Origin of the sequence: Candidatus Phytoplasma zeae (assembly GCF_001712875.1) — a bacterium.
GTDB classification, from domain to species: Bacteria; Bacillota_I; Bacilli_A; order Acholeplasmatales; family Acholeplasmataceae; genus Phytoplasma; species Phytoplasma asteris.
This window is the reverse complement of the sequence record NZ_CP015149.1, coordinates 230,687-288,357: the sequence shown is the minus strand read 5'-3', so window position 1 is coordinate 288,357 and position 57,671 is coordinate 230,687. Positions and strand designations below refer to the sequence as shown.

The following is a 57,671-nucleotide window of genomic DNA, read 5'->3' as shown; positions in this document are numbered from 1 at the left end:
TTCGTTTGTTTTCATTAACTTTATTATATCAAAATTACCATTCTTTTTTTTTGAAATGATTAAAAAAAATTGAAGTATTTTTGATAATAAACTGATTTTTTTCAAACTAAAATAATAATTCATAAATAAATTGCAAAATAAGTTTATTTTTGATTTAGAATAGAAGTATAGTTTTAGATTATAAAATAGTAAAATGAAAAAATCAAAACTAAAAGACTTGAAAAACAACCAAATACCAACCAAATAAAGGAGAGTTCCAAACCAAATATACCCACCAAACCCAAAAGTATTCTTTCTATCCAATCTCATGTAGTATATGGCTATGTTGGAAATAAAGCAGCAGTTTATCCTTTGCAAAATATGAATTTCGATGTTTGGCCTATCAATACAGTTCAATTTTCGAATCATACAGGTTATCAAAAGTGGCAAGGACAAATTTTTAACAAACAAAATATAGTTGATTTGGTAGAAGGTCTTTTTGCTCTTGGAGTAGAAAAACAGTGTCAAGCTATTTTAACAGGATATATGGGATCTTTAGATATTTGCGAATCTGTTTTGGAAATTTTTGCAAGATTTAAACGAACGAACCCTGATATTTTATATTTATGTGACCCTGTAATGGGCAATAACAGATGTTTTGTTAAGCCTGAAATAACTTCTTTTTTTAAAAATAATTCGCAAGCAGATATTATTACTCCTAATCAATTTGAAGCTGAATTTTTGTCTGGTATTAAAATAAATAATGTCTCGGATGCTATTAAAGTAGCAAAGCATTTCCATAATTTAGGAGTTAAAATTTTAATTATTACAGGTATTAATTTTCAAGATGAAAAATATTTTCAAGTGTTTGCATCAAATGCTACAAAAAAAATATTTGGTGCAGGATAACAACAAAGAAAAAAACATTGATATTGCGGGTACAGGAGATTTATTTGCTAGTCTTTTTCTGGGTTTTTATTTGAAATATGAAAGAAATATTAAAAATGCTTTGGATCATGCTGTTTTTTATCTTAATAAAGTTGTTCAAAATACTTTGTTATCACAACAAAAAGAATTGCAATGTTTATCTGTTTTATATAAACAAGTTAATTTAGCAAAATTGCCTCAAGTCATGGAAATTAACGATCAAATTATTGATTAAAAAATGCCTTTTTAATAAAAAAGACCAACTTTTTAAGTCAGTCATAATGTTATTTTTGGAAATATTTTATTTTTTTAGTATTTGAACGCAGTTATTTTTTACAACTTCAACTACATCCAAAAAGTAAAATCTTTGCAATCCATTCGAAAAGCTTTATTTTTGGGTTTTTCTTTTGATTTCCCAATAGCAACTAATAATACAGGCAAATATCGAACATCAATATTTAATCCTTCATTGATTTTTTTTGCGTTAAATCCTCCCATAGGGCAAACATCATAATCATATTTTTTAGCAGCTAACATCAATTGCAACGCTCCGATGCCACCTTCTAAAAATAACTCATTTTGAAGTTTTACTTGGGAAATTTGTTTGTAATAATCATCAATTTTTTTAATTACTTGTAATTTGGTTGCATCAGATATTTGTTTTTGTAAAACTTCTTGTTGATAAATTTTTTCAGCTAAGGCACTTTTTTGAGCATCGCAACACAACAAAATCATAGTAGAACAAGTTTCTAATTGAGTTTTGTTGCCATATAAAAAAGGAGCTATTTTTTGTTTGCTCTTTTCGCCTTTAAAAACAAAAAAACGCCATGGTTGCAAATTAAAAGCAGAGGGCGCTTGGAAAACTGTAGCCAAAATTGCTTCTAAAATATCATTTGGTATTTCATGATTGGCGCAAAATTGGCGCACACTTTTAATTTTTAAAAAATCCATAAAAAGCTCCTAAGATTTTGTTAATTTCAATTTGATTATTATATTTAGTTAAAATAATTTTAATATTGCATCGTTTTAAAATTTTTTTAAGTTAGTATTTGTAATTTTGGAAAGACAACAATTTAAACAGCAAAAAAATATTTTTTCAAAGTTTGCATTTGTGTTTCTTATTTTGTTTTTGTTTTCAAAAAACTTCTCTAATCCAATTTATCAAAATTATCAAACATATTATAACATTTTTTATTATCAAAATACTAACTGTTTCATTTATTTAGACAACTTAATATTTTAATATAACATTTAAGACCAAATTAACTGAAACGCTCCAATAATTTGCCCCCAGTAAAGAATGAATAATTTGAGTCTCAAACTGTTTATGCAGTTTGTTTTTTTGTTTATCTGACCATTTTATTTAATTTTGACAATCAAAAACCTCATTATATTAAAAGAAAAGTAAGGTTTGTGGTAAAATTATATAGTAAATTATTTATTTTATAAACGCATAATTATTAAATTTTTTATGAAACAAAAAAAACTAAATTAACAACAAACACAACTAATAATTACAACAATAATCACAACTTAACAATTCATTAAATAAATGATAAAGTTTTGAAACAATAAATGAAATGAAGGTGCAAAATGGAAAACTTATCGTTTTTATTCTTATTCTTGTTTTTTTATATTTTGGGGTCAATTCCTACAGGCTTAGTTATTGGCAAATTGGTGCAACAAAAAGATTTACGCAACACAGGTTCTGGAAATATTGGAGCAACTAATGCTTTGAGAATTTTGGGGAAAAAATGGGGAATATTAGTATTTTTTTTAGATTTTTGCAAAGGATTTGTGCCACTTACAATTTGTTTGCATTTATCAAAATTTTGGCTAACAGAACCATCCACAAAAACTTTTTTACAACCAAACCCCACAATAAAAATCTCCCTTTTGGCAATATCTCCTATTTTAGGACACATGTTTTCTTTATTCAATAAATTCAAAGGCGGCAAGGCAATTGCAACTTCGGTAGGTATTATCACTGCTTTTAATCCTTTGATTGGTATTTCTGGTATCATTTTTTTTGCTATTTTTTTAAGATTTTTTGGTTATGCTTCGTTAGCTTCAATTATTGCAAGCACTTTAGTTAATGTTTTTTTATGGCTAAATTATTTGTATTGTGGCAATTTTGGAACTTTGGGACCAATTAAAAACCAGATTTCAAAAACAGAATTATTTTACTTTTCGATCAATTTTGCTACCTTAATTATTATAGCTAAACATTATTCTAATATTTTGCGCCTTATTAATGGAACAGAAAATAAATTTAATTTCAAAAAAGAAAAATAAACAGCATCAACACAAAATATTTTAAAAAACAAACACCAAAACCAAAACCTAAAAAAATCAAACCTAAACTCAAAAATCCAAAAAAGGTGCAAAGCAATGCAAAATTTTGATCTAATTAAACAAAAAATTAAATCCTTGGTAAAACAACTCACCAAAGCCAATTACCAATACTATAATCTAAGCAATCCCGATCTAAGCGACCAACAATACGATGCTTTACTCAAAGAACTAATCAATTTAGAAACCCGCTATCCCCAGTTCAAACTTCCTTATAGCCCCACTTTAAAAATTGGTGGTTTTGTAGAAAAAAAATTTAGCACCATTAAGCACAAAACTCCAATGATGTCTTTGGGAAATGTTTTTAATCTTAAAGAACTCAAAGCTTTTTATGACCGTATTGTCAAAAAAATTCCTACTTTTTCTTTGTTAACTGAATTAAAAATTGACGGCGTAGCGATAAGTTTAAAATATCAAAAAGGCATTTTAGTGCAAGCTTTAACAAGAGGAAACGGTATTTGGGGAGAAGACATTACCAAAAATGCCCAGACCATTAAAACCATTCCTTTAAGATTAAAAGAAGATCTCGATTTAGAAGTTAGGGGAGAAATTTATTTATCCCATCCCGCTTTTGAAAAACTCAACGCCCAAAGAAAACAAGAAAACAAACCCCTTTTTTCCAATCCCAGAAATGCTGCTTCAGGAACTTTAAGACAACTTAATTCAGCAATTGTTGCTCAAAGAAATTTGTCTATTTTTGTCTATGGCATTTCAGATCCTTATTTGACTAAACCTACCCAAAAAGAGACTTTGGATTTTTTAACTTCTTTAGGATTTACCACAAATCCCCATTATTATTGCGTCTCTAATTTTGAAAATTTGCTTAGTGTAATTGAAAAATACAAAACCATTAAGGAACAACTTACCTACGATACTGATGGAATTGTCATTAAAATTAACGAGCTTGCCTTTCATTCTTTAATTGGTGCCACTGCCAAAGCTCCCAGATGGGCAACTGCTTACAAATTTGCAACTATTACAAGCCAAAGCATAGTAAAAAACATCATTTTTCAAGTGGGACGCACTGGTGTTATAACTCCAGTTTGCAAAATTATGCCTGTTATGGTAGATGGAAGTTTGGTCTCAAAAGTGGTTTTACATAATTATGACTACATTTGCAAAAAAGATATCAGAATAAAAGACCATGTCATAGTTCATAAAGCAGGCTCGGTTATTCCTGAAATTTTAGAAGTTATCAAAAGCAAAAGAACTGATTTGCAAAAACCCACTTTAATGATTGAAAAATGTCCTGCTTGTCAAACAATTTTAGAAAAACAACCAGGTGGAGTTGATTATTTTTGCCTCAACCCAAATTGTCGCGAGCAAAAAATCCAAAAACTCATTCATTTTGTATCCAAAAATGCTATGGATATCAACGTTTTAGGAGAACAGACCATCATTGCTTTTTTTGATAAAAACCTAATTGCCAAACCTTCTGACCTTTATTTATTAAAAAAACACAAGCATATTTTGCAAGAAATGCCAGGTTTTGGCGCTAAAAAAATTACTAACATTTTGGATTCTATCGAAGCAAGCAAGCAAAAAGGATTTGAAGATGTTTTATTTGCTTTGGGGATCAAACATATTGGCAAAAAAGTATCTCAAGTTTTGGCAAAACATTTTCAAACTATCGAAAACCTCCAACAAGCCACACCAGAATTAATTACTCAAATAAGAGAATTAGGAATAAAAATTGCCCAAAGCATCCAACAATACTTTTCCAATTCTTGTAATTTAGAAGAGGTTTTCAAACTCAAAACACTAGGAGTTTCTTTTCAAAGCACTAACCCCCAAAATCCAACTACCCAAACTATTTTTACCAACAAAAAAATTGTTTTAACAGGAACTCTCCAAAAAAATTCCCGTCTTCAAATCCAACAAATCTTAGAACAAATGGGAGCAATTATAACTAACAGTTTATCTTTACAAACCAATTATTTAATAGTTGGCATCAATGCTGGTTCTAAACTAACCAAAGCCCAAAAACTCCAAATTCCTATTATCGAAGAAAAAGAATTACAACAAATTATAGAAAATAGCCAAATTAAATTATAAAAAATCACCGTTATTTTACCTAAAAATCCTCACTGAACCCCAAACCCCAAAACAAATAAAAAAATCCAAGAAGGTGCCAATGTCTTTTAACATTAAAATTAAAGAAGAAATTGCTTGTCAAAAATTCTTACCCATAGAAAATTTTTTTGAATTGACAGCTTTATTACATTTTGGCTGTGAATTAGAAAAAAACCACCAAAAAACTTTATTGTGGTTCCAAACCAAAAGTATCAAAATTGCTAGGCGTTTCCTTATTTTAATCAAAACTTTTTATCCTAATACCAACTCTTTTTTGATGACTAGCAAAGAATATAATTTACCACATTTAAAAAGCATTCATGTAGGAATTGAAAAAGACATTCCCTTAATTTTAGAAAAACATCATTTTTTTGCTCAAACTCCAAGCGATTTTTTACCTTTGCTCAAAAGCCAAAAAGCCAAAAAAGCATTTTTAAGAGGTATTTTTTTATGCATAGGTTTTGTAAACGACCCAAAAAAAACTAATTATCATCTAGAATTTTTTCACAAAGACCGCCACAAAATTGAATTAATTAAAACTTTGATGCTTCATTTCAGCCTTAACGCCAAACAAATTAATCACAAAAAGGGTTTTTTAGTTTATTTGAAAGAATCTCAAATGATTATTGATTTTTTAAGGTTAATCGGCGCTTTGGAAATAGTTTTTCAATACGAAAAAACAATAATTCAAAAAGACTTAAACCACATTATTAAATCCTCTATTAATTTTGAAATTTCAAATGAAAAAAAAATTATTACTTCTGCCAATTTACAATTACAACAAATTAATTTGATTGAAAAACACTTTCAAACCCCAAATCTCAAGCCCCAAAACACGAACTTAAAAATGAAAAATCCCAAAAATGAAAAATCCCAAAAAAAACTTCCCAACCTTGAACCTAAATTATTGCAAATTATGTTATTAAGAAAAGAAAACCCTGATGCAAGTTTACAAGAATTAACTCAAAAATATTACCACAAACACAAGCAACAAATCACTAAATCAGGACTAAATTATTATTTTCAAAAAATCAAAAAACTAGCTTGTGAAATTGAAACTACCCAAATTTTGGCACCATCTAAGGAAAAAAAATAAATATGGAAAATATCGGCATAGATTTAGTTGAAATTAAAAAAATTAAAAAAATAGGCAAAGACATTTTAGCAGCAAGGATTTTATCCTCAGAAGAATACCAAATTTATCAAATCATTCAAAATCCCCAAAGCCAACTTACCTTTTTAGCAGGAAGGTGGGCTTCTAAAGAAGCTCTTTTTAAAGCTTTTCAAACGCCCCAAAAAATCGACCCTACTTGCCAAAACTATTGCAACTGGTCTATTCTTAACGACAAAAACGGCGCTCCTTATGTGAAAAACAACACATGCACCACTTTTTTCAACCCCATTTTAATTTCTATCACTCACACCGATAATTACGCCTTAGCCCTTGTTATTTTAAAAAAGTTGCCACAAAGCACGTCATAATCAAATTCGTTTTATTTTTTTGATTATTCTACAATTTTATTTATTTTGTCAAGTGTTTTTTAGGTATAATTAAAAGTGTATAGCAAAAATAAAATTAAATAAAAAAAACAAAGAAAAAATCCAAAGGAGTTAATAACAAAAATATGAAAGTTATCGTTGTTGGTTGTACTCATGCAGGAACTGCTGCAGTAAAAACAATTAAAAAAAACAATCCCCAAGCTGATGTTGTTGTATATGAAAGAAACGATAATATCTCTTTTCTTTCTTGTGGAATTGCCTTGTATGTTGGAGGAGTTATCAAAGACAGTCTAGGACTTTTTTATTCAAATCCTGATGAACTGGTAAGTATGGATGTTTGTACCAAACTTAAACATGAAGTATTAAAACTAGATTTTGACAAAAAAGAAGTTTTAGTTCAAAGTTTAGAAACTGGCAAACAGTTTAAAGACAACTACGATAAATTAGTAATTGCAACTGGTTCTTGGCCTGTTATTCCTCCTATTAAAGGAATTGATTGCAAAAATGTTTTAATGTCTAAAAACTTTGATCATGCCAAAGATATTATTAATTATAGCAAAAACGTTAATAAAATCACAGTAGTAGGCGCTGGCTATATCGGAATTGAGTTAGCTGAAGCATTTGCGGTACAAAAAAAAGAAGTAGTTTTAGTAGACCAAGAAGATAGAATTATGTCTAAATATTTAGACAAAGAATTTACAGATGTAGCTCAAAAAACCTTAACTGACCACAGAGTTACACTAGCATTAGGACAAAAAATAGCAGGATTCGAAACTAAGGACGGCTTAGTGACTCATGTAAAAACTGATAAAAACACCTTTGAGACCGAAATGGTAATTATGTGTATCAGTTTTAAACCCAACACTCAATTATTTGCTCATCATCTCGAAACATCCTTTAATGGTGCTTTAGTTGTTAACGAATATATGCAAACTTCAGACCCTGATGTTTATGCTTGTGGCGATTGTGTTAACGTTTATTACAACCCTACCCAAGAAGTAAAATACATGCCTTTAGCAACTAATGCTATTAGAATGGGGACACTTGTAGGACTTAACATTGAAAAACCTTGCGTAAAATATTTAGGAACTCAAGGAACAAGCGGCATTAAAATTATTGATTTGAGTATTTCTTCAACAGGACTTACTGAAAATGTAGCCAAAGCTTTAGGTAAAAACTATGGTACTGTTACAATCAAAGATGCTAATAGACCTGAATTTATGCCTGATTATGATGCTGTAATGTTAAAGCTTGTTTTTGACAAAGAAACTCGTAAAATTTTGGGAGGACAAATTGTTTCTCGCGTTGATTTAACTGAAAAAATGAATACTTTAAGTGTTTGTATGCAAAACCAAATGACAGTAGAACAACTTGCTTTTGTTGACTTTTTTTTCCAACCCCATTTCAACAAACCTTGGGGGTTACTCAATTTAGCAGGACTTAAAGCTTTAGAAGTTAAATCTCAATAACTATTTGCAAACTACCAAATGCGCGACAAAATAAATTAGATAAAAAAACACAAAAGACAAAAACAAAATAAAACATTGTTTGTTATAATTACAAACAGTGTTTTTTTATTCCATTTTATCACAATTAACCCCTCATTCCAACACTACCCCCCAAAAAATCTTTTCATTAACCATTAAAGGAGCAAACAAATGAACTTTACTCTACTTTCTCTTCCTTATCAATATGATGCTTTAGAACCTTTTTTTGATACTCAAACTATGCAATTACATCATCTCAAACACCATCAAACATACATTAATAACCTTAATGATGCTCTCAAAAAACACCCTCAACTAAATTTATCTTTGGAACAAATGCTAACTGATTTGTCGTTAGTACCACAAGATATTAGACAAATAGTTAGAAATAATGGTGGCGGACATTTTAATCATTCTTTTTTTTGGAACATTCTAAAAGTAAATAATGGCAATACTCCTCAAGGATTATTAAAAGAAATGATTGACTGCGAATTTGGTTCTATAGATTCTTTCAAAGACAAATTTGCTCATGCTGCTAAAACCATTTTTGGAAGCGGTTGGGCTTGGCTTGTATTAACTCCACAACAAAAACTTGCAATTACTTTTACTCCTAATCAAGATGTAGTTCTAAACCAAGGAACTCCTCTTTTGGGTCTAGATGTTTGGGAACATGCTTATTATTTAAGTTATCAAAATCGTAGAGTTGATTATATTGAAGCTTTTTTTAGTGTCTTAGACTGGGAAAAAGTACAAAATAACCTTACTCAAACATTAAAATAATTTACCATGAAACATCCTCAAAATAAAAAAGAATCACGGTTATTACGAATTGAAGTGATGAAATTATTATATCAATATGATTTTTACCAAAATAATTTGACTTTGTCACAAACAAATCCCAATCCCATTTTTACTTTTTTTCAAAAAATCATCACCAATCTTAAATTTATTGATGAAATCATCACAAAAAGTTTATATGATTATAAAATAAATCGCCTTAACAAAGTAGACAGAGCAATTATTCGCTTAGCTACTTATGAATTGTTAGAAACAAACATTTCTCATGCCATTATAATCGACGAGGCAATAGAAATTACCAAACAATTCTGCAATTTAAACGATGAAAAACAACATAAATTCAACAATAAATTATTAGATCAAATATATCAACAATTACAAATGTATAAAAAAAACTTATTACCTAATTGAATTGAAAAACTACCCAAATAATAAATAATTTTTTAAAGACTTTTCTAATTGAAAGGTCTTTTTTTATTTTATTTGATAGCATACCTTAAATAATTATGAAAAATTTACAATAATTCTATACCAAAAAAATAAAAACAACAATAATAAAATAATTAACATCTCAGCAAAAACAAAACACCAATTTTAGATCGTTTTAAAAAACTTTTAAAATAACAAGTTTAGTAAAAATTCTTTTTTCTTTAGAAAGTATAATGAATGGCTCATTTTTATAATAATTTTTTTGATTTGATAACAGTAGCAAAAAACAAACTTACCAAATTAAAAAAATATAGATATCCTCCTTAAATCTTTTTAATTACAGAAACATTCAAAAAACTTTAGCTTGAGCAGTTAAAAAAACTACAATAAAATAATTATTTAATATTCATTTAACCCTATTATTTTATTTTTTATTAAGGAAACAAATATTTTGAATATTAAATTATTTAATCAAAAATATAAATTAGTGTCTTTTTTATGTGTTATTTCATCAATAATATTAGTATTATTGTTATTAATATTAAGTTTACAAAAAAGACATTCAACCTTTATATCATCAGAAAAAATACAATTAACTAATAACCAAACCCAAAAACCCAATCAACAAAATTTCGTCAAAACTCCCAATTTGACAAAACCAAAAACACAAGAATTACACCAAGAAAAAGAAACACTACCTCTTTATATTCAAACAGTAAATGACAAAAACCATTATCATTTTATAGTGCCTGATAGTGAATTTATGCAAGATGGCACACTTAAAAATTCTGAAACCCATGTTTATATGGAAAATCTAAAACCTACTTTAATGCATAAAATTATCTACAAAATACAACCTCAATATGATGGTTGGGTAGCTTGTTTCCCTTCATTTAATGGACAAGATCTTGCAGGCGCTTTTTTATATAGCGTTATGACAGGAATCAAAACTCCTCCTTTAGATTTAGTAGGGATTTATTTTGAATCTCCTTTTGATAAGTTTGATATTAGTGATTGGAACAAATACACTTTAGATGATATTTTACAAATGAAAAATGAAAGCCAAAATATTTATTTTTTTTGGAGAAGCCTAAAAATGACTAACATTTACAAAAAATATCATTTATTTAAACCAGGTAAGGAAAAATACCATCCTACACTTAACAAACCTATAAGTCCTCAAAATGCCTTAATGCTTACCGAAGAATTTATAGATAAATTCATCCCCAATTCACCTTCAAAAAATTCCAAAGAAACTGAACAATAAATTATTTAGTTAGTTTCAATGCTTTTCAAAATATTTAAAACTTGCCATATTTTCTAATTAAAAACAAATTAAGATCAACTTTAAGTTGGTCTTTTTTGCTAATTATTTATTATAATTTTGCTTGCTATACTACTTATTTATTCTTATTTTATAATTTTTTTGTCAAAATAAAAATGTGATTTAATTGGATTTTAACATAATTTATAACTTTAATAACTTTAAAATTACAAAAAAAACTAATTTTGCACCTAGAAACTATTTTTTTGTTATAATAACTTTTGAATTAGATATTAAATAATTTAACTTTACAATGATTTATAATAGTTATTTTAAAAAACTTAAAAAAGAATAAAACAACCTTAACAAACTACCAAACCCAATAACCAAAAAAATAATAACTATAAAATATCATTTCACAATTAAAAACCAATAAAAATCATAAAAATTAATTCTACCAAGCACAAACCACATTAAAACCCACAAAAACAAACTAAAACCAACCAACCAAAATATAAAGGAAATAAACAAAAAATGAACATAGAACAATTAAAAGAAAGGCAAAAACGCATCCGTAATTTTTCCATTATCGCCCACATTGACCACGGTAAATCAACTTTGGCCGACCGTATTTTAGAATTTACAGGCACAATTGACAAAAGAATAATGAAAGAACAAATTTTGGATTCCATGGACTTAGAACGCGAGCGCGGAATTACTATTAAATTAAATGCTGTAGAAATTAACTACAAGTCCAAAGATGGCAAAAATTATATTATGCATTTGATTGACACACCGGGACACGTTGATTTTAGTTATGAAGTATCGCGTTCTTTGGCAGCTTGCGAAGGTGCTCTTTTAATTATTGATGCTACTCAAGGCATTCAAGCCCAAACTCTTGCCAACGTTTATTTAGCTGTTGATAACAATTTAACCCTTATTCCTGTTTTGAATAAAGTGGATTTGCCAAGCGCAGATGTTCCTAAAGTTAAGGAAGAAATTAAAGAAACTTTGGGACTTGACCCTGAACAATCCTTAATTGCAAGTGGAAAAACAGGGCTTGGAGTCATTGATATTTTGGAACAAATAGTAACTAGAATATCACCTCCTCAAGGAGACATTCAAAAGCCCTTGCAAGCCTTAATTTTTGATTCTTATTTTGATTCTTATAAAGGAGTTGTGCCTTCCATTAGAATCGTCAATGGAACAGTTAAAAAAGGCGATCAAATTCGTTTTATGGCAAGTAATAGTGTTTATGAAGTAGTTGAAGTAGGAGTTTGTAATCCCAAACAAATTGTAAAAGATTTTTTGGCACCAGGTGATGTAGGTTATCTTACTGCTGCTATTAAAAGTATTAATCATGTAAGAGTTGGAGACACCATTACTTCGCAAAACAATCAAGCTTTGCTACCTTTACCGGGATACAAACAAATGAATTCAGTAGTTTTTTGTGGACTTTATCCTGTAGAAACAAATAAATATGACATCCTTAAAGAAGCTTTAGAAAAACTAAAACTCAACGATTCTTCCTTAATTTTTGAACCTGAAAGTTCTAATGCTTTGGGACTTGGTTTTAGAACTGGGTTTTTGGGACTTTTGCATATGGAAATTATTCAAGAAAGAATTAGTCGCGAATTTGGAGTAGAAGTAATTGCTACTGCTCCTTCTGTTATTTATCATGTTTATTCTATCAAAGGAGAAAAACTTTTAGTTGATAATCCTTCCAAACTTCCATCCACTCAAATAATTGACCGCATTGAAGAACCCTTCATTAAAGCTACTATTATGTGTCCTGAAATCTATATTGGTAAAGTAATGGAGCTTTCCCAAAACAAAAGAGGAGCCCTTCAAAATATTGAATATATTGATAGTCAAAGAGTAATGATTAATTATTTGCTGCCTTTTTCAGAAATTATTTATAGTTATTTTGATAAGTTAAAATCATTAACCAAAGGCTATGCTTCTTTTGATTATGAAATAGATAAATATCGTGTTTCTAAATTACAAAAAATGGATATTTTATTAAATGGAGAAATTGTTGATGCTCTATCTTTAATTGTTCATCATGATTTTGCCTATGAAAGAGGAAAGGCTATTTGTGAGACTTTAAAAGAGTTTATTCCTAAACAAATGTTTGAAATTCCTATTCAAGCAGCTTTGGGTAAAAAAATTATTGCCAGACAAACTATCAAAGCTATGCGTAAAGATGTAACAGCTAAACTTTATGGAGGCGATGTTACTCGCAAAAAGAAATTATTAGAGAAACAAAAAAAGGGTAAAAAGAAAATGAAAACATTAGGAAAAGTGCAATTACCTCAAAAAGCCTTTCTTGCTATTCTTGCTACTAAATAATTATTTGTTTCAAAGATATAAAAGAATATTGAAAAAACTCCTTATAATATATAAGGAGTTTTTGTTTTATTTATTGTTGACATTTATATTTATTTTTGTTATTTTTTGGGGGTATTTGTATTATTTTTTGATTGATTATTTTTACCATTAGGAGCAATTTATGGTTTTGAATATATTTTACTTAAAATGAATTGGCTAAATGTTCTTCCTTTCATACTATCTACACCCATCAAAAAAAACGAGCAAAAAAACAAATGGAAGGGATAAAGTTCACATATCCAAAAAAATAATTTCACCATAATAAGAAAATTTTTCATTAAAGGGTGTAATGTGGTATTTTGTTTTAAAATACTATCTATATGAAATGAAATAAACCCCCGAAGATAAAAAAATTACCAAAAAGAAAAGGAAATTAAAAATATTTCTAATTTGAGTTTTCCAAAAATCTATTTGCTTTCTTCCTTGTTTATCTAATTCTGGTTTAAAAATAATAAATTTGATTCTAAACATTTACTTTTCTCTTTTCTTTTTATAATATTATAATGATTTTAAAAATAAATATTTATATTATATCAAGTTTTTAAGTTAATATTTTGATGATGAAATGCAATAAACGAATTAAAAATACTTATTTCAACGTTTTTTATGCTTTTATATGCTCCTCTTTAATTGTGTATTTTATTATAACATATTTTTGATAAAAACAAAAAAATTAACAAAACAATAATAAATTCACTTGGAAAACTTTTATATAATACGCTTAAAAAGCTTAAAAAAATGATAAAATAAAAGAGATTTACAAACAACATAAAGGAGAATATTATTTGATGTTAAATAAAGAAGATATTCAAAAAATTCTAAATTTATCTTTAGATAAGGGAGCTGATTTTGCAGAATTATTTTTTGAAAATGCTTATTCTCATACCCTTAAAGTAATTGGCAAAGATGTAGTTTCTGCTGATACTTCTAATACTTTTGGAGTAGGAATTCGCTTATTAAAAGGCTTTGATGAAGTTTATGGATATACCAATAAAACTGATTATCAAAATGTTTTATCCTTGCTTTTAAAATTAAAAAAATCTTTTCAAGGAAAAGCAAATAAAGTTATTGTCTTGCAAACCGAAAAACCCCTAAAAAATACTATCCAAAAACCTTATAACAGCATGACTCAAGAACAAAAAGCCCAAAAATTACTTAAATTATCGGCTATTATTCAAAATTATGATCCTCAAATTATTCAATCCATCACCTCTTTAAGCCAAAAAGAACAACATGTTTTAATTGCTAATACTTTAGGAGTTTATCAAAATGACACACGCAATTATATTAGATGTGGGCTTGTAGGAGTTGCACAAAGAGGACAAGAAATGCAAGAAGCCTTTGAAGGTCCTGGACGCGCAATGGGATTGGAATTCTTGGATGCAATTGATTTAGAAACAATTGCCAAAAAAGTAGCAAAACAAGCAGTTGCTTTATTAGATGCTAAATCTTTAAAACCTCAAACTATGCCAGTTGTAATTAATCATGGTTTTGGAGGCGTTATTTTCCATGAGGCTTGCGGGCACCCCCTTGAAGCTACTGCAGTTGCTAAAGGCCTTTCTCCTTTTTGTAATAAATTAAATCAAAAAGTTGCTTCTGAAGTTGTAACTGCTTATGATGATGGAACTATTAAAGAGTCTTGGGGCAGTCTTAATTTTGATGACGAGGGAAATCCCACCCAAAAAAATCTTTTAATTGAAAAAGGTATCCTTAAAGGTTATTTAATTGATTTTAGAAACGGACGCAAAATGAAGATGCAATCTACCGGTTCTTCACGTAGACAATCTTATAAATACTCTCCTACTTCGCGCATGAATTCCACCTACATCGAAAAAGGCACAGAAACGCCCGAACAAATTATTGCAGATACTCCTTACGGTCTTTATGCTAAAAGTCTAGGTGGTGGAACAGTTGTTCCTGCTACTGGAGAATTTAATTTTGTAGTTAATGAAGGCTATTTAATCGAAAATGGTAAATTAACAACCCATGTTAAAGGAGCGATGTTAATTGGTCATGGAGCAGATATTTTATTTAAAATTGACCGTGTTGCCAATGATTTAGTTTTAGGTCAAGGAATGTGTGGTTCTTGTTCTGGTTCTCTACCAGTTGATGTAGGACAACCCACTATTAGAGTAAAAGAAATGATTGTAGGAGGAAATCAAAAATGATAAACAACGTAACAAAAACCCCAAAACCCCAAAGCCAAACCACTCACACAAACCCCACTCCTAACAATTATCAAAAATGGTTAGAAAAAGGAATGCAACAAGGTTTTGAAGCATTAGAAATTGTAATTCATGAAAATCAAACTTTTAAACTATCTTTGGATAAAGGCAAAATAGATGCTTGTGTTTGGAGCGATGTTGCTTCTGCAGTTATAAGAGGTATTTTTTCCAATAAAAAAACTTCTATTGCTTTAGAACAATTAACTGACAGCGCTTTTGATAATGCTTTTGAAACCCTCAAAGAAAATTGCCAAACAATTACTTCTAAAGAACCTGCTATTATTTTTGAAGGATCTTCCAGTTATCCTGAATTATTGGAAAATAACTTTGATTTTGGACAAGTTCCATTAGAACAAAAACAAAATTTGTTGTTGCAGTTAGAAAAAACAATGTTGCAAAGTTCCCATTTGCAAGCTACTAATGGCATTATTTACCAAGAAGTTTGTCATAAAAAAACATTATTAAATTCCAAAGGGCTCAATTTATCGCACCAAAATAGCTTTGCTTATTTGTATGCTTCTGCGGTTTTTCAAAAAGAAGGCGAAATGGAAAGTTATGGCAAAAGTATTTTAGCTAAGGATTTTGTAACCTTCAATCCTGTTAAATTAGGTACTGAAATTGTTGAGATGGGCGAAAAAAAATTAGGAGCTAAATCTTTGGTATCTCAAAAATATCCAGTTGTTTTTTCTAATGAAATGTTTGCAGACCTTTTGGAAAGTTTCAGCGATATTTTTACTGGTACAAGTGCTTATCGCAACTTAACTAAATTAAAAGATAAAGTTAATTGTTTAATTGCTTCTGAAAAAGTTAGTATTATTGATGATCCTTTAAACGATGGGGCTTATTTTAAAGAAAAATTTGATGATGAAGGAGTAGCTTGCCAAACCAAACCCATTATTACTAAAGGATTTTTTCAAGGATTTATCCACAACTTAAAAACTGCTCGCATTTTTAAACAAGCTCCAACTGGAAACGGTTTTGATGGCAGTACTTCTATGATTAATTGTTATTTGGTGCCTGGCAAAAAAAGTTTTTCAAAAATGATTGAACCTATTCAAAATGGTATTTATATTACTGATTTAGTAGGGATGCATGCAGGAATTAAAACTGTTAGTGGAGATTTTAGCCTACAAGCTAGTGGTTTTAGAATTGAAAAAGGTAAAGTTACAACTCCTGTTAAAATGATTGTTGTTTCTGGTAATTTTTTTGATATTATTAAAAATGTAGACACCATTGCTAATGATTTTGAATTTCAAACTTCAGGATTTGGTAGTTCTAGCGTTTATGTAGGGGATTTAAATATTGGAGGAAAGTAAATTTTTCTTTGTAAATGATTTTTTGCCCCTTTATTCTTTTGTAATTTTTATCGAAAAAAATAAATATTAAAATAATAATTGAAGTTTTGAAAACTTTTTAATTATGTATAAAAACAAAAAACACCATCTTTAAGATGGTGTTTTTTATATCTTAATCAAACAAATACTTGCGAAAAAACATCAGAAATTTTTGATACAGGAATAATATTTAATTTAGTTCTTACTTCTTCAGGAATATCTTCAATATCTTTGATATTTTCTTGAGGAATAAAAATAGTGTCAAGACCGCTACGATTAGCAGCAATAGCTTTTTCTTTTAAGCCTCCGATAGCTAAAATATTGCCTCGTAAAGTAATTTCTCCTGTCATTCCCAAACCTTTTTTAACATATTTTTGGGTAATTGCAGAGACAAGGGAAGTAGCAATAGTAATTCCAGCTGAAGGACCATCTTTAGGAATTGCTGTTTCTGGAAGATGAATGTGAAAATCGTTTTCTGCAAAAATATTGGCATCAATTCCTAAATTTTGACAGTTAGCTTTGATGAAACTTAAAGCAGTATAAGCACTTTCTTTAAGGACTTCTCCTAATTTACCTGTAAGGACTAATTGTCCTTTACCTTTGTAATAAGTAACTTCTACTGGAAGCAAATCGCCTCCAAAATAAGTATAGGCAAGTCCGTTAGTGGAGCCTATTTTTTCTTTTTGTTCATCTAAAAGATGTAGGTATTTTTCTTTACCTAAGTATTTAGTAATGTTTTGAGGAGTAATAATTACTTGTTCTTTTTTGGTAATTAAACATTCTTTAACTGTTTTTCTAGCTAGTTCTGCAAGGATTCTATCTAACTCTCTTACTCCTGCTTCTTTGGTGTAATGTCTAATTAAATAAAGGATAGTATCATTGTTAATAACTAAATTTGTGTCAGTAATTCCGTGATTTTTGAGTTGTTTTTTTAAAAGAAATTTAGAAGCGATGTTAATTTTATCTTTTTCAGTGTAAGAACTTACTTCGATAATTTCCATACGGTCTTTTAAAGCTTCGGGAACATTGTCAAGGTAATTGGCAGTGGTGATAAATAATACTTGGGATAAATCAAATGGTTCGGATAAAAAATGATCCATAAAATTAATATTTTGTTGTGGGTCAAGGACTTCTAATAAAGCTGATGCAGGATCAAAGTTATAATTGGCTACTAGTTTGTCAATTTCGTCTAATAAAAAGACAGGATTAACTGTTTTGGCGTCTCTAATGCCTGCAAGAATGCGTCCAGGCATAGCTCCAATATAAGTTCTTCTGTGGCCTCTAATTTCTGATTCTTCTTTTAAACCGCCTAAGGATTGTCTGACAAATTGGCGTCCTAAAGCTTTGGCAATAGAAGAAGCAAGTGAGGTTTTCCCCACTCCTGGAGGACCTACAAGACATAAAATATTTTGAGGGTTTTTCTTAGTCATTATTTTGACTGCTGCATATTCTAAAATACGTTCTTTGACTTTTTCAAGTCCGTAATGTTGATTATTTAAGGATTTTTCAATGGCAACTAAATCGTTTTCATCTTCGCTGGTTTTGCCCCAAGGTAATTCCAGTAAAAAATCAAGATAATTTTTAATTACAAAAGATTCTGCTATTAAAGATGATGATGATTGGTAACGTGATAATTCTTGTAAAGCTTTTTTTTTGATTTCGGAAGGTAAAGGAGTTTTTTTGATTTTATTGCGCAATTCTGCAATTTCTTCTTCCTTTTTGGCTTTGTCCCCTAATTCTAGTTGAATCGCTTTCATTTTTTCTCTTAAATAAAATTCTTTTTGGTTTTCATCAATACTTTGTTTTACTTTTTCATTGATTTTTTGTTCTAAATCAAGTCCTATAAGTAAACTTTGGATGTCTTGAAGAATATAAAAAATTCTTTTATTAAGGTGAGCTTCTTTAAGGTATTTATATTTATCTAAATCATCGATTTTTAAATTAAAAATAATGATATCAGTGATATTTTCTGTTTCTGGTTCTGTTTTGATGATATCTAAAAAATTATTGGTGTTTTGAACAAGCAGTTGAAAAGGTTTGTCCATAATTTTTTCTATAACTAGCTTGATTAAGGCTTTTTCTTCTTCAACGTTTCCATAAATGGTGTTGACTTTTTCATATGAGGCTTTTAAAAAAGGTTCTTTTTGCAAAAATTTATCAATTTTTACTCTTTGTAAAATGCGAAATCTCACTTTAAAATCGCCGTGAGGGATTTTTACTTTAGTAATTATTTGTGCCAATACACCGTAACGTTGAAGGTTAGTTAGTTTGGGTTTGTTGGGTGATAAATCTTTTTGAGTTAAAAGAATAACAAAAGAATTTGCGTTAGTTTCTGACTCTTTTAAAGCTTTTAAATAAGAATTGTCTGATATTTCAATACGAAAATCAATATTTGGAATAGGCATTACTTCGCTGATAACTACAACTGGAAGTTGTTCAGGAATTTCTTGAAAAATATCTTCAAATGCATCCATAGAAAGATCGGATTTTAATTTTTTGCTTTTGGTTTTCATATATTTTCATCCTTTCGATATTTTTTTAACTTTTAAACTTTTTCATTTTTAAGTTGTGGAGTGATTTTTTTGGTGGGGGGATAAATTTTATTTAGCAACAACAACTTTATTAATAACAAGTTCTAAGGCTTCATCCATCAAAAGAGAATGTTTTAGGTTTTTTTCAGGAAGTTTTTGTTTGATTTGATTAACTGGAACTTTGTAATGGTTACTTAAGTTTTGGTATTGTTGTTCGATTTTTTCTTGGGAAATAGTTAGTTTTTCTTGGGCTGCAACTTGTTCCATAATAAGTTGATATTGAAGGTTTTTTTGTGCTTGTTGGCTGAATTCTTTTTCCATTTTTTCATCATCAATACCTAAATATTGTTTGTATTGTTCCAAAGTTAAATTTTGTTGTTTTAATTGTGCTTCAAATTCTTTTTGGAGGCGGATTTGTTCTTGGGAAACAATTTCTTGAGGAATTTCTAATTCGGAATTTTTAACTAATTGTTCTATTACTTGTTTTTCAACGTTTTCTTTGTCTTTGTGTTTTTTTTGAGCTAAAAGAGTTTGTTTAGTGTTTTTTTTTAATTCTTCTACGGTTGAAGCATTGGCAAGTTTAAGTGATTTTACCAAATTATCTGTTAGTTGAGGTATTTTTTTAGTTTTGATTTGGTGTAGAGTTACTTTAAAGACAGCTTTTTGATTAGCTAAACTTTTTTGGTGGTAATCGCTTGGAAAAGTGATATTAATGTCTTTGGTTTGTTCTTGTTTCATCCCTAACATTTGGTCTTCAAAACCAGGTACAAATTGACCAGAGCCAATTTTTAAACTAAAATCTTTGGCAGTGCCACCTTCAAAAGGTTTGTCATCAACAAAGCCTTCAAAATCAAAAATAGCAGTGTCTGTTAATTCCAAAAAGTCGTTTTGGGTTTTGGGTTCCAAAGTTGTTTGTTTTTCTAATAAGGAATTTATTTTTTCTTCCACTTCACAATCTGTTACTTCAAGATCGTCTTTTGTAATTTCTAACCCTAAATATTTTTTTAAAGTAACTTTAGGTTTAACGATAAATTCCAGTCCGAAAGTAAAATTTTGATTATCTTTAAGTTTTTTTTGGTCTAAATCAATTACTTGAGGCATTCCCATACTTTCGAAATCTTTTTTTTGTAGGACTTCTTGATATTTGGTTTGCAAGATATTTTCTAATGCATCGGAGTATAAATTGTCTTTACCGAAACGATTTTCAAAAATTTTTCTTGGAACGTGCCCTTTTCTAAAACCTTTAATTTCTACTTTTGGTTTAATTTTTTCATAAGCACTAGCCAGTTGGGTTTCTAATTCCTTTGAAGAAACTTCAAAAAAATATTGTACTTTTTGATCGTTGATTTTTTTAATTTCCATTTTTAATACCTTTTCCTTTTTAGTTTGTTGGGGTTTGTTTTATGTTTTGGGGTGTTATTTATTTTGATTATGAAGCATCAATAAAAACTAAAAAATATTGTTGTTGGGGGGGTTATTTGGTTTGATTGGTGCAAATAGTTGCAAATAATTATGAGTTTTTTCATTTATATATTGATTATATAAGCAAATTCCAATTAAATTAGTGTTAATTGTTTTTTGGGGAAACAAGTTGTGTTTTTGCATTTTTGTTTTACAATTTGGCAACTAATTTATAATTAAGTTTTTTTAACTAAATTAAAAGTTGTTTTTTGGGTTCGCGGGTTTATTTAGTTTAATTTTTTAGCTTTTTTTAATTCATTTAATCTTTTTTATAAATATTTTGTGGTAGAAAAATAATTTTCATTTATAAATTTTGTAATTGTGTAAATTACTTTTCTTTCCTACTATTTATTATACCATAATAACTAAATATTTCTTGAAATTATTAGTAATTTTTGCTTTCTGATTAAATGGTTTTTTGGTGAGGTTGCAATTAAAATATTTTTTGTAGAAGGATAAAATATTTCCTAAAATTGTTTGGTTGGTATGAGTTTAAAAGTGGTTTTTGTTTTTTTTGCCCATTTTGCAATTTTTTAAATATTAGTTTTTTAAATTGTTAAATTGATTTTAATTAGCCCAATGTTTAGGATGTATTTAGTTGCGATTTATCTAAATTAAAAGTTTGATTGCATCTTTAAATTTTGGATTTATTTTTCTTCGTTAAGAATCTTTTTTAAATATTTACCAGTATAACTTTTTTCATTTTGGCTTACTTGTTCTGGGGTTCCTGTTGCAACTACATATCCGCCACAAATTCCTCCTTCAGGACCTAAATCAATGATATAATCAGCATTTTTAATTACATCTAAATTATGTTCAATTACAACAATAGTAGCTTTTTGATCTGTCATTTGATGAAGAACTTTAAGCAATTGTCTAACATCTTCTGAATGAAGTCCTGTGGTAGGTTCATCTAAAATATACAAAGCACCTGGAATAACTTTTTTTTGTAGTTCGCTTGCTAATTTAACTCGTTGTGCTTCTCCTCCGGATAAAGTTGGCGAGGACTGTCCTAATTTAATGTAGCCAAGACCTACATTTTGTAAAATTTCTAATTGATGTTTAATTTTGGGATGATTTTGGAAAAATAAAACCCCTTCTTCAACACTCATAGCAAGAATATCTGCAATAGTTTTATCTTTGTATTTGATGCTTAAAGTTTCTTTTTGATAACGAGTTCCTTTACAAGCTTCGCACATAACATAGACATCTGGTAAAAAATGCATAGATATTTTTTTAACTCCATCGCCACTACAAGCCTCACATCTACCGCCTTTAACGTTAAAAGAAAAACGCCCTTTTTTATAACCTTTCATTTGGGCTTCTTTAGTTTTAGAGTAAAGTTCTCTAATTTCATCAAAAACACCAGTATAAGTAAGGGGATTACTGCGAGGAGTTTTACCAATTGGGTCTTGTGAAATTTCAACTATTTTTTTGACTTTGTTAAAATCGTTTACTAAATGACTAAAATCTTTTTGTTGAGTTTTGTTTTTTTTGCTGTATTTTTGTTGTAAACAATCAAGTAAAACATCATTTACTAAAGTAGATTTTCCCGAACCAGAAACGCCTGTAACTACAATTAATTGTTGCATAGGAAAGCAAACATCAATTGATTTAAGATTATTTTTAGAAGCTTTGGTAACTAAAATATGATCTTTATTGCCTTTTCTTCTAGTTTTGGGAACTGTAATTTGGATTTGTTTAGATAAGTATTTTCCTGTAAGGCTGTTTTTGTTTTGCATTACTTCTTGGGGTGTGCCAAAAGCTTGTACTTTCCCTCCCAAAATGCCTGATTGAGGACCAATATCAATTAAATAATCAGAGGCAAGCATTGTATCATGATCGTGTTCTACTACAATTAAAGAATTGCCTAAATCTCGCATTTTTTGAAGTGATTTAATTAAAAGATCGTTGTCTTTTTGGTGCAATCCAATGGAAGGTTCATCAAGGACATAAAGTACTCCTGAAAGTTGGGAGCCAATTTGAGTAGCAAGTCTAATTCTTTGTGCTTCTCCTCCCGAAAGAGTTGCTCCACTGCGCGATAAAGAAAGATATCCTAACCCAATTTCTTGTAAAAAAGTAAGACGATTAATAACTTCTTTGAGAGCTAAATTAATAATTTTTGTCTCTTCGTTGGACAATTCTAAATTTTGGAAAAAAGCAAGGGTTTGTTCAATTGATAAATCAGTTATTTCATAAATATTTTTATTATTAATTTTAAAAAGTAAAGCCCCTTGATTAAGTCTTTGTCCTTGGCATGTTTTGCATTTTTTTTCCATCATATAATTAGAAAGCAATTTTTTGAGCCATTCGCTGGTTGTTTCTTCAAAACGTCTTTTAAGCATAGAAGCTATACCTTCAAAAAAATCATATTTAGGAGTTTTGGTGGTGGTATTTTTGGAAAAACGAGAAAAACGCAAAGGAGGCGTTAAAGGAATTTGGTCAGGTGAACCATAAAGAATAATATTTAGTTTTTGGGGATCTATTTTTTTTAAAGGAACAGTCATATCAATTTGATAATGATTGCATACAGCTTTTAATTCTTGTTCTTTGCTAGCAAAATTATTATATTCATTATTACTTTTAAAAATTAAAATTGCACCTTTATTTAATGGTTTTTCATAATCTAGAATCATATCGCAATCAATTTCTGCTGTTTTTCCAATCCCTTTACAAATTTGGCAAGCTCCTAAAGGAGTATTAAATGAAAAAAGTCTTGATTCGCGCAAGGGAATATCAAAATTAATGCCTTCTAAATGATAATTGCAATTTAGTTTTAATATTTGATGGTTTTTATTGTTGTTTTCATTCTTATTACTATCATTACTATTTTTACTTTGATAATTCATAATAAAAACTTTTCCTTGAGCTAAATTTAGAGCTTGTTCTAAGGCTTCAAAAAGACGAGTTTGATTATCTGAATTAACTTCAAAACGATCAATTACTACATAAATATTATGATATTGATTTTTTGATAAAGAAGGAATATCATCCATTAAATAAATAGTATCATTAATCATTACTCTATTAAAACCATCTTTGGAAAGAGCTTCTAAGGTTTTTTGATGGGTACCTTTTTTTCTTTCAATTATAGGAGCAAGAATTAATATTAGTTGCTTGGAAAATATTTGATTAGTTTTAGTAATCATTTGTTCTTTGGTTTGTTTTTCCAAGACAATATTTTTTTCAGGATGAAAAGGAACTGCAATATTGGCATAAATTAATCTTAAATAATCATATATTTCTGTAATAGTTCCCACAGTAGAACGAGGATTATTAGAAGTTGTTTTTTGGTCAATACTAATAGAAGGACTCAAACCTTCAATACTATCTACATCAGGTTTTTCAAAACTACCTAAAAATTGTCTAGCATAAGCACTTAATGATTCTACATACCTTCTTTTTCCTTCTTGATATAAAGTATCAAAAGCTAAAGAAGATTTGCCAGAACCTGATAATCCTGTTATAATAACTAATTTATTTTTGGGAATATCAATATTAATATTTTTTAAATTATTTTGACGAGCTCCGCGAACTTTAATAAATTGATGTTTATTGGTTTTCATTTTAATTCCTTTAATATATTCCTTTATATTTATATCAGCTTATATATATTATTTATAAATAATAATTTCTTTGTTAATTATAACAAAAAAGATTAGCAAAAAGTAAGAAAAGATAAGAAAAATGATATAAAAGATGAGAAAAGTAATGGAAAATGAGCAAAAAACTTGCAAAAAAAAGAGTAAAATAAAGGTAAGGGAGTTTTTTATTCCCTGAAAACTAAAAGGAGAGTAAAGGAATGTTTTTTTTGGAATCCATTTATTAAAGATAAAAAAACTAAATAAACCTGTAGTTGTAATTGCAATTGTATTTTTTGTTATTTATTTTATATTCACATCAATCGAAGAGTTTCAAAAAAACAAAACACAAAGTAAAAAAGTAGAGGAGTCAAATGAATACGCAAAAAAAATAATAGGTAAAATAGATGATGAAATTGAAAAAAATAATGAAATGATATCAGTCAGACCGAAAATGACAAAAAAAACAACTTATGCTAGAACAAATTAATTCCCAACAAATATCATTAAAACTAAGATTATCACAAATTAAAAAACCATTAAAAGATTCTGAAAATGATTTCGAAACTGCAATATCAAATTCAGACGGTAAAAAAGCAAAAGAAATAAAAGAACTTCAAGAAAGATTAATAAAAGAAGTTAATGATATTTTAGAAGAATTGGAAAAACTTAGAGAAAAAGAGCAATTACTTAATTAAATATAACTAATAAATTAAATAAAAAGGAATTGAAAATGCATTTACAACAAAAAAATAATAAAAAATTTATAATATTAACAGTAGAATTTACAGTATTAATGTTAGAATTAATTTTAGGTATTTGTTGGGTTTTAAAATCTAAACAAGAACCTGCCAAAGAAGACACAAGCAAAACAACTACAAGCACAACAGGAAGTAATAACTAACTGTTTTATTATATTTAGACAACTTAATTCTAAATTTGAATTTGAATACTATATGGCAAATGCACCTTTAGATATTAAAAATAAAATGGATGACATAAAACAAAAAATCGAAAGAAAAGGAATTGAACCAACCCAAGAAGACGGTTTAAACTTCGTGAAACACATAATGCAATCTTTTTTACTACCTAAACTAAAAAATAAATTATCACCAAAAGCATATAACGAATATAAACAACAGATTGATGAAGCCTTAGAACGCATTAAAGCTGCAACTTTTCAAAACCAACAATTACCAGAAATGATTAAAATAGATGATGAAATTAAACACAATAACGACTTAATTAACAACATAGATAAAGATAAATCATTCATTGATAAAGGAAAAAATGAATCAGAAAATAACTAAACAAGCTTGGACCGCAACAAAATTAATGAATTAAAAGAAATAAAAAAAGAGATTGAAGATTATCAAAGAAAAATTGAAGAATTACAAAGAAAAATTGCTACTAAAGAAAAAGACCCCAAAATAGAACAATATCAAAAGGAATATGATGAACATATTAAAAATTTTAATTTATATCAGCAACAAATGAGGAGAATAACACCAGAAAAGGAATTACAAACTAAAATCGAAGCCAAGTTAGCTGCAAAACAAAAAGCAATTAAGGCAAAAAATAATCTAGAAACTGAAATTAAAAGAGATAAGATAAAATTAGATTATGCCTTAAAAGAACAACAAAATCTTTATAATGTAATATACAAAGAATTATCTCCCAAAGGAAAAGAAGAATTAGACAAAAATACTAAATAACAATTGATTAACTAAACAATCCATATATAAAGATAAAAACTATTTTCATTAAGAAAATAGTTTTTTGATATCTTAGATTAAATTTTAATTATTTCTTTATTTGTTCCCAAACAGTAGCAGATATATAATATAAAGGAATTGAACACAAACAAACAACAACACCCCAAGCTAATAAATTAGAAAAACTAAAGTTAAAACCTTTTTTATTTGATTTAACATTTTTATTATCTTTGGTTAATTTAGTTTTATTATTATATTTATTACTTTGTTTTAAATCATTATTGTTTTGTTTTTTCTTTTTCTTATTATTATTCTTATTATTTTTATTTGTTTTCATTACCCTATTTTCTTTCCTTAATATATGTTATTATAATTTATAATCAAGAATCAAGTCAAAGACTTACTTATATTTTAACTGGAAATAAGTTTTTTTCAACAATTTATTGCAACAAAATTAATTTATTACTAAAATACTTCCAAATTACCAAAATACTGGTATAATATATATGATTTAAGGAGGTTTCTAACTTGCAAAACTATATTCCAAAAAAAATATTACAACTTCAATTCCAAACTTTAACTCCCATCCAAAAAGAAGTCTTTTCACAATTTGAAAAACCAGGTAATCTAGTAGGAATTGCTCCTACAGGAACAGGCAAAACCCATGCTTATCTTTTGCCGATATTAAGTAAAATTGATTTCCAAAAACCATTTACTCAAGCAATTATTTTAGTCCCTACCAATGATTTAGTATTTCAAGTATGGGAAATGTTTAAACAAATTGAAAAAACTAATTTTACCAAAATTCTTTACGGAGGAATGGATAAACAAAAAACAATTGCTACTTTTGAAAAAAAACAACCTCCATTAATTATTGCAACTCCCGATAAGTTATTAGAATACGCGTTTAAACTCAAAAAAATTAACTTAAAATATGTATCTTATTTAGTCCTTGATGAAGCTGATATGATGTTTGATGAGGTATTTTTAACTTCCCTAGACCCTTTAATTAATCATCTTAAAGCCAAAATTTTATTATTTTCAGCTACCATTACCGAACAATTAAAACCTTTTATTAATCGTTATTTTGGTAAATCTACTTTTATTGATGTTTATAAACAAAGTAATCTTAATCGTACTTTTTATTTATTAGAAACAACTACAAGCAGAATGCAGACCTTAATTCATCTTACAAAAGTCCTTAATCCTTATTTAGCACTCGTATTTGTCAATGAAAAAAAAGAACAAGAATTAGTATTTCAAGCTTTACAAAATGACAGTCTCAAATTGCTTAATTACAACTCTGCTTTATCAGTTAAACAAAGAAAACAAAGCCTTAAAGCTATCCATAAATTAAAATATCAGTACGTAATTGCATCAGATCTTGCAGCTAGAGGAATTGATTTTGATGCTTCTTGTGTTATTCACTACAACTTACCTTCACACCTTGAATTTTTTTTCCACAGAAGTGGTAGAACATCAAGAATGGGCAAAAAAGGTGAAATCATTGTTTTGTATGACCCCCAAGACATTAAACAAAAAGACAAAATTAATAAATTAATTCAATTAGGAATTACTTTTCATCAAGCCTCTTTAAATAAAGATGGTTTTATAAGAACTCAAAATTACAAAACTATTACAACTACCAAAACTGATAAGCCAAATAAAAAAAATAAAAATACCAAAAACATTCAAAAAAATCAAAACAATCAAACTAACCAAAAAAACAATTACAACCAATCTAGCCAATCTAGCCAAAAACAATTTTTCAAACAAAACAAATTTACCAAAGAATCCAAACTTCCTAAAAAAGAAAATAATAAAGATTCTACTTTGGAAACACCAAATAAAACTCAAAACACAGTCCAAGAAACAAACAACAACAAAAAACTAAAAGCAAACAAGTAAAACCCAATTATAAGAAAAAGAACCAAAAAGAAAACCAATCCCCCAAAAGCAAAAGTACTTTTTTGCAAACAAAATTAAAACCAAAAGCCAAATACAAATAACAAAAACCATCAAAAAAATAAATTAACGAATTACAAAACTAATTATCAAGAAAAAACTAAACTAATTTATAACTAATAAATCAAAAAACAAAACAATAAAGGAGCTTTTATCATGTTATTTTTGGGAAGTCATGTTGCTATGAAAAAACCACATAATTTTCAAGGAGCCATCCAAACTGCCATTTCTTATGGTGCTAATGCTTTGATGGTTTATAGCGGTGCTCCACAAAATACGATAAGAACCAAAACCGAAGAATTAAAAATTAAAGAAGCCTTAGAAATTGTCCAAAACAACAATTTATCTTTAAATAATTTGGTAGGGCACGCTCCTTATATTATCAATCTTGCTAATCCCGACGAGACTAAAAGGGATTTTGCAATTGATTTTTTATCCCAAGAATTAGAACGTTTTGCAGCAATGAAAATTAATAAAATGGTTTTACATCCAGGAAACTATCTCAAAACAAACCCCCAAGAAGGAATTAGTTTAATTGCTCAAAGCCTTGATTTAATTTTTGAAAAAACTAAACATTTAAAAACCCAAGTTGCCTTAGAAACTATGGCAGGCAAGGGAACTGAAATTGGGAAAAACCTAGAAGAATTGCAACAAATAAGAACCCAAGTTAAAAACAACACAAGAGTTTCTTTTTGTCTTGATACTTGTCATCTTTTTGATGCTGGCTATGATTTAAAAGAAAACTTAGAAGAAATTATCCAAAAGATAGATTCCATTTTAGGATTTCAAAATATCTCTGTAATTCATATTAACGACTCTAAAAACGAATGTAATAGTCACAAAGACCGCCATGAAAACATCGGTTTTGGCAAAATCGGTTTTGAAACTTTACTCAAAATTATCTATCATCGTGCTTTTGCTTGTATCCCTAAAATTTTAGAAACTCCCTATATCAATGACAAAGCACCTTATAAACGCGAAATTGAAATGATTAAAGCCAAAGTTTTTAACCCCGAATTAAAAAAATTATTTTAAAAAACAAACTAATTATTAAAAAAAGTTTGAAAAAATCCAAAATCACTTATAATCAATATTGGTGTTTATTTTTTATTAAAATATTTTCTAAAACTATTTTAGACTTTTAATATAGCATTTTAATAATGTTGAACATCGAAAAATACAATTATTAGTAAGGTTTTAAAATCATCGATAAAAAACAAATTATAAGCAATATATTTTCTTTTTGGAACACATTAAATCCCAATTATCAAATGATAATTATTGCTTTTATCATCGGATTATTTTTTTTCTTTTTACATAGTATCATCAAAATAATTATTGGTATTATTTTATTAATTTTAATATTAAAATTTGGTTTAAAAGTTGATTTTTTAAGAAATATTAACTAACCTTATCAAACTAGATAAAATATTTACTTTCTAATTAAAAAAATAATTTATTATTTAACAACTCTTTTGCAAATTAAAGGGTTGTTTTTTTAATTTTAATTAGGAATACCAAAATATAAAAAGAGTACTTTTTAACATTTAGGCTATTTTTTAATATTATTTAATAAAATGTTATGAATAAAAAAATGCATAAATGCATTTAAAAACATTTTATTAATAAAATTAACCCAAACCAAACCCAACAACAAAAATTTTTTTGCAATTCTTAATATTTTTCTATCTAATTTACAAATACCAAAATAAGTATCTTAACTTTTTTCAAACAAAAATTATAAAAAATGCTATAATAGTTTTATAAAATATGTTTATATATCTTAAAATATCAAAAATGTTTATCAAAAAATTAACGAGATAAGTTTTAGGTAAAAAGTTTTTAATAATTTCATTATTTTATCATTTATTGTCATCATTCAGGAATCATTTTTTATTTTACAATCCAAAAAGAAAGGAACTGCAATCATGAATTTACAAACCACCAAAAGCAAAATCCAAAATGCAATCCAAAAAGTTTTATTAGAAGAATTAATTTTACAAGAACAACTGGAAAATGACAAATTTGATTTTTCTTTACCTTTGTTTGCTTATGCCAAAAAAACCAAAACTAACCCTCATATTATTTTTGAAAATATCAAAAAAAACCTTGTCAAAATAAACGAAATCCAAGAATTAATGTTTTTAAACGGTTTTATAAATATCAAACTTAAAAGAGCTTCATTAGCTTACGAAATATTACTCAAAATCAACGAATTACAAGCTAATTATGGCAATTTTCCCAATCAAAATCAAATCATAGTTATTGATTATTCTTCTCCTAATATTGCTAAAAACTTTTCTGTTGGTCATCTGCGTTCTACTGTTATTGGAAACGCTCTCAAAAATATTTATCAAAAATTAGGTTTTGAGGTAGTAGGAATCAATCACTTAGGAGACTGGGGAACCCAATTTGGTAAAATGATTGTAGCTTATCAAAAATGGGGAAACAAAGAAAAAATACTAAAAGACCCAATTAACGAACTACAAAAATTATATGTTTTTTTTCATCAACAAGCCAAAACCAATCCTGAATTAAACGAACAAGCCAATTTTGCTTTTTTACAATTAGAACAACAAAACCAAAAATATCTCGATTTGTGGAAATGGTTCCGCGAAGTGTCTTTACAAGAATTTTACAAAATTTATGATATTTTGGGGATTTCATTTGATTTTTTCTTGGGAGAATCTTTTTATAATGACAAAATCGCTCCTCTTTTTGAAGAATTAGAACAAAAAAAACTTTTAAAAGAAGAAGACCAAGTTTTGCTTATAGAACTTGATAATTTACCTCCTGGTTTAGTGAAAAAAACTAATGGCAGCACCTTGTATTTAACAAGAGATCTAACTACTTTTAAATATCGTTTTAACACTTTTAATTGTCAAAATGTTTTATATGTTGTAGGCAACGAACAAAAACTTTACTTTAAACAATTAGCCCAAATAATTGAAAAAATGGGATACTGTGACAATAAAATAAAACACATTAATTTTGGTTTAGTTTTGATGGATGGCAAAAAAATTTCTACTAGACATCACAAATTTACTACCTTAATTGAAGTAATTAATCAAGCTACTATTTTAGCCCAAAAAATCATTGAAGAAAAAAATCCTCATTTATCAAATCTTAACCAAACTGCACGCAAAATCGCTGTAGGAGCCATCATTTTTAACGACCTTAAAAACGATAGACATCTAGATATTGATTTTAATTTAGAAAATATTTTACAATTTAAAGGACAAACAGGACCTTATCTTCAATACACAGCAGCACGTCTAAATTCCCTTTTAAACAAAGAAAAACTAGACACAAACTTAATTGACAAAACCATTTATCAAAAAGATCATTATTTTATTTTAGTAAAATTATTAGACCAGTTTCCTTTAATTTTGCAAAAAGCCCAAAAAGACAATATGCCAAGTATTTTGGCAAGATATATGTTAAAAATAACTCAAAATGTTAACTTTTTATATTCACAAGAAAAGATTTTAACAGATGATAAAATCACTACAAACACTAATCTTTTATTAATCCAAGCAGTTTTTATCACTCTTAAAGAAAGTTTAAGAATTTTAGGGGTTCCTTTTTTAGAAAATATGTAGTAATTTTTAAAAAATACCTTATTTTTCATAAAACAATTAAATCCCAAAGAAAAGTCTGCAAAGACTTTTTTTATTTTGCTAAAATTAAATATTTTTATTTTGGATTGGAAAATCAAATCCACAAATCCAAAACTAAAAAACTAAAAAAAGAAAACCCAAACAACCACCCAATAATTAAAAGAAGGAAGTGATTATTTTCATTGATAAAAAACATTTTTTTAAAAACATTTTCCAAAATGCCAATAAAACCCAAATGTTAAAAATTACTGCATTATTAATTAGTTTTTTATTTTTAATATGGCTGAATTTATCCATATTTGGATATTTCCATATAAAAAATAATTCCAAAAAGAAAACCATTTTAAAAGTAGGAGTTAACAACAATTCTGCTCCTAATGTTTTTAAAGTTTTAGAACAAAATGAGGGAAAGAAGGCCAAAAAAGCTGTAAACAGTGAATATATAGCGGGTTTTGATATTGATTTAATCAATAATATAGCTGATAAACTAGATTTAGAATTAGAATTTCATGTCTTTGATTTTGCAGGACTTCTTAATGCCTTAGAACAAGAAACAATTGACATCGCAGTTGCATCTTTGAGTATTACAGACAAAAGAAAAGAAAAATACGATGTTTCTAAAGCCTATATGCAAACTGGAACCAGCATAGTAGTAAGAAACAAAAGATTTGATGATTTATTGGATAATTTAAGAAAACAACAAGAGCCAAACAATAACAAAGAAATAAAAATAAATTATAATAAATTTTGCCAAAAATTAAAAGATTTAGGAAAAGAAAAACCCATTAAATTTATAACATTTCTAAATACTGTTGCAATCCCAGTAATTGAAAAAATCAAATCAGATACTAATAAAGAAAAAGAATATGTCATCAAAAATAACGAATTAACAAGTTCATCTGCATGTTTTACTGATATTTTACAAGGAAAATCAGATATGTTTATAACAGATAATTGTTTAGCTAGATGGGCTTGTGAAATAAATCAAGATTTGACATATTTTGATGTGCATTCTGATAACTTAGAACATTCTACTTGTCCCCAAGGTTTAGGAATATTTTTTCCTAAAAAAAATGATGAAGATAGAAGAATACCAAATTTACAAGAAAAGATAAATGCAGCGTTGGTAAAATTGGATTTAGTTAAAAAAGATGAAAAAGGCGAATTCCAAGACATCATAGACTTAAAGAAAAAAAATCATGAATTAAAAGAAACTAGTAAAGAAGAAGTTAGTTCAGAAGATAAAAATAAAATAGAAGAAATAGAAAAAAAAGTAAAAAAACGACTAGATGAAGTCTTTAATGAAAACAAAGAAACAATTGAACTACCAACAAAAAAGATTTTCATCCAAGCCCAAAAAACCATTCCATCTTATCTAAAAGGACTCAAAACTACTTTAATTTTAGCTATTGACAGTCTTATTGTTGGCTTTTTATTAGCTATTATATGCACTTTAATTAAAAATATAAAATTAGATTATCACAAAAATAATTTCTTGATAGTTGCTATAATAAAAATATTAAATACTTCCATAAATGCTTTGTTTTTTGTCTTAAAGGGCATTCCTGTAGCCGCTCAAGCAATGCTTATTTATTACAGTATTACTTTTCTTTTTAAAGGAAATTTTAATCCTTTACACACAGGAATTTTTGTTTTAATACTTAATTCTTTAGCAAGTATTACAATGATTTTAATGCAAAATATTAAATTCTTAGATAAAGGACAAATTGAAGCTGCTCATTCTTTGGGGATGAACCAAAAGCAAGTTTTTCTCTCTATTGTCTTTCCTCAAACTTTAAAAAGGTCAGTTCCTTTTATTTTGCAACAATTAATCACAAACATTAAGGATAGTTCTTTTTTTGCCATTATAGGAGTTGCCGAACTTTCTTGGAAAGCACAAAGCAATATGGGAGCTACCTTAAATCCAATCTTGCCTTTTGTAATGATATCTTGTTTTTATTTAATAATTATTAGTATGACTGGTTTTTTAAGCAAAATGTTAGAAAAAAATATTAAATTGAAAAAATAAAAGAAAAATAATAGAAAAGGAAGTGAACAATTTCATTAATTTAATTAATAAAAACTCATTTTTAAAAAATATTTTCCAAAAGAAAAATAATATAAAAATATTCAAAATTATTACATTATCAATTAGCTCTATATTGTTGGTATGGTTGCATTTTTCAGTATTTGGATGGCATTTTTCAACCAAAACAAAAAAACAAAATCTTCAAAAATATTCCAAAACTTTAAAAGTAGCAAAAACAGTTTTTGACAACCACAAAGACATGCTTTCTAAAAGCACTACTTGGCATCAAATCAAAGAAACTTTTCCATCTTATCTAGAAGGACTCAAAACCACTTTAATTTTAGCTATTGATGGTCTTATTATTGGTTTTTTATTTGCAACTTCATATACTTTAATTAAAAACTCTCAATCCCATAATAAAATAATATTAAATATTAACAAAGGAACAACTTATTTTTTAGATACTTTATTTTTTATTTTAAAAGGAATTCCTGTAGCTGCGCAAGCAATGCTTGTTTTTTATGGTATTGGTTATCTTTGCAAAGATCTTTTTGAAATTAAACGTTTGTATGCAGGTCTTTTTGTTTTAGTACTTAATTCTTTAGCAAACATTACTGTAATTTTAATGCAAAATATTAAATTCTTAGATAAAGGACAAATTGAAGCCGCTCATTCTTTAGGGATGAACCAAAAGCAAGTTTTTTTCTCTATTATCTTCCCCCAAGCTTTAAAAAGATCAGTGCCTTTTATTATCCAACAATTCATCACAAACATTAAGGATAGTTCTTTTTTTGCCATTATAGGAATTGCCGAACTTTCTTGGCAAGCACAAAGCAATATGGGCTCTACCTTTAATCCGATTCTACCTTTTGTTACAATATCTTGTTTTTACTTAATCATTATCAGCATTACTAATTTATTAAACAAAATATTTACTAAAAATATCCTTCATAAATAAATAATTTTTCAAAGTTTTAACACCGAAACCTGATAAAAGGCCATTAGCTAATGTAGTCTTTTTTTTGGGTGGCGGGAATGTAAATATTATTTTGGTTTATGATTTTGAGGAAAAAAAACAAAAATCAAAATAAAACTGATATAATATATAAGTATGATATTTTTATCATTTAAAACAAAAAGCTGATGTGGCGGAATGGTAGACGCACTTGACTCAAAATCAAGCGAGCAATACTCATGTCGGTTCGAGTCCGACCATCAGTACCATTAATTTATTTTTATTTATAATTGCATCTATGAAAAGAAATAACAAATAAAAAATTGCATGAATTTCATGTGTTTTTTTATTTGTTTTATTTTTTAAAAAAAGATTTGAAACAACAATTTTGATTTCTTGCCTCTTTCTTGCCTCTTTCTTGCCTCTTTTCCCAATCAACTATTAGGTGGTATTTATTGTGTCTACTCATTCATTTAAACAATTTATCGAACAAAAAGGTTTTTGCAAAAAATATTTTCAAAATCCTCAAGTAAAAAAAATATCAGTTTGCCAAAAAAGCCCAAAATGGGTTTTACAAATCACATTTAAACATTTACCTTTAGTTTGTGATTTAGCATTTTTTTTAGAACAATTACTCCAAGAATTAACTATTTTATGGAAAAACCAAGCGCAAACCAAGCCTAATTTGCCCCAAATTGAATACAACATCGATTTTGAAAATTGGGATTATCTAGAATCTTTGGCAGAAAGTTATTTTAATTATATTATAACCCAAGCCAGTTTAATAAAAAAATATCATGATTTAGATTATTTTGCAATTCAAAATCACCAAGTAAATTTTCAAAACGGCAAATTTATCATTTTTGTAAATCCTAATGCATTTAAATGTTTAAATAAAAAAATGGGGCTTCTTCAAGATTTTTTTTCTAAATTTTATGGTTTTAAAAATGAATTTATCTTATCAACAGATAGAAAAATTTATATCAATAGAAAAAAATCCACAAATATTGAAATCGAAGAATTGCAACAAAATCCGAATCATCAAACCAACTCCAACGAACAAAATCAAGAAAAAAATCCAAATAACAAATCAAATCCAACTTCTCAAACCGATCAAACAAAACAAGCAAAAACAACACCCCAAACAAAAGCATATAATCATAATAAAGGAGCTTATAATAGCAATTCTAAAATGACAACTAAAGATACAAAAATAAAAGATCTTCCTAAAAATAAACAAGAGCTGGAAGAATTCAACCGTCAAAATCCCAATACTTATGTAATCGTTGAAGGTTTTTTGGCTCATCCTATCAAAGAAGCTAATTTTCAGTATTCTTATTTAAAATTTGTTATAGAAGAAAACGACAATGATTTTTCTATCGAAAATAAAGATGCTATTTTGATTCAAAAAAAAGTGTCCAAAGATGAAAAAGAACAATTTTTAAAAGCCAATTACCAAACTGGACAATTATTTAGAATCACAGCTCGAATTAATTATAGTGCTTGGGACGATGTTCATTTAATGATGACACAATACGAAACCCTAGAATCAGATTCAATTTCGACTTCATTAATCCGCCAAGACTTCGGTTTTCAAGGCAAAAAAAGAATTGAATTTCACACTCACACTAAAATGTCTAATTTAGACGCCATTAACAGTGCCAAAGAATATTTACAAATAGCAGAATCATGGGGACACGAAGCGATTGCTTTTACGGATCATGACGGCATTTATGCTTACCCTGAAATTAACGAACATGCCAAAAATAAAAAAATCAAACCTATTTATGGAGTGGAAGTTGATTTTATTGAAGAAAAACCTATTTATATCACCAATCAAAAAGAAGATAATTTAGAAAAAGATTTTGTTTTAAAAGAAGCTACTTATGTGGTTTTTGACTTGGAAACTACTGGATTATCTAATGTTCGTGACAAAATTATTGAAATCGCTGGAGTAAAAATTAAAAACGGGAACAAAATAGGCGAGTTTCAAAAATTTATCGACCCGCAACAAAAATTAACCAAAACTGTCACCGATATTACCAATATTACGGATGAAATGCTTCAAGGACAACAAACAATTGACCAAGTTTTACCACAATTTTTAGCTTTTGCCAAAGACTGTGTTTTAGTGGCTCACAACGCTTCTTTTGATATTAATTTTTTAAAAGAAAAAGCAAAAGAACTCAAAATATCTTTGGAACCACAACCCATTATTGATACCATGGCATTGTCTCAACGTTATTTCAGTAATCTTTTAAAATATTTTTCTTTAAAAAGATTGGCAACTTTTTTCAAAGTCAAATTAGAAGACCATCACCGTGCACTTGCGGATGCCACTGCCACAGCAGAAGTTTTTATCAAAATGATTGATCAATTGGCAGATCCAACCAAAGATCCCAAAGACGAACAAGTAATTACTTTTTTTGACTTACAAGAAAAAATCAATCCCAAATACGAAAGACCTTATCACATCAATATTTTAGTGGCTAATCAAACCGGTTATCGCAATCTTTTTGAACTTTTAAGCAACGCTTTAACTAAGGATTTTAACAAAAGCCCTCGTGTTTTAAAATCTAATTTAGCTAATTTAAGACAAGGTCTTTTAGTGGGTAGTGGTTGCATGAATAGCAATATTTTTGAAATAGCTCTCAATCAAAACATTTCCAAATTGAAAAAAGCTATTTCTTTTTACGATTACATCGAAGTGCAACCTCCCCAAGCTTATAAACATTTAATTCATGATTTAGGCAAAAACGGGCTTCAAATCATTGAAACTACTCTCAAAACCATCATAAAAGAATCCCAAAAACAAGCAAAAATAGTAATTGCCACTGGGGACGTTCATTATATTCATCCTTGGGAAAAAGATTATCGCGAAATTTATATTAGTGCCAAAATGGTAGGAGGCGGCTTACACAAATTATCTAGATACGAAAATAAAAAATTGCCAGAAAATCACCTTTTGACCACCCAAGAAATGATAGATGCATTTGCCTTTTTACAAGATGAAAAATTAATTTATGAAATTGTAATTGAAAATACTCATTTGCTTAATTCCAAAATTGAAAAAATCAAAGCTTTTTCTTCGGAACTATTTTCTTTCAAAGACGATGCTTTCAAAGCCAACTTACAAATACCAAGCATCAAAGAAGAAATTAAGCGTTTGGTTGATACAAAAGTTAAACAAATGTACGGCACAACTCCCCACCCTTTAATTAAAGAAAGATTGGATCAAGAGTTAAAAAGTATTATCGGAGAGACAAAAAACGAAAAATCTAATCAAAATATTGCTCCTGTTTATTATTTATCACATTTATTAGTTAAAAATTCTTTGGAAAAAGGTTATTTAGTAGGCTCACGTGGTTCGATTGGTTCTTCTTTAGTAGCAACTATGTTAGAAATTACCGAAGTAAATCCGTTAAAACCACATTATTATTGTCCACAATGCAACTACACTATTGTCCAATTAAAACCACAAGAAAAAGAACAATATTACAACTCAGAAGAAGAAAAATACCACAACGAACTTGATAAGGTTTTTTCGGGATACGATTTGCCAAACATGCCTTGTCTCAAATGCGACACTCAGTTCAAAAAAGACGGTCATGACATTCCTTTTGAAACTTTTCTAGGCTTTGAAGGCAACAAAACTCCTGATATTGATCTAAATTTTGCAGGTGATTACCAAAGCCAAGCCCACAATTACATTAAAGAATTATTAGGAGAAAAACACGCTTTTAGAGCAGGAACCATCCAGACTGTTGCCCAAAGAAACGCTTATGGCTATACGATGGGTTTTGTAGAAGAAAAACAAAAACAATGGCGCAAACAAAAAGTAGCCCAAATTGCCAACAAAATCGAAGGAGTTAAACGTTCTAATGGCCAGCATCCAGGAGGAATTGTTGTTGTGCCGCCCGATCGCAGTATTTATGAAGTAACTCCTGTCCAATATCCAGCTAATGACACCAATTGGAAAACCACTCATTTTGATTATCATTCCTTTGAGCAAAATCTTTTTAAATTAGACATTTTAGGACATGATGATCCTATGATGATTAAATTTTTGATGGATTATGTTAAAGAAAATCGAAGAATTTTCCCTTTCACAAGAGCCCAAGATATTCCTGTAGATGATCCCGAAGTTTATAAATTGTTTTCCAACGAATTCAAAATTGATTCTTCTGTAAATCCAGGAAATAAAATCACTATTAATTCTTTGGGTATTCCTGAATTTGGAACTATTTTTGTCAAACAAATGTTAAAAGATTTAATAACCGCTAAACAAAATTCACAAAAACAAGCAATTAAAATTAATTTTGCTGCTTTAGTAAAAATCTCAGGACTTTCACATGGAACTGATGTTTGGAACCAAAACGCCAGAGATGCTATCAACAAAACAGGCGAATTTGAAAAATACAAAAATAAAACAATTTCTTTTGATGATATAATTGGTTGTCGTGATGATATTATGTTACAACTACAAGAAAAAGGGCTTAATCCTTTAAAAGCTTTTGATATTATGGAATTTATCCGTAAAGGCAAACCCCAAGATGATTTTCAAACATGGAACAAATACAAACAAGAAATGAAAGACAAAGTAGAAGCTTGGTATATTGATTCTGCTGCTAAAATTAAATATTTATTCCCTAAAGCGCACGCCACTGCTTATGTTATTATGGCTTTGAGGATTGCGTGGTTTAAAATGCATGCACCATTAGCTTTTTATAGTGGTTATTTTTCTAAAAGAACAGAACAATTCGACCACCAAACCATGATTAGTAACGATATAAAAATTATTAAAGAAAAATTAAATAAGCTTGCAGAATTGAAAAAAAGTAAAAAAATCAAAACCAAAGAAGATGCTTTAATCAATACTTTAAAAATTGCCGAAGAAATGGTACATCGTGGTTTTAAATTTTTAACTGTTGATTTTAATAAATCAGATGTTAGTGTTTTAAAAATAGAAGATGGTGGTTTTTTAAGGATGCCACTTCTTTCGATTAATGGTCTAGGTTTGATTGCTGCTAATAAAATTGTAGAGGCGCGCCAAGAAAAACCATTTACTAAAGCTGATTTTGCCACTCGTTCTAAAATTAATAAAACCATTTTAGCCAAAGCAAAACAAGAAAACCTTTTAGATTCTTTAGAAGATGAATGAAATTAAAAAAACAAATAATAAATAAGTTTGGTTAAATCCACAAAAATATTAAAGATGATTTTGCTATAATAAATCATTTTGCAAAAAATAAAAAAGGAGGTGATAAAATTGATACCAAATAAAAGATTAGTGTCAGGGATCAAACCAACGGGTGATCTTACTTTAGGAAATTATATTGGGGTTTTAAAACCTTTGCTATATTTACAACAAAACTTAAAAAATTTTGATTTTTATCTTTTTATAGCTGACTTGCACGCCCTTACTTTTTATCAAGAACCCCAAACACTAAAACAACAAATCAAAAAAATAGCAGCTCTTTATTTGGCATCAGGGCTTGATCCTGAAAAAATAAATTTGTTTGTTCAATCTGAAGTAACACAACATACTTATTTGGGTTATCTCTTGGAATGCAATTCTTATTTTTCTGAACTACAAAGAATGATTCAATATAAGGAAAAAAGCAAAATTAATGCAGAAGGAATAAGGACTTCTTTATTTACTTACCCCACATTGATGGCAGCTGATATTTTGATGTATGATGCAAATTTAGTGCCTATTGGCAAAGATCAAAAACAACATTTAGAATTAACTAAAAACTTGGCTACAAGATTTAACAATTTATATGGTAATACTTTTGTTGTTCCGGAACCTTTTTTTAATCCTTTGGGTTCGAAAATAAAATCTTTGCAAAACCCTTTGAAAAAAATGAGTAAAAGTGATACGGAAAGTCCTAAAAGCTATATTTTACTTTTGGATGATCCTCAAATAATTAAAAGTAAAATTGCCCAAACTGTTACAGATTCCCAAAAAATAATTAAATATGATCCAGAAAATAAACCTGGAATTTCTAATCTTTTAACCATTTATGCTTCTTTAAAGCAAATTAGTATTTTTGAAAGTGAAAAACTTTTTAAAAAAAGTAATTATAAAGAGTTAAAAAATAAAGTCGTTGAAGAAATAATTAATTTTGTTGTACCTTTGCAACAAAAATTTTATCAATTAATTAATAGTGCAAAATTGGATGATATTTTAAATAAAGGAGCTCAAAAAGCTTCCTTGATTGCAGAGAAAAAAATCCAAAAGGTACGAAAAAAATTAGGTATTTCAAGATTTTGATGTATAATATTTATAAATAAAAAAGACAACCTTTTTAGGATTGTCTTTTTTATTTAATAACTTTTTTTATTGTGTGCTTTAATTACTTGTTGTAAAGCTTTCCAAGGAAGACTTATACAAGCGACTCTTCCAGGAAAATTAATAAAATGTTTAAATAATAGTAATTCTTTGTCAATTTGAGTTTCATCATATATTTGATTATTAATCATAGCTAAAAAATGATTTATTTTTTCTAATGTTTGTGGAATTTCTAGATTCTTAAGATTTATAGACATCAAACTTGCTGAAGCGCGACAAATAGCACAAGCTTGAGTTTCGTATTTAATATCTATTAATTTTTGATTTGAGATTTTGATTTGTAATGAAATAGAATCACCACAAGAAACATTTTTATTAGTTATGTTTATAAAATCAGGGTCTTGGGAAAGTCCCCAATTTTGAGGTTCTTGATAATGTTTAATGATTAAATCACGATATAATTTATTTATTTCTAACATTTTAATGCCTTGAGTTATTTATTAAATTTGGAGAAAAAAGTTTGCGTTTTTTTTAAGTTTTTAATTAAAATATCAATGTCTTCTTGATTGTTGTGAATGCCTATAGAAACTCTAATTATACTTGTTTGTTTTAGTTTTTGAGTAGCTAAAAAAGCACAACATCTACCAGTTCTTACATAAATATTTTCCTGAGCTAAAAAAGCTTCTGCATCATGGGCATGAATTTGATTAAAGTTAAAAGTAATGATATTAGAAAAAGCTTGAGGATTATAAATTGTGATTTTAGGAATTTGTTTTAATTCTTTCATTATATTTTGATAAATCTTTTTTTCATGTTTTTGGATGTTTTCAAAACCAATTTCTTCCACAAATTCCAAAGCTTTTTTAAAAGCAAGAATTCCTGAAATATTAGGAGTCCCTGATTCAAATTTATTAGGACCTTCGTTGAGTAAAAAATGTTTTAAAGAAAATTCTTTAATGGAAGTTCCTCCAAATGAAGGAGGTTGTAATTGTTCTAATAAATGATTTTTGCCAAACAAAATCCCTATTCCAAAAGGACCGTATAATTTGTGGGATGAAAATGCTAAAAAATCTATATCTAAAAATTTAACATCTATGGGTAGGTGACTTGATGATTGGGCAGAATCTAAAATAACTAAAGCGTTTTTTTTGTGAGCTAAAGTTGTTATTTCTTTAATGGGAGTTTCGTACCCTAGTAAATTAGAAACATGAGTTAAAACAACTATTTTAGTTTTGTTTGTTAAAACCTTAGCAAAATTTTCTACAGTTATTTGATTCTGTTCGTTTAGGGGAACAAAAATTAATTTTGCTTTTTTTAGTTTGGCTTGTTTAAACCAAGGAAACACGGAAGAATTATGTTCTAATTCTGATGTAATAATTTCGTCACCTTCTTGAAGGGTTTCTCCTAAGCTTTGAGCTAATATATTTAAAGAATCAGTAGTTCCTTTAGTAAAAATAATTTCTTCTGGTTTGGAATTAATAAAATTAGCTGTTTTAATTCTTGTTTCGTTCATTAGTAAAGTGTTTTGATGAGACAAAACGCCAAAAGATTTGGTATTGAGTCCATTTGTGTTATAAAATCTAGTCAATTCATCTATTACTTTTTGAGGTTTTAAAGAAGTAGCAGCATTATCAAAGTAAACAATCTTGGGGTTCGTTTTGAAAATTGGGAAAAGACAGCGAAAGGGATTATTTTGCATTTTGGAAACCTCTTAATTTGTTAAGACATATTTTTTCATAAATGAATTAATAAAATAAATAAAAAGTTATTAATAATTAAAAGACTATTAAAGCGTTGTTTTTTTTGCCTTTTTTCAAAAGGACATATTTATCAAATAAAGTGTTTTTTTTGGTTATTGCAAAATCAAGAGATTTGATTTTTTGATTAAATAATTTAATAGTGTTGTCTTTGATAAATTCACGAGCTTCACTTTTAGAAGTTGCCAGTTTTGTTTGAACTAAAGCATCAACTAATAAAATATCTTCTTTTGTGGAATAACAAAACAAAGTTTTTTGCAATAAAATAAAATCTTTTTCTTGGAAAGATTCTTTTTTAGCATTAGAAAATAAAATTTGGTTAGTTTTTATACATTCTTGCAAAATATCTGAGGAATGAATTAAAGTAATAATGTTTTGGGTAAGAGTTTTTTGAGCTAATCTTTGTTGGGGGTTTTCCAAGGTGTTTTTTTCTAATTCCAAAATTTCTTGCTTGGGGATTAAAGTAAGCATTTTTAGATAATTGATTACTTCTTTATCAGAAACATTTAAAAAATATTGATAAATTTCATAAGGGGAAGTCATTGAAGGATTTACCCATAAAACCCCTTTTTCGCTTTTGCCAAATTTCGTTCCATCTGAATTTAACAAAAGAGGAGTGCTAATTCCTAGGGCATCGGATTTTTTTTCTAATTTTCTGATGAGTTCTAGTCCGCTTGTGATATTCCCCCACTGATCAGAACCTCCTAATTGTAATCTAACTTTATGATTTTTGTATAAATGATGAAAATCTAAAGATTGTAAAATCATATAAGAAAATTCAGTAAAAGAGATGCCAGAAGCAAGTCTTTTGGCTACTGCGTGTTTGGAAAGCATATAGTTAATGTTAAAAAGTTTTCCGTAGTTTCTGAGGAAAGAAATGATATCTATTTGAGAAAGCCATTGATAATTATTAACAAATTCTACTTGTTTGTTTAACAATATGTTTTTAAGTTGACATTCAATACTTTTAGCATTTTGCAATGAATTTTCTAAAGATAATAATTTTCTTTCTTCAGTTTCTTTGGGATCTCCTATTAAACCTGTAGCTCCACCTACTAAAATAACAGGTAGATGTCCTTGTCTTTGCATTAATAAAATCATTGTTATTTGAACTAAATGACCCACTGTTAAAGAATGAGAAGTAGGATCAAACCCACAGTAAAACTTAACTTGGTTGTTGTCTAATAATTCTTTAACTTGTGTTTCGTTACTACAATCTTTAATTAAATTTCGCCATTTTAATTCTTCATAAAAAGACATTTTGGGCTCCTATTTTATTTTTAGAAATAATTTTCTTGGTTTTGAGAAAAATAATTAAAATAGGGTTATTTTTAATAATTTTCTAAATTTTGTTTATTAAAAAAAAGGGGGGGAATATATTTAAAAAATGTTATTAAAAGTTTTTTATTATAAAAAAATGTATTTCTTTAAACAAAAAAAACAATTTATCTTTGTTCTTTAATACGAGAAGCTTTAGAAGAAAGGTTGCGAACATAATGCAATTTGGCGCGACGAACAATACCACGACGAACTACTTCTATTTTCTCGTTAATAGGGGAATGTACTGGGAAAGTTAATTCAATTCCTACACCAGCAAATATTTTTCTTACAGTAAAAGTTTCTGTAACTAATCTTCCTTGGCGTTTAATAACTAAACCTTCAAAAATTTGAACCCTTTTACGGTTTCCTTCATCAATTTTGATAAATACTTTAACTGTATCACCAGGTTTGAAAAAAGGGACATCTTTAAGTTGGTGCTGGTTAACTGATTCTATTAAATTTTGTCCTTTAATTAATTGAGACATAATTTTGCTCCTTTGTTGAATTCAAATAAATAATTCTTGAATTATTTTTGTAATTCTTGTTTAATTTCTGTTAAAAGTTTGGTTTGTTCTAAAGTTAATTTTTTATTTTCCAAAAGATCAGGTCTTTTTTGTAAAGTTGCCTTCAAGCTTTCTTTTTGGCGCCAACATCTTATTTTGGCATGGTTTCCAGATAACAAAACAGCAGGCACTTCGTGATTAAAATAACTTTGCGGGCGGGTGTATTGAGGATATTTAAGCAAACCTTGTTGATGGGAATCTTCAAGATAAGATTGTTCTTTGATAACTTCTGGAAGCAGTCTTGTAATTGCATCAACCAAAACAGTAGCAGCGATTTCTCCTCCTGTCAAAACATAATCACCTATGGAAATTTCTGCATCAATATATTGCAATATTCTTGCATCAACCCCTTCATAATTACCGCATAAAATAATTAAATGAGTTTCTTTTTGAGCAAAATTAGTGGCATGTATTTGATTAAAAATTTGTCCTTGAGGAGATAATAAAATAACTTTGCTTTGGGGAGTTTTTATTTTTTGTAGACAATCAAAAAAAGGAGGGAAAGAAAGCAACATTCCAACTCCTCCTCCATAAACGCTATCATCTACTTGATTATGTTTATTTTTGCTATAAGTTCTTAAATCATGAAGTTTTATTTGAACTTTTTTTTGTTCTAAAGCTCTTTTAATAATGGAAGTTTCACAAAAACTTTTAAAAAAAAGCGGAAAAATAGTGATAATTTCAATAATCATAAAATTTAGTTTTTAACCGTTAAAGGCGCTTTCATTTATTTTTGAAATTGAGAAAAAAATTATTTTTCAACTTTAGTGTTAGTTTTTGCAACAAATTTACTTTTTTTAAATACTTTTTTGACTGTTTTAGTTGGTTGAGCGCCATTGGATAACCATTTTTGTACTTTGTTGTGGTCTAATTCAACAATATCTAAAATAGTGTCATAAGTTCCTAAAATTTCTAAAAATTTACCATCTCTAGCATTTTTAGATTCGCTTGCAACTACTCTGTAAAAAGGTCTTTTATGCACTCCGAAACGTTGTAAACGCATTTTTATTGCCATAATAAAACCCACTTTCTATTTTTTTATTAATCGTTTAATCGTAAATTAAAAAGTTCATCCTAAATATTATCACATAAAATAACTGAATTGTCAAGTGTTTTTGATAAAAAAGATGAGAAAAATGTTTTTTGATGAATTCTTAAAAAATAAAATCTTTTGAAGATTTTAATTAAGGTGAAAGACATTTCAGTACATTAAAAAATGTTTAAAATCAACAAAAATAAATAATAAAGGGAGTGATTTTAATGAAAAATAGTGTGCTTTGTTGTTTTCAAAAAATAAAATATTAAAATTGTTCTAAGACAAGACAAAAAGAAAACCCAAAACAAATACTTTGGGAAATTATTTATTCTTTGAAATGCCTTTTTATCTTGGCTTTTCCTATAATTATTTTTTTTATATTGGTTATTGATTAAAAAAATAATTAACTTTGTATTTTTATTTTTTATTCATGAGGAGAACTAATAGGTATTTTGGTTAAATATCCATTGATAAATTCGTCGATGTTTCCATCCATTACTTGTTCTAATTGAAAAATTTCTTGATTAGTGCGGTGATCTTTAACCATTTTGTAAGGATGAAAAACATAGCTTCTAATTTGAGAACCCCAACCATTTTCTTTTTGGTCGCTTTGAAATTTTTTAGCATTTTCTTCTTTTTGTTGTTTTGATGCTAATTGAAATAACTTGGTTTTTAGCATTTGCAAAGCTTTTTCTTTGTTTTTGATCTGACTACGTTCATTTTGACAACCCACTACTAATCCTGTTGGCAAATGAGTTATTCTTACTGCTGAATCAGTAGTATTTACGTGTTGCCCGCCTGCACCACTACTTCTAAAAACATCGATTTTAAGATCTTCTGTTTTTAAATTAATTTTGATTTCTTCATTAATTTCTGGCAAAACATCGCAAGCTACAAAAGAAGTATGTCTTTTGGAATTAGCATCAAAAGGAGAAATTCTTACCAAACGATGAACTCCTTTTTCCGCTTTTAGATAACCATAAGCATAAGTTCCTTTAATTAATAAGGTAGCTGATTTGATTCCTGCTCCTTCACCTGGTTGATAATCAAGAATTTCGGTTTTAAAATTCTTTTTTTGAGCATATTTTTGATACATACGGAAAAGCATTTCGCACCAATCTTGCGATTCAGTACCTCCTGCTCCTGGATGTAATAATAAAATAGCATTGTTAATATCATAAGGTTGATTCAAAAAAAATTTAATTTTGAAATCAAAAACGGCTTTAGTGAGGTTTTTAAATTCTTCTTCTAATAAAGCAGAAGTTTCATTTGGGCTTTCATTTAAATTAAATAAAGTTTCTAGATCCAAATAATTTTGTTCTAAAGTTTCTAAAGTAGTTTTTTTGTCTTGCAAGTCGTTGAATTGTTGGCTTATTGTAACAGCTTTTTGGGGGTCTTGCCAAAAATCTTCTTTTTGCATGGCGCAATTTAATTTTTCAATTGTTTGATTGGTTTTTTTAAAATCAAGGGCTTGTTTTAAATCTTGAAGGTTTTGATGCAAGTTTTGTAAAATTTGATTAATTTCGTATTTTTCCACAAATTAATTCCAAGGTTTTTTAGAATTTCTTACTTTTCTAGTTCTTCTTTTTTTAGAAGATTCATCATCGCTTGAATCATTGTTTAAAAAAACTTTTTGTTTGGGAGGTGTTTGAAAACTATCTGCGAAAGAAAACTTTAAAATAGTAGCAGTAATGTCGTTTGCAATTTTTGCAATCATGTTATTGAATAAAACTTGTCCTTCTTTTTGATATTCAATAAAAGAATCTTGTTGTCCGTAACTTACAAATCCAATTCCTTGTCTTAAAGAACTCATGTCATTGATGTGGCGTTGGTAGTAATTATCAATTATTTTTAATGTAATCCATTTAAGACCTTTTGAAAAATATTGAGCTTTATCAGGGTCTTTTTCAAAAAAATCTTTTTGAGATTGTAAAGTGGCTTTTACTTTTTGCAATAAATGTTGTTGAAAAGAATCAAGGGAGTTTGTTTTAGGGTTGTTGCATAATTCTTGTACTTCTTCTAAATCAAAGGTTTGTTTAGGGAAAAATTTATTTTCTAAAAAAGTAATTAAAGTTTGGGTTTGACATTGGGTAGGGTTGTTAGTAAAATGTGATAAAATAGCTTTATTAAGGGTCTTTTGCATTAAATCTTGAACGATTTGTTCTACTCTATTGCTAACTAGAATTTCTTTTCTTTGGTTATAGATAATTTCTCTTTGAATACGTAAAATATCATCATATTTTAAGAGGTATTTACGATAGTCAAAATTGGAAGATTCTACTTTTTTTTGTATTTTGGTAAAAAATTTAGTCACCATTTTAGATGAAGTTTTAGTTTCGGAATCGCTTATTTTTTGGAGCAAAGAAATAATTTTTTCTATTCTAGTGCCACCAAATCTTTGGGCAAGTTCATCTTCGCTAGAAATAAAAAAACGTGAATAACCAGGGTCGCCTTGACGTCCAGCACGTCCTCTTAATTGGTTATCAATTCTTCGTGATTCGTGTCTTTCAGTACCTAAAACAGCAAGTCCGCCTAATTCTTTAACCCCTTCGCCTAAACGAATATCAGTTCCACGTCCTGCCATATTAGTAGCAATAGTAACTGCATTTTTAAGTCCTGCCTTAGCAATGATGTCTGCTTCTTTAGAGTGGTTTTTGGCATTTAGAATTTCGTGTTTAATGGAATGTTTTTTTAATTTTTTAGAAATAATTTCAGAAACTTCTACTGTAATTGTCCCAATTAAAATGGGTTGTCTTTTTTTGTGGCGAGAAGTTATTTCTTCAATTAAAGCGTCGTATTTTTCTTTTAAAGAAACAAAAATAAAATCGGGCTCGTCAATTCTTATCATAGGAACATTGGTAGGAATTTCGATAACTTCCATGTTATAAATGTCTCTAAATTCATCTTCTTCGGTTTTGGCAGTTCCTGTCATCCCTGATAATTTGTGATAAAGACGGAAAAAATTTTGATAAGTAATAGTAGCTCCAATGGAAGTTTCTTCTTTAATTAATACTCCTTCTTTGGCTTCTAATGCTTGGTGAAGACCGTCGCTAAATTGGCGTCCTGGCAAAGCACGTCCAGTAAATTGATCAATAATTAGAACTTGTCCATCTTTGTAATCAACTAAGTAATCTTTGTCTTTGTGCATAGTAAAAGCTGCTTTAAGGGCGTTTTTTACATGGTGGAGCAAAGAGGCGTGTTCTACGTTGTATAAATTATCAATTTGGAAAAAGTTTTCAGCTTTGGTAATTCCTTCTTCGGTAAGTTCAATTGTTTTAGTTTCTAATTCAATAAGATAATGGCTATTTTTAAGGGTGCGAACAAAACGTTGTGCTTCTTTGTATAAATTCTTAGTTTCTTTGACACTTTGGGAAATAATTAAAGGCGTTCTTGCCTCATCAATTAAAATAGAGTCTACTTCATCAACAATAGCATAACTGTAAGGTCGTTTCATTACCAAATTGGAAGCTTCAATTTCCATGTTGTCTCTTAAATAATCAAACCCTAATTCACTGTTAGTAGTGTAGAGAATATCACATAAATAGGCTTGTTGTTTTTGTGCGTGGTCTTTGTCTTTGGTATTAAGTCCTACTGTCATTCCCAAAAAGCGAAAAACATCACCGATGCTACCTTCAAATTCTCTTTTAGCTAGGTATTCATTGACTGTAACAATGTGAACAGGGTTACCACTTAAAGCGTTAAGATAAGCAGGCATGATGGCAGTAAGGGTTTTTCCTTCACCGGTTTTCATCTCAGAAATATTTCCTTGATGCAAAATTACAGCGCCCAAAATTTGAACGTAATAAGGAGTAAGTCCTGTTACTCTTTTGGTAGCTTCTTTGGCAAGAGCATAGGCTTCGGGCAGCAGTTGGTTAAGGGTTTTTCCTTCTTGAAAGAGTTTTTTTAATTCTGCGGTTTTTGTGGCAAAATCTTTGTCATCTAATAAAGCCATTTGGGCTTCTAAATTTTGTACTTTATTAGCTATGGTTCTAGCTTTTCTTAAAGCTTTTTTGGAAGAATTAAATATTTTTTTTAAAAAATTTAACATAATCGTTTTAATCCTTTATATTTTTTAGTTTTTGAATTTGTAATTGCGGGTTGTTGGTTCGTATTTCAATAATTCTTACTTTGGTTCAATATTAAAAAATGAAAATAAAATGAAGTGAGGTGAAAGTGCAATGAAAATAAAATAATGTTAATTTTTATCAAAAACCTGAGTGAAAAAAACAAAAATTAACAATTTTAGGGTGGAAAACAAAGTAATTGGAGGGGGAAAATGAAAATAATTGGGGTGGTATTTTGGGTAGCAAAAGCTCTTATTTGCAATCCCATTATTATTTATTTTAACATATATTTAGTAGTTTGTTGACATCATTTAATTATTTTTTGCTGTTTGTGGCTTTATTTGCGGATTTGGTGGTGGTGAAAAAAAGCAAAAAGCGCGCGAGGAAAAAATGAAAAAAAGACTACCGCCATTAGATAGTCTTTTTTTAGTTAAAACAATTTATTTTGTGGTTTTAAAAATTGCTTTAAAAATTTGAACAATAAATGCGACCTAGAGAATTTTTTAATAATTTGGATTAATAATTATTTCAATTTATAATTATTTTGAATGTAATAATTTGGAATATATTTTAATTTTTTTCTTAGAAAAGACATTTTGTCTGACAAAATTTAGTTTTGTATGTTTGAAGTTGGGTTTGGTTTTTGTGTTGTAAAAAATCTTTTAAAAAGGTTTTGTCAATTTCCATCATAGCATCCATTGGCAAAGAGGCCTCATCAAACCATTTTAGTTCAGCAACTTCATCATCTTGTGGGCTTAATTTTCCTTGTGTTTTAGTTACTACAAAAGCCATAACAACTGGATAGACAACATCTCCGTTAGGATAATTGATAACAAAATGTTTTCCACAATAGGTACGAAAGGGATGAATTTCTAAAGCTTTAAGACCTGTTTCTTCTTCTAGTTCTCTTACGCAAACATCAGCTCCAGTTTCTCCTAATTCCATTGCTCCACCATGAAGTCCCCAAACATTAAAATCTTTGCGGAATTGCAATAAATATTTATTATTTTCATAAACAATAACGGAAGCCCCAGGAGAAAATAAAGGGTCTTTCCCAATTTTTTGGCGCAATTTGTTGATATAGTTGCTCATTTAAAAAACCTTTTTCCATTCTTTCTTTTTTAATTTATTTTTTTAATTTTAGCTTTTTTAATTTTAATATTGTTAATATTGTCAAAAAGTTATTTTTGAATTAAGAAATAAATATTTTTGGTAAAATTAGTAAAAAGTGTAGATAGCATAGATAGCAAATAAATGAAAATGCAAATAATAAGTTTTTTGTAAAAAATATTTCAAATTATTATTTGATTTATTATAAATAGTTGTTTAATTGATGGCTAAAATTTTGCTAATATTTTTCCTCCTAATATTTTTTTGGATAACTTTTATTTCTGTATTTGTTGGATGGCACAATTTATGGCTTTAATTTTTTTATTTTTTAAAGCAAACTTTACAAATGAAAGTAAACTTTAAAATTAAAAGCTTAGTGAAATAGAGCTTTAACAACCAAAATAAAAAATGACAAAACTAAAAAAAATTATACTTACTATTTTATTTTAGCATTTTTTTTAATATTATGTTATTTTTTGCTAACTTTTTTTTATTTTTTTGTTGTTTTGTAATTTGAAAAAGGCAATTTTTAGTAATTTGTTAATTTGAGCTACTAAAAATACTTGATTATTCAAAAATATTGACTTTTATATTAGTTGTAAAAAGTGCAAAAATATTATAATAACTCAAAAAGGAAGCCCTTCAACAAAAGGGCTTTTTTATTTCAAACATTTTATTATTAGAAAATTATAAATCTTATTTATTGTAACTTTTTTAAAGGATATTTTTTAGTAATTTCATATAAATCTTTTTGAGATAAAGTTTTTTTAATTAATAATTTACGGGCTATTTCATCTAAGGCATCTTTATTATTTTGTAATAAATGTTCTGTTTTTTGTAAAAAGTCATTAAAATCTTTTTGAGGATAAGGAGAGAATTTATTTAAGTTATGTTTAGCACTATTATGGTCAGAACCAGAGCCTTTTCCTACTTGTAAACGTTTCATTTGATGGTTTTTGGCTAAAATATTTTCAGCAGCAGTTCCTCCAAAATTAAGGAGTGTTTCTGTTTTGGGATCAGATTTTAAAACTTTGCAAGAAGTATGTCCCAAGGTTCTTTGAGTACGTTTAATTGTAACGTAAGGAACTTGAAAATTTTCAGGATATAAAAGAGCTATAAGAGTATGTCCTGCTTCATGATAACTTGTTATTTCTTCTTCTAATTGTTTTTCTTTTAAAAAATAACCCCATAGATCATATTTCAAAAAGTTTTTAATTTTAGTGTGATTACCAAGATAAATAACAGTTATAAATAAAACATTAATTCCAATTAAACCCCAAAACCAAATATGGATTAATTGATTTGACAACTTATTATCTAATTTTTGATAATCATTGGTTTTATTCATAACGATAACCTCCCCTCTGATTTAGCCAATCATTTATTTGTCTTCTGACTTGTTCTGTGTGTTCAAAATTTTGAAAAGAATTATTAACCCAATTAAAAGTTTTATTATGTGCTTGAAGTGATTCAAAAGAAAGTGTTACTAATAAATTTAATAATTTAGTTGCATATGTTTGAATTATGTCTTTTAAACCTTGTTTTAGTCTTTCTAGTTGAATGTTTAGTTCGTTGAGATGAATTTCATAAGATGCTAAAATTTGTTCTAGATTAGGATATAATTCAGGATTATTGAAAACTGGAGGAAATTCTTGTCCTTGGGGTTCTAAAATTAAGGGTTCTGGAAATGTTTCTTTTGTTTCTTGTATTTGTTGTATTGCATTTCTTATTTTTTCTTGTTCTTGTTGTTTGGCTTGTTTTTTTGTTGAACTGATGTTTGCTCTGCTGAAATTTCACGTTCCTTGTTGTTTTGTGCTCTTTGATTTTGGTTTATTGATTCTATATTTTGATTATTTAATTGTAAAATATCTTTTTCTGTTTGAGTTTGTTTTTTCACATTAGGAAATAAAGCTTCCAAAAGACTCATAATTTCATCATGTCTACTTTTAAAATTAATATAATGATGTTCTAAGTCATTTTTTAATGTAGTTTGATCTTCTTTACTTTTGTGGGCTTTCTGAGATAAGTTAGTGTGTAGATTTTGCATAACATTATTAAGCCAAGTGTTTTGGCCTTTAAAAAGATTTTTGTCTTCTTGGTTAATTTGTTCTGGAATTTGGATTTCTTGAAAAAAGTATTAATAGCTTCTTTATAACTTTGATATTCTTCTTCAATTATTCTTTCATTTTCTTTGTTTATTGCATCAAAAATGGGTACTTTTGGCATTTTTACTTGTTCTAAATTTTGAATAAAGTATTTATATTTGTGTTATGTGATGTTAATAAACGTAATATAGTTTGAATATAAAATAAGCATTACTGCTTTGTTTAAAATTAGTTTCTGGTTTAGTAATTAATTGATTTTAGTGTAGTTCTTTATCTATTTCTGAGTCTTGCAATTTTTTAAGAGACTTAAAAATTTAGTTTTTGTTAAAGGAGTTGCAAAACCCCATTTAATTCATTATGTGGTTCTAAGTTATTAAATTTGGTTTTCATCTCTTCTGATTCTCGCAAAAGAGCTTGATATTTAATAATTAAGTCTTCTATTTTAGCTTTTAATTCAGCTAAATTTTGATCTACTTCTTGTTTATTTTGGGCTTGTTGTTCGGTAAATACTTCTCTTTTGGTACAACAATTATTATTAAAAGTATCAAAATCTTTTTTTAAAGAAGTTGTATTAAGATTATCAATTGGAGTTTCTTGGATAAAATTTTTAATCTTGGTAATTTCTGTTTGAACCTTATTTTTGGACGTTTCTAAAAGTTGTAATGGTTCAGTAACATAAGTATTGATTAATTCATTAATTCCTTGTTGTAATTGTGTTTGTAAGAGATTTTCTTGTTGTAAATAAATTTCATAAGGTTTTCTATCTTTAAAACGATTAGTAATATCTTTTTTTGGGGTTTCTAATTCTTGTAATAAAAAAGTTTGATATTTTTGAATAGTTTCTTTTTGTTCTTGGTATATTTTTTCATAATTAGTATGAAGTTTTTCTAAATCTTTGACTAATTTTTCTTTCATACCATTTTGATTAGGATTATTGGAATCATTAAAAGTTATTGTTTTTAAAAGAGTAGCTTGATCTTCAATAGTACAACGACCTTTTAGAATAAATTTAGCATAAACATCTTTTAATTGAGGTAAATTAGTCTCTATTTGAGTATTGTTTTGCAAAACAACTTCTTGAGTAGCGGGTTGTATTATTTTTTGAAAACAATCAATGAAATTATTTTTGTTGCGTCCATAAAAATCATCTATTAAAGTATCATCTCCATGAGCCAAAAAACGATCAATTTCTGGGTCTATCTCACGAACTTCAAAATTATTTTTAGTTATTTCTAAATTTGGTAGTGTTTCGTGATTAACCGAAGTAAGATAATCATGTGGTTTTTCTTGCAAACGAAGTAGAGAAGAAGTTTTGTGCAATAAATTATTGTGATTGCTTATTTCAGTATAAAACTTTTCTACAATAGAATTGATATCTTGTTTTTGTTTTTCCTTTAATTCTAACAAAGTTTTAAAAAAGAGATTCAAAAACTCAATTCTAAATTGCAAATTATAATAATCAGTTTGAAAACTTGAAAGTTGGGTTCGTTTTAGATCATCTTCATCTCTTAAAGAAAGTTTTTCTGTTTGGGAAGTTAGCTCTTGGGAATTGGAGTTTTTTTGGATATTGTATTATTCCAAAACATATTTAGTTGTTAGAACTGCAATAAGATAATTAAAATATTGGTTTAAGACACTTTCTAAATCAGATGCTTGATTAGCTCCACTCAAGGATAAAATTTTTTCAAAAATAGGATTTGGTTTAGTTTGTCTTTGATTTCTTTGATTCCAATATTTGGTAAAAGTATCTTTATCATAAAAATAATCATATAATTTTTCGTATTGTTGTCTAGTTTATTTTTCACAAGTTTCTCTTTGTTTGTCTTGTTGTTTTTTGGCTTGTTTATGTCTTTTAAAAACTTCATTTTCTTGGGCTGGTTCTGGTTTATATGGTAATTCTTTTTGTTCGTTTGGTTGGTTTGTAGTTGGTTGGGAGGCTTCGTTTGGTTTGGTAGTTTCGTTTGGATTTGGAAGTTTTCTTTGAGGAGGTTGTTCTAAATTTTGTGGAGTTGGTTGGTTTTGAGGAGTTGGAGGATTTGAAGGATTTAAAGGATTTGGAACTTCATCAGAAAAGACATAATAACTAATACTTATTTTTAAAAAGATTAATGCAAAAAGGAAAGGAAAAAGCCAATACTTATAAAAGATAATATAATTAGTATTTTTAGTAATAGTTTTTTTGGCAATAAGGTAATTATCCATATCAAATTAACCTCCTTTTAAATATTTTCTTCAAGTTATGTTAGAGTATAAATTATAAATATTATACCATAATAATTGATTTTAAAAGCAATATTTTTTAATAAATTATTATTTTTTTTGTACGTTTTCGTCAATAAGTAGTCCTCGTGTTCCTAAATGATTATTTCTTTCTTCGTTATATAAAGAATTATTTATTTTTTCCAATGCCTCTTTAGCTTCTTGGCTTAAATTATTATTGTTTAAATAATCTTGTCTATGACCAAAATATTTACCAAAAGATTCTTCTAAATCAGAAATTAAATTTCTGAATGTCCATGGAAACCTGCTTTATTAGCAGCATTAGTAATTAAGTTTTCTAATTTTCTTCGTGATAAAAGGTCAAAGAAATGTTTTTTAATACCTTCTAAAACTTCTATATCATATTTACATAACACCCCTTAAAAGCCAAAATAATACCCTTAAAACACATTTCCCCATCTTTCAAATTAATTATCTCAACAAACAAAAAGACTATATTAAAGAATTAATAAGCAAAATCAACATAGACAAGTTAGAAACTTTGAAATTATATCAATTAGATTCTCAAAAACGAGATAAATACAATAACCCCATCAAAACAAACTATAAAAAAGGCCTAAATGTTATTTATTATCAATTAGAAGATTTTAAACACATCAAAATATTTCTAGCCAAAAATAAACAAGGCTATCGAGTTAAAAAGATGCGTCCCGATTATAAAAGATATTTAACAAAAGAAAAATCATAAAACTTATTTAACTCATCATTTTATCATCACTCACTCATCATTTTATCATCATTTGACCCGCTCAATTTCCTTGCCAAAACCAAACTTAAAGAGGAGTGATATTTTATATATTATATCGATAATGATAATGATATTCGATATTTGATATTATCGTTGTATCTTTTATCTATCATTATTATTTTTCGATATATAAATAACTCCCTCATTTTTCCTTTCCGTTATTGAAAAGAGAGTGTTTTTTAAATCTAAAACCAATCAAAAGCCCTCAACGCGCTGAAGCGCTAACAAAACTAATAAGCACACACAAACAAAGAAAAAAACAAAAATAACCCCCCATTTCCGCGCGACCCCCTTTTTTTTATAAATATAATCATTTAGAGTTATAATAGATGATATATAGAAAATAAGAAAAGGAAATAATATTGTGATATGAAAAATAAAAAACTCAAATACCAAGTTAAATTATTACAAAACTTCATGCAAATTGTTTACAAGAATGATAAAAAAGCTATTTTTAATTTAGTCAAAGAATTTCAAAATGAATTATTTTTAACCACCATTTTAAAAACAATCCAAATTAAAAGAAGCACTTATTATTATTGGTTGAAAGTCGAAAATAAAACCAAAGCCAAAGAAGAAAAACATTTATTACAACAAAATCGCATTAAAGCTTTATGTTTGCACGAACAATATTTTTACGGTCATCGCAAAATTACTGATTTATACCAAAAAACTTTTAACAAAATAATTACCAAGAAAAAGGTTTATTCAATTATGAAAGAAAACGGCATTTGTTGCCGTTTAAAAATTAAAAAAAATAAATATCAATATAAAAACAATTTAAAATCTAATTTAAAAGTAGTAGATAATTTAATTAATCAACAATTTATATCAACATCACCAACACAAAAACTATTTACCGACATAACTTATTTCAAAACTTCACAAGGTTTTTTATATTTTTCTTGCATCATAGACTCTTTCAACAACCAAATTGTTGCTTCCCACACCTCAAACAACCAAAATAAAGAATTGGTTCTGAACACCATCAAAAAATTACCTAAATTAAAAAAACCATGCATCATTCATTCCGACCAAGGCGCAGTTTATCAATCACAAAAAGTCCAACAAACACTAACTAAAAAAGGTTTTTTGATAAGTATGCAGTGTTCCGTTTTTTAATACAACTTTTAATTTTAAAATTACTCTTTAAGACTAAAAAATTAATTGATAATTTCATATCTTTTCAAACTAAGGAAATATTTTTTTAAAAATCAAAAAGTGTCTAAACTTTTTTAATAATTCGTTAGTTTCAAAAGATATTTTTTTTAATATTTGATCTTTACACTATATAGTTAGGTAAAAAAAGTTAAAATTCCGCCTACAAAATGAAAATAAAATTATTTTTTTACGTAATTATGTTGTTTTGATAAAAAAATGCGCAAAAAGATAACCTTTTCCAAGGTTGAATGTTTGAAATAAAAAATTATTTATCTAATATTTTGAGAATATTGAGATGGAGATAAGTAATTTAATTTAGCTAAAATCCATTTGGTATTCCAAAACTTAGGAAAATGATTAATTATTTTTTTAACGTTTTCGGATGATTTGAGGAATAAAAAGGGATGTTGGTTTTGTAATATGCTTTTCATTTGGCCGAAAAAGTTTTCAATTACCGCATTATCGCGTGGAGTGGCACTTCTTGACATACTGATCAGTTCCCAAAAGATAAACAATTTAAAATGTTTAAAAACTTATAAAACTCAATTTAGCTATTTTTGCAGCATTTGGAAAAACTTAGATATTATGCAAGCCAGTTTGTAAATTAATATAGTGA

43 protein-coding genes, 1 tRNA gene and 3 pseudogenes are annotated in these 57,671 nt (G+C 27.8%); 27 read left to right on the top strand and 20 right to left on the bottom strand.

Annotation, left to right across the window (positions count from 1 at the left end):
- Positions 1-201: 201 nt before the first annotated feature.
- Positions 202-888 carry a pyridoxal kinase gene (pdxY, locus tag MBSPM3_RS01430; RefSeq protein WP_083985313.1) on the top strand — a complete coding sequence of 229 codons (687 nt, stop codon included), beginning with the start codon at positions 202-204 and terminating at the stop codon, positions 886-888.
- Positions 878-1,141 carry a hypothetical protein gene (locus MBSPM3_RS01425; RefSeq protein WP_198143633.1) on the top strand — a complete coding sequence of 88 codons (264 nt, stop codon included), beginning with the start codon at positions 878-880 and terminating at the stop codon, positions 1,139-1,141. Before pdxY ends, MBSPM3_RS01425 begins: the two co-directional genes overlap by 11 nt.
- 110 nt (positions 1,142-1,251) lie before the next feature.
- Here the strand turns inward: MBSPM3_RS01425 and MBSPM3_RS01420 are convergent, their stop codons facing one another.
- On the bottom strand, positions 1,252-1,857 hold the full coding sequence (locus tag MBSPM3_RS01420) for a nitroreductase family protein (protein WP_069028206.1): 606 nt from the start codon (positions 1,855-1,857) through the stop codon (positions 1,252-1,254).
- 642 nt (positions 1,858-2,499) lie between these two features.
- Here MBSPM3_RS01420 and plsY point away from each other — a divergent pair.
- The 11 genes from plsY to MBSPM3_RS01365 all read left to right on the top strand — a co-directional run bounded on the left by plsY (position 2,500) and on the right by MBSPM3_RS01365 (position 16,741).
- Positions 2,500-3,201, top strand: a complete 702-nt coding sequence (plsY, locus tag MBSPM3_RS01415) for a glycerol-3-phosphate 1-O-acyltransferase PlsY (RefSeq protein WP_069028205.1) — start codon at positions 2,500-2,502, stop codon at positions 3,199-3,201.
- A gap of 96 nt (positions 3,202-3,297) precedes the next feature.
- Positions 3,298-5,313, top strand: a complete 2,016-nt coding sequence (gene ligA / locus MBSPM3_RS01410; protein WP_069028204.1) for an NAD-dependent DNA ligase LigA — start codon at positions 3,298-3,300, stop codon at positions 5,311-5,313.
- Between the two features lie 79 nt (positions 5,314-5,392).
- The gene (gene whiA, locus MBSPM3_RS01405; protein ID WP_069028203.1) at positions 5,393-6,427 is read left to right on the top strand and encodes a DNA-binding protein WhiA; all 1,035 of its coding nucleotides are present in this window, start codon (positions 5,393-5,395) and stop codon (positions 6,425-6,427) included.
- 2 nt (positions 6,428-6,429) lie between these two features.
- Positions 6,430-6,813, top strand: a complete 384-nt coding sequence (acpS, locus tag MBSPM3_RS01400; protein WP_069028202.1) for a holo-ACP synthase — start codon at positions 6,430-6,432, stop codon at positions 6,811-6,813.
- 143 nt (positions 6,814-6,956) lie between these two features.
- A complete protein-coding gene (locus tag MBSPM3_RS01395; protein ID WP_069028201.1) occupies positions 6,957-8,300 on the top strand; it encodes an FAD-dependent oxidoreductase in 1,344 nt (447 codons plus the stop codon).
- A gap of 189 nt (positions 8,301-8,489) precedes the next feature.
- Positions 8,490-9,098: a superoxide dismutase gene (locus tag MBSPM3_RS01390; RefSeq protein WP_069028200.1), complete on the top strand. Its 609-nt coding sequence runs from the start codon at positions 8,490-8,492 to the stop codon at positions 9,096-9,098.
- 6 nt (positions 9,099-9,104) lie between these two features.
- On the top strand, positions 9,105-9,527 hold the full coding sequence (locus tag MBSPM3_RS01385) for a transcription antitermination factor NusB (RefSeq protein ID WP_069028199.1): 423 nt from the start codon (positions 9,105-9,107) through the stop codon (positions 9,525-9,527).
- A gap of 469 nt (positions 9,528-9,996) precedes the next feature.
- The gene (locus MBSPM3_RS01380) at positions 9,997-10,812 is read left to right on the top strand and encodes a hypothetical protein (RefSeq protein ID WP_069028198.1); all 816 of its coding nucleotides are present in this window, start codon (positions 9,997-9,999) and stop codon (positions 10,810-10,812) included.
- A gap of 531 nt (positions 10,813-11,343) precedes the next feature.
- Positions 11,344-13,161 carry a translation elongation factor 4 gene (lepA, locus tag MBSPM3_RS01375; protein ID WP_069028197.1) on the top strand — a complete coding sequence of 606 codons (1,818 nt, stop codon included), beginning with the start codon at positions 11,344-11,346 and terminating at the stop codon, positions 13,159-13,161.
- Positions 13,162-13,988: 827 nt separating this feature from the next.
- Positions 13,989-15,368, top strand: a complete 1,380-nt coding sequence (locus tag MBSPM3_RS01370) for a TldD/PmbA family protein (RefSeq protein WP_069028196.1) — start codon at positions 13,989-13,991, stop codon at positions 15,366-15,368.
- A complete protein-coding gene (locus tag MBSPM3_RS01365) occupies positions 15,365-16,741 on the top strand; it encodes a TldD/PmbA family protein (RefSeq protein WP_069028195.1) in 1,377 nt (458 codons plus the stop codon). The genes MBSPM3_RS01370 and MBSPM3_RS01365 overlap by 4 nt, the downstream gene beginning before the upstream one ends.
- Before the next feature lie 155 nt (positions 16,742-16,896).
- Here the strand turns inward: MBSPM3_RS01365 and lon are convergent, their stop codons facing one another.
- The 3 genes from lon to uvrA all read right to left on the bottom strand — a co-directional run bounded on the left by lon (position 16,897) and on the right by uvrA (position 24,317).
- A complete protein-coding gene (gene lon, locus MBSPM3_RS01360; RefSeq protein WP_069028194.1) occupies positions 16,897-19,272 on the bottom strand; it encodes an endopeptidase La in 2,376 nt (791 codons plus the stop codon).
- An 87-nt stretch (positions 19,273-19,359) separates the two neighbouring features.
- Positions 19,360-20,652, bottom strand: coding sequence for a trigger factor (gene tig, locus MBSPM3_RS01355; RefSeq protein WP_069028193.1), 1,293 nt, complete (start codon positions 20,650-20,652; stop codon positions 19,360-19,362).
- A gap of 746 nt (positions 20,653-21,398) precedes the next feature.
- A complete protein-coding gene (gene uvrA, locus MBSPM3_RS01350; RefSeq protein WP_069028192.1) occupies positions 21,399-24,317 on the bottom strand; it encodes an excinuclease ABC subunit UvrA in 2,919 nt (972 codons plus the stop codon).
- Positions 24,318-24,805: 488 nt separating this feature from the next.
- Here uvrA and MBSPM3_RS01345 point away from each other — a divergent pair, with 488 nt between their 5' ends.
- Genes MBSPM3_RS01345 through MBSPM3_RS01335 form a run of 4 tightly spaced genes read left to right on the top strand, consistent with a single transcriptional unit; the run spans position 24,806 to position 26,047 of the window.
- Positions 24,806-25,030, top strand: coding sequence for a hypothetical protein (locus MBSPM3_RS01345; protein WP_069028191.1), 225 nt, complete (start codon positions 24,806-24,808; stop codon positions 25,028-25,030).
- 35 nt (positions 25,031-25,065) lie between these two features.
- Entirely contained in the window at positions 25,066-25,236 is a 171-nt protein-coding gene (locus tag MBSPM3_RS03015; RefSeq protein ID WP_157084487.1) for a hypothetical protein, read from the top strand.
- A 52-nt stretch (positions 25,237-25,288) separates the two neighbouring features.
- Complete coding sequence (locus tag MBSPM3_RS01340) at positions 25,289-25,642, top strand: hypothetical protein (protein ID WP_069028190.1); 354 nt, start codon at positions 25,289-25,291, stop codon at positions 25,640-25,642.
- Positions 25,643-25,648: 6 nt separating this feature from the next.
- Positions 25,649-26,047 carry a hypothetical protein gene (locus MBSPM3_RS01335; RefSeq protein WP_069028189.1) on the top strand — a complete coding sequence of 133 codons (399 nt, stop codon included), beginning with the start codon at positions 25,649-25,651 and terminating at the stop codon, positions 26,045-26,047.
- Between the two features lie 88 nt (positions 26,048-26,135).
- On the opposite strand, the gene MBSPM3_RS01330 is transcribed toward MBSPM3_RS01335, so the two are convergent.
- Positions 26,136-26,384, bottom strand: coding sequence for a hypothetical protein (locus MBSPM3_RS01330; protein ID WP_069028188.1), 249 nt, complete (start codon positions 26,382-26,384; stop codon positions 26,136-26,138).
- 191 nt (positions 26,385-26,575) lie between these two features.
- Here MBSPM3_RS01330 and MBSPM3_RS01325 point away from each other — a divergent pair, with 191 nt between their 5' ends.
- From MBSPM3_RS01325 to trpS, 8 genes are all read left to right on the top strand, one after another.
- Entirely contained in the window at positions 26,576-27,955 is a 1,380-nt protein-coding gene (locus tag MBSPM3_RS01325) for a DEAD/DEAH box helicase (protein ID WP_069028187.1), read from the top strand.
- Between the two features lie 213 nt (positions 27,956-28,168).
- Positions 28,169-29,047: a deoxyribonuclease IV gene (locus tag MBSPM3_RS01320; RefSeq protein ID WP_069028186.1), complete on the top strand. Its 879-nt coding sequence runs from the start codon at positions 28,169-28,171 to the stop codon at positions 29,045-29,047.
- 893 nt (positions 29,048-29,940) lie between these two features.
- Entirely contained in the window at positions 29,941-31,614 is a 1,674-nt protein-coding gene (gene argS, locus MBSPM3_RS01315; RefSeq protein WP_069028185.1) for an arginine--tRNA ligase, read from the top strand.
- A gap of 187 nt (positions 31,615-31,801) precedes the next feature.
- Positions 31,802-33,661, top strand: a complete 1,860-nt coding sequence (locus MBSPM3_RS01310; RefSeq protein WP_069028184.1) for a transporter substrate-binding domain-containing protein — start codon at positions 31,802-31,804, stop codon at positions 33,659-33,661.
- Between the two features lie 145 nt (positions 33,662-33,806).
- Positions 33,807-34,619, top strand: a complete 813-nt coding sequence (locus tag MBSPM3_RS01305) for an amino acid ABC transporter permease (RefSeq protein ID WP_232308859.1) — start codon at positions 33,807-33,809, stop codon at positions 34,617-34,619.
- A 181-nt stretch (positions 34,620-34,800) separates the two neighbouring features.
- A tRNA-Leu gene (locus MBSPM3_RS01300) sits at positions 34,801-34,885 on the top strand.
- Between the two features lie 176 nt (positions 34,886-35,061).
- Positions 35,062-39,777, top strand: coding sequence for a PolC-type DNA polymerase III (locus MBSPM3_RS01295; RefSeq protein ID WP_198143632.1), 4,716 nt, complete (start codon positions 35,062-35,064; stop codon positions 39,775-39,777).
- 111 nt (positions 39,778-39,888) lie between these two features.
- On the top strand, positions 39,889-40,893 hold the full coding sequence (gene trpS, locus MBSPM3_RS01290) for a tryptophan--tRNA ligase (protein WP_069028436.1): 1,005 nt from the start codon (positions 39,889-39,891) through the stop codon (positions 40,891-40,893).
- Between the two features lie 53 nt (positions 40,894-40,946).
- Here the strand turns inward: trpS and sufU are convergent, their stop codons facing one another.
- The 14 genes from sufU to MBSPM3_RS03010 form a co-directional block, all read right to left on the bottom strand.
- The gene (gene sufU, locus MBSPM3_RS01285) at positions 40,947-41,390 is read right to left on the bottom strand and encodes a Fe-S cluster assembly sulfur transfer protein SufU (protein ID WP_069028182.1); all 444 of its coding nucleotides are present in this window, start codon (positions 41,388-41,390) and stop codon (positions 40,947-40,949) included.
- A gap of 14 nt (positions 41,391-41,404) precedes the next feature.
- A complete protein-coding gene (locus MBSPM3_RS01280; RefSeq protein ID WP_069028181.1) occupies positions 41,405-42,610 on the bottom strand; it encodes an aminotransferase class V-fold PLP-dependent enzyme in 1,206 nt (401 codons plus the stop codon).
- Between the two features lie 76 nt (positions 42,611-42,686).
- Positions 42,687-43,928, bottom strand: a complete 1,242-nt coding sequence (tyrS, locus tag MBSPM3_RS01275; protein WP_069028180.1) for a tyrosine--tRNA ligase — start codon at positions 43,926-43,928, stop codon at positions 42,687-42,689.
- A gap of 185 nt (positions 43,929-44,113) precedes the next feature.
- Complete coding sequence (gene rplS / locus MBSPM3_RS01270; protein WP_069028179.1) at positions 44,114-44,473, bottom strand: 50S ribosomal protein L19; 360 nt, start codon at positions 44,471-44,473, stop codon at positions 44,114-44,116.
- A gap of 41 nt (positions 44,474-44,514) precedes the next feature.
- Positions 44,515-45,243: a tRNA (guanosine(37)-N1)-methyltransferase TrmD gene (trmD, locus tag MBSPM3_RS01265; RefSeq protein ID WP_069028178.1), complete on the bottom strand. Its 729-nt coding sequence runs from the start codon at positions 45,241-45,243 to the stop codon at positions 44,515-44,517.
- A 59-nt stretch (positions 45,244-45,302) separates the two neighbouring features.
- On the bottom strand, positions 45,303-45,566 hold the full coding sequence (gene rpsP / locus MBSPM3_RS01260) for a 30S ribosomal protein S16 (protein WP_011160823.1): 264 nt from the start codon (positions 45,564-45,566) through the stop codon (positions 45,303-45,305).
- Positions 45,567-46,011: 445 nt separating this feature from the next.
- A complete protein-coding gene (gene prfB, locus MBSPM3_RS01255; protein WP_069028177.1) occupies positions 46,012-47,124 on the bottom strand; it encodes a peptide chain release factor 2 in 1,113 nt (370 codons plus the stop codon).
- Positions 47,125-47,127: 3 nt separating this feature from the next.
- Positions 47,128-49,635, bottom strand: a complete 2,508-nt coding sequence (gene secA / locus MBSPM3_RS01250) for a preprotein translocase subunit SecA (RefSeq protein ID WP_069028176.1) — start codon at positions 49,633-49,635, stop codon at positions 47,128-47,130.
- A 598-nt stretch (positions 49,636-50,233) separates the two neighbouring features.
- Positions 50,234-50,743 (bottom strand): NUDIX hydrolase, encoded by a 510-nt coding sequence (locus tag MBSPM3_RS01245; protein ID WP_069028175.1) that lies wholly within the window; start codon positions 50,741-50,743, stop codon positions 50,234-50,236.
- A 718-nt stretch (positions 50,744-51,461) separates the two neighbouring features.
- On the bottom strand, positions 51,462-52,109 hold the full coding sequence (locus MBSPM3_RS01240; protein WP_069028174.1) for a M41 family metallopeptidase: 648 nt from the start codon (positions 52,107-52,109) through the stop codon (positions 51,462-51,464).
- Between the two features lie 378 nt (positions 52,110-52,487).
- Entirely contained in the window at positions 52,488-52,808 is a 321-nt protein-coding gene (locus MBSPM3_RS01235) for a hypothetical protein (RefSeq protein WP_069028173.1), read from the bottom strand.
- 382 nt (positions 52,809-53,190) lie between these two features.
- Positions 53,191-54,294 (bottom strand): BAR domain-containing protein, encoded by a 1,104-nt coding sequence (locus tag MBSPM3_RS01230; protein WP_069028172.1) that lies wholly within the window; start codon positions 54,292-54,294, stop codon positions 53,191-53,193.
- 366 nt (positions 54,295-54,660) lie between these two features.
- A complete protein-coding gene (locus tag MBSPM3_RS01225) occupies positions 54,661-55,068 on the bottom strand; it encodes a hypothetical protein (RefSeq protein ID WP_069028171.1) in 408 nt (135 codons plus the stop codon).
- Positions 55,069-55,364: 296 nt separating this feature from the next.
- The gene (locus tag MBSPM3_RS03010; protein ID WP_157084485.1) at positions 55,365-55,502 is read right to left on the bottom strand and encodes a hypothetical protein; all 138 of its coding nucleotides are present in this window, start codon (positions 55,500-55,502) and stop codon (positions 55,365-55,367) included.
- Between MBSPM3_RS03010 and MBSPM3_RS02910 the strand changes: the two are divergent.
- Positions 55,496-55,834 (top strand): annotated as a pseudogene (locus tag MBSPM3_RS02910) (hypothetical protein); the annotation flags it as partial. The gene MBSPM3_RS03010 and the pseudogene MBSPM3_RS02910 overlap by 7 nt on opposite strands.
- Positions 55,835-56,263: 429 nt before the next feature.
- Positions 56,264-56,998: pseudogene (locus MBSPM3_RS01215) on the top strand (IS3 family transposase); the annotation flags it as partial.
- Between the two features lie 326 nt (positions 56,999-57,324).
- Here the strand turns inward: MBSPM3_RS01215 and MBSPM3_RS01210 are convergent.
- Positions 57,325-57,552 (bottom strand): annotated as a pseudogene (locus MBSPM3_RS01210) (IS3 family transposase); the annotation flags it as partial.
- Between the last annotated feature and the right edge of the window lie 119 nt (positions 57,553-57,671).

Coding starts and splice junctions, on each gene's coding strand:
- MBSPM3_RS01420 (WP_069028206.1), bottom strand. CDS start 1,857: ATGGATTTTTTAAAAATTAAAAGTGTGCGCCAATTTTGCGCCAATCAT.
- plsY (WP_069028205.1), top strand. CDS start 2,500: ATGGAAAACTTATCGTTTTTATTCTTATTCTTGTTTTTTTATATTTTG.
- ligA (WP_069028204.1), top strand. CDS start 3,298: ATGCAAAATTTTGATCTAATTAAACAAAAAATTAAATCCTTGGTAAAA.
- whiA (WP_069028203.1), top strand. CDS start 5,393: ATGTCTTTTAACATTAAAATTAAAGAAGAAATTGCTTGTCAAAAATTC.
- acpS (WP_069028202.1), top strand. CDS start 6,430: ATGGAAAATATCGGCATAGATTTAGTTGAAATTAAAAAAATTAAAAAA.
- MBSPM3_RS01395 (WP_069028201.1), top strand. CDS start 6,957: ATGAAAGTTATCGTTGTTGGTTGTACTCATGCAGGAACTGCTGCAGTA.
- MBSPM3_RS01390 (WP_069028200.1), top strand. CDS start 8,490: ATGAACTTTACTCTACTTTCTCTTCCTTATCAATATGATGCTTTAGAA.
- MBSPM3_RS01385 (WP_069028199.1), top strand. CDS start 9,105: ATGAAACATCCTCAAAATAAAAAAGAATCACGGTTATTACGAATTGAA.
- lepA (WP_069028197.1), top strand. CDS start 11,344: ATGAACATAGAACAATTAAAAGAAAGGCAAAAACGCATCCGTAATTTT.
- MBSPM3_RS01370 (WP_069028196.1), top strand. CDS start 13,989: ATGTTAAATAAAGAAGATATTCAAAAAATTCTAAATTTATCTTTAGAT.
- MBSPM3_RS01365 (WP_069028195.1), top strand. CDS start 15,365: ATGATAAACAACGTAACAAAAACCCCAAAACCCCAAAGCCAAACCACT.
- lon (WP_069028194.1), bottom strand. CDS start 19,272: ATGAAAACCAAAAGCAAAAAATTAAAATCCGATCTTTCTATGGATGCA.
- tig (WP_069028193.1), bottom strand. CDS start 20,652: ATGGAAATTAAAAAAATCAACGATCAAAAAGTACAATATTTTTTTGAA.
- uvrA (WP_069028192.1), bottom strand. CDS start 24,317: ATGAAAACCAATAAACATCAATTTATTAAAGTTCGCGGAGCTCGTCAA.
- MBSPM3_RS01345 (WP_069028191.1), top strand. CDS start 24,806: ATGCTAGAACAAATTAATTCCCAACAAATATCATTAAAACTAAGATTA.
- MBSPM3_RS03015 (WP_157084487.1), top strand. CDS start 25,066: ATGCATTTACAACAAAAAAATAATAAAAAATTTATAATATTAACAGTA.
- MBSPM3_RS01340 (WP_069028190.1), top strand. CDS start 25,289: ATGGCAAATGCACCTTTAGATATTAAAAATAAAATGGATGACATAAAA.
- MBSPM3_RS01330 (WP_069028188.1), bottom strand. CDS start 26,384: ATGAAAACAAATAAAAATAATAAGAATAATAATAAGAAAAAGAAAAAA.
- MBSPM3_RS01320 (WP_069028186.1), top strand. CDS start 28,169: ATGTTATTTTTGGGAAGTCATGTTGCTATGAAAAAACCACATAATTTT.
- argS (WP_069028185.1), top strand. CDS start 29,941: ATGAATTTACAAACCACCAAAAGCAAAATCCAAAATGCAATCCAAAAA.
- sufU (WP_069028182.1), bottom strand. CDS start 41,390: ATGTTAGAAATAAATAAATTATATCGTGATTTAATCATTAAACATTAT.
- MBSPM3_RS01280 (WP_069028181.1), bottom strand. CDS start 42,610: ATGCAAAATAATCCCTTTCGCTGTCTTTTCCCAATTTTCAAAACGAAC.
- tyrS (WP_069028180.1), bottom strand. CDS start 43,928: ATGTCTTTTTATGAAGAATTAAAATGGCGAAATTTAATTAAAGATTGT.
- rplS (WP_069028179.1), bottom strand. CDS start 44,473: ATGTCTCAATTAATTAAAGGACAAAATTTAATAGAATCAGTTAACCAG.
- trmD (WP_069028178.1), bottom strand. CDS start 45,243: ATGATTATTGAAATTATCACTATTTTTCCGCTTTTTTTTAAAAGTTTT.
- rpsP (WP_011160823.1), bottom strand. CDS start 45,566: ATGGCAATAAAAATGCGTTTACAACGTTTCGGAGTGCATAAAAGACCT.
- secA (WP_069028176.1), bottom strand. CDS start 49,635: ATGTTAAATTTTTTAAAAAAAATATTTAATTCTTCCAAAAAAGCTTTA.
- MBSPM3_RS01245 (WP_069028175.1), bottom strand. CDS start 50,743: ATGAGCAACTATATCAACAAATTGCGCCAAAAAATTGGGAAAGACCCT.
- MBSPM3_RS01240 (WP_069028174.1), bottom strand. CDS start 52,109: ATGAATAAAACCAATGATTATCAAAAATTAGATAATAAGTTGTCAAAT.
- MBSPM3_RS01235 (WP_069028173.1), bottom strand. CDS start 52,808: ATGCAAAATCTACACACTAACTTATCTCAGAAAGCCCACAAAAGTAAA.
- MBSPM3_RS01225 (WP_069028171.1), bottom strand. CDS start 55,068: ATGGATAATTACCTTATTGCCAAAAAAACTATTACTAAAAATACTAAT.